61 protein-coding genes, 1 pseudogene and 2 riboswitches (2 of these 64 cut by a window edge) are annotated in these 55,570 nt (G+C 50.4%); of the genes and pseudogenes, 45 read left to right on the top strand and 17 right to left on the bottom strand.

Annotation, left to right across the window (positions count from 1 at the left end):
• From I8U23_RS06145 to I8U23_RS06130, 4 genes and pseudogenes are all read left to right on the top strand, one after another.
• On the top strand, positions 1–361 hold the 3' end of the coding sequence (locus tag I8U23_RS06145) for a cell wall hydrolase (RefSeq protein ID WP_052186718.1). The gene continues 362 nt to the left of window position 1, outside the view; the window shows 361 of its 723 coding nt (coding positions 363–723); its start codon lies beyond the left edge, outside the window; it ends in the stop codon at positions 359–361.
• A gap of 217 nt (positions 362–578) precedes the next feature.
• The gene (locus I8U23_RS06140) at positions 579–1,892 is read left to right on the top strand and encodes an MGDG synthase family glycosyltransferase (RefSeq protein ID WP_049720508.1); all 1,314 of its coding nucleotides are present in this window, start codon (positions 579–581) and stop codon (positions 1,890–1,892) included.
• Positions 1,893–2,240: 348 nt separating this feature from the next.
• A pseudogene (locus tag I8U23_RS06135) lies at positions 2,241–2,954 on the top strand (fumarylacetoacetate hydrolase family protein); the annotation flags it as partial.
• Positions 2,955–3,034: 80 nt separating this feature from the next.
• Positions 3,035–3,149: riboswitch (SAM riboswitch) on the top strand.
• 76 nt (positions 3,150–3,225) lie between these two features.
• A complete protein-coding gene (locus I8U23_RS06130; protein ID WP_062843082.1) occupies positions 3,226–4,518 on the top strand; it encodes a homoserine dehydrogenase in 1,293 nt (430 codons plus the stop codon).
• A 74-nt stretch (positions 4,519–4,592) separates the two neighbouring features.
• Here I8U23_RS06130 and I8U23_RS06125 read toward each other — a convergent pair whose 3' ends face one another.
• Positions 4,593–5,183: a helix-turn-helix domain-containing protein gene (locus I8U23_RS06125; protein ID WP_037995870.1), complete on the bottom strand. Its 591-nt coding sequence runs from the start codon at positions 5,181–5,183 to the stop codon at positions 4,593–4,595.
• Between the two features lie 567 nt (positions 5,184–5,750).
• On the opposite strand from I8U23_RS06125, the gene I8U23_RS06120 reads away from it, so the two are divergent.
• Positions 5,751–6,692: a nucleoside recognition domain-containing protein gene (locus tag I8U23_RS06120; protein WP_037995866.1), complete on the top strand. Its 942-nt coding sequence runs from the start codon at positions 5,751–5,753 to the stop codon at positions 6,690–6,692.
• Here the strand turns inward: I8U23_RS06120 and I8U23_RS06115 are convergent.
• Entirely contained in the window at positions 6,683–7,033 is a 351-nt protein-coding gene (locus tag I8U23_RS06115; RefSeq protein ID WP_037995863.1) for a YolD-like family protein, read from the bottom strand. The genes I8U23_RS06120 and I8U23_RS06115 overlap by 10 nt on opposite strands.
• A complete protein-coding gene (locus I8U23_RS06110; protein WP_037995860.1) occupies positions 7,030–8,259 on the bottom strand; it encodes a DNA polymerase IV in 1,230 nt (409 codons plus the stop codon). Before I8U23_RS06110 ends, I8U23_RS06115 begins: the two co-directional genes overlap by 4 nt.
• Positions 8,260–8,438: 179 nt before the next feature.
• Here I8U23_RS06110 and I8U23_RS06105 point away from each other — a divergent pair, with 179 nt between their 5' ends.
• Positions 8,439–10,046 (top strand): amidohydrolase, encoded by a 1,608-nt coding sequence (locus I8U23_RS06105; protein ID WP_037995858.1) that lies wholly within the window; start codon positions 8,439–8,441, stop codon positions 10,044–10,046.
• Positions 10,047–10,104: 58 nt separating this feature from the next.
• Here the strand turns inward: I8U23_RS06105 and I8U23_RS06100 are convergent, their stop codons facing one another.
• Together I8U23_RS06100 and pruA are read right to left on the bottom strand one after the other, a co-directional pair.
• Positions 10,105–11,025 carry a proline dehydrogenase family protein gene (locus I8U23_RS06100; RefSeq protein WP_121874244.1) on the bottom strand — a complete coding sequence of 307 codons (921 nt, stop codon included), beginning with the start codon at positions 11,023–11,025 and terminating at the stop codon, positions 10,105–10,107.
• A 35-nt stretch (positions 11,026–11,060) separates the two neighbouring features.
• A complete protein-coding gene (gene pruA, locus I8U23_RS06095) occupies positions 11,061–12,608 on the bottom strand; it encodes an L-glutamate gamma-semialdehyde dehydrogenase (RefSeq protein ID WP_049720504.1) in 1,548 nt (515 codons plus the stop codon).
• 258 nt (positions 12,609–12,866) lie between these two features.
• On the opposite strand from pruA, the gene I8U23_RS06090 reads away from it, so the two are divergent.
• Positions 12,867–14,246: a sigma-54 interaction domain-containing protein gene (locus I8U23_RS06090; protein ID WP_049720503.1), complete on the top strand. Its 1,380-nt coding sequence runs from the start codon at positions 12,867–12,869 to the stop codon at positions 14,244–14,246.
• A gap of 23 nt (positions 14,247–14,269) precedes the next feature.
• Here I8U23_RS06090 and I8U23_RS06085 read toward each other — a convergent pair whose 3' ends face one another.
• A complete protein-coding gene (locus tag I8U23_RS06085; protein ID WP_037995854.1) occupies positions 14,270–15,568 on the bottom strand; it encodes a CitMHS family transporter in 1,299 nt (432 codons plus the stop codon).
• A gap of 15 nt (positions 15,569–15,583) precedes the next feature.
• Positions 15,584–16,519: an AEC family transporter gene (locus I8U23_RS06080; protein WP_198050830.1), complete on the bottom strand. Its 936-nt coding sequence runs from the start codon at positions 16,517–16,519 to the stop codon at positions 15,584–15,586.
• 424 nt (positions 16,520–16,943) lie between these two features.
• On the opposite strand from I8U23_RS06080, the gene I8U23_RS06075 reads away from it, so the two are divergent.
• From I8U23_RS06075 to hxlB, 6 genes are read left to right on the top strand one after another with little or no spacing between them, the layout of a single operon-like run.
• On the top strand, positions 16,944–17,906 hold the full coding sequence (locus I8U23_RS06075) for a sugar kinase (RefSeq protein ID WP_198050829.1): 963 nt from the start codon (positions 16,944–16,946) through the stop codon (positions 17,904–17,906).
• Positions 17,907–17,910: 4 nt separating this feature from the next.
• Complete coding sequence (locus tag I8U23_RS06070; protein ID WP_049720499.1) at positions 17,911–19,206, top strand: MFS transporter; 1,296 nt, start codon at positions 17,911–17,913, stop codon at positions 19,204–19,206.
• Between the two features lie 13 nt (positions 19,207–19,219).
• Positions 19,220–19,888, top strand: coding sequence for a bifunctional 4-hydroxy-2-oxoglutarate aldolase/2-dehydro-3-deoxy-phosphogluconate aldolase (locus I8U23_RS06065; protein WP_049720498.1), 669 nt, complete (start codon positions 19,220–19,222; stop codon positions 19,886–19,888).
• Between the two features lie 31 nt (positions 19,889–19,919).
• Positions 19,920–20,957, top strand: coding sequence for a LacI family DNA-binding transcriptional regulator (locus tag I8U23_RS06060; protein WP_049720497.1), 1,038 nt, complete (start codon positions 19,920–19,922; stop codon positions 20,955–20,957).
• Between the two features lie 31 nt (positions 20,958–20,988).
• Positions 20,989–21,621 carry a 3-hexulose-6-phosphate synthase gene (gene hxlA / locus I8U23_RS06055; protein WP_181731164.1) on the top strand — a complete coding sequence of 211 codons (633 nt, stop codon included), beginning with the start codon at positions 20,989–20,991 and terminating at the stop codon, positions 21,619–21,621.
• A gap of 3 nt (positions 21,622–21,624) precedes the next feature.
• Positions 21,625–22,176, top strand: coding sequence for a 6-phospho-3-hexuloisomerase (hxlB, locus tag I8U23_RS06050; protein ID WP_198050828.1), 552 nt, complete (start codon positions 21,625–21,627; stop codon positions 22,174–22,176).
• A gap of 126 nt (positions 22,177–22,302) precedes the next feature.
• Here the strand turns inward: hxlB and I8U23_RS06045 are convergent, their stop codons facing one another.
• The 3 genes from I8U23_RS06045 to I8U23_RS06035 form a co-directional block, all read right to left on the bottom strand.
• Positions 22,303–23,694 carry an NAD-dependent succinate-semialdehyde dehydrogenase gene (locus tag I8U23_RS06045; RefSeq protein WP_049720494.1) on the bottom strand — a complete coding sequence of 464 codons (1,392 nt, stop codon included), beginning with the start codon at positions 23,692–23,694 and terminating at the stop codon, positions 22,303–22,305.
• A gap of 110 nt (positions 23,695–23,804) precedes the next feature.
• A complete protein-coding gene (locus tag I8U23_RS06040; RefSeq protein WP_049720493.1) occupies positions 23,805–24,251 on the bottom strand; it encodes a VOC family protein in 447 nt (148 codons plus the stop codon).
• Positions 24,252–24,318: 67 nt separating this feature from the next.
• Complete coding sequence (locus I8U23_RS06035) at positions 24,319–24,825, bottom strand: DUF559 domain-containing protein (protein WP_198050827.1); 507 nt, start codon at positions 24,823–24,825, stop codon at positions 24,319–24,321.
• A 130-nt stretch (positions 24,826–24,955) separates the two neighbouring features.
• Between I8U23_RS06035 and I8U23_RS06030 the strand changes: the two genes are divergently transcribed.
• Positions 24,956–25,384 carry a cell wall hydrolase gene (locus I8U23_RS06030; RefSeq protein WP_049720491.1) on the top strand — a complete coding sequence of 143 codons (429 nt, stop codon included), beginning with the start codon at positions 24,956–24,958 and terminating at the stop codon, positions 25,382–25,384.
• A 17-nt stretch (positions 25,385–25,401) separates the two neighbouring features.
• Entirely contained in the window at positions 25,402–25,740 is a 339-nt protein-coding gene (locus I8U23_RS06025) for a spore coat protein GerQ (protein ID WP_198050826.1), read from the top strand.
• Between the two features lie 65 nt (positions 25,741–25,805).
• Here I8U23_RS06025 and I8U23_RS06020 read toward each other — a convergent pair whose 3' ends face one another.
• On the bottom strand, positions 25,806–26,249 hold the full coding sequence (locus tag I8U23_RS06020) for a YtoQ family protein (RefSeq protein ID WP_198050825.1): 444 nt from the start codon (positions 26,247–26,249) through the stop codon (positions 25,806–25,808).
• Positions 26,250–26,487: 238 nt separating this feature from the next.
• Positions 26,488–26,590: riboswitch (SAM riboswitch) on the top strand.
• Between the two features lie 87 nt (positions 26,591–26,677).
• Between I8U23_RS06020 and I8U23_RS06015 the strand changes: the two genes are divergently transcribed.
• From I8U23_RS06015 to I8U23_RS05995, 5 genes are all read left to right on the top strand, one after another.
• Positions 26,678–28,306: a nitrite/sulfite reductase gene (locus I8U23_RS06015; RefSeq protein ID WP_121874245.1), complete on the top strand. Its 1,629-nt coding sequence runs from the start codon at positions 26,678–26,680 to the stop codon at positions 28,304–28,306.
• Entirely contained in the window at positions 28,303–28,542 is a 240-nt protein-coding gene (locus I8U23_RS06010; protein ID WP_037994066.1) for a DUF3906 family protein, read from the top strand. Before I8U23_RS06015 ends, I8U23_RS06010 begins: the two co-directional genes overlap by 4 nt.
• Positions 28,539–29,282, top strand: coding sequence for a phosphoadenylyl-sulfate reductase (locus I8U23_RS06005; protein ID WP_121874142.1), 744 nt, complete (start codon positions 28,539–28,541; stop codon positions 29,280–29,282). The genes I8U23_RS06010 and I8U23_RS06005 overlap by 4 nt, the downstream gene beginning before the upstream one ends.
• A gap of 150 nt (positions 29,283–29,432) precedes the next feature.
• The gene (gene sat, locus I8U23_RS06000; RefSeq protein WP_198050824.1) at positions 29,433–30,599 is read left to right on the top strand and encodes a sulfate adenylyltransferase; all 1,167 of its coding nucleotides are present in this window, start codon (positions 29,433–29,435) and stop codon (positions 30,597–30,599) included.
• An 81-nt stretch (positions 30,600–30,680) separates the two neighbouring features.
• Positions 30,681–31,553 (top strand): sulfite exporter TauE/SafE family protein, encoded by an 873-nt coding sequence (locus tag I8U23_RS05995; RefSeq protein WP_181731159.1) that lies wholly within the window; start codon positions 30,681–30,683, stop codon positions 31,551–31,553.
• A gap of 8 nt (positions 31,554–31,561) precedes the next feature.
• Here the strand turns inward: I8U23_RS05995 and I8U23_RS05990 are convergent, their stop codons facing one another.
• Positions 31,562–32,290: a S1C family serine protease gene (locus I8U23_RS05990; RefSeq protein ID WP_037994062.1), complete on the bottom strand. Its 729-nt coding sequence runs from the start codon at positions 32,288–32,290 to the stop codon at positions 31,562–31,564.
• A gap of 189 nt (positions 32,291–32,479) precedes the next feature.
• Between I8U23_RS05990 and I8U23_RS05985 the strand changes: the two genes are divergently transcribed.
• A complete protein-coding gene (locus I8U23_RS05985; protein WP_052186648.1) occupies positions 32,480–33,061 on the top strand; it encodes a biotin transporter BioY in 582 nt (193 codons plus the stop codon).
• A gap of 14 nt (positions 33,062–33,075) precedes the next feature.
• On the opposite strand, the gene I8U23_RS05980 is transcribed toward I8U23_RS05985, so the two are convergent.
• Positions 33,076–33,456: a hypothetical protein gene (locus I8U23_RS05980; protein WP_037994060.1), complete on the bottom strand. Its 381-nt coding sequence runs from the start codon at positions 33,454–33,456 to the stop codon at positions 33,076–33,078.
• Positions 33,457–33,519: 63 nt separating this feature from the next.
• Between I8U23_RS05980 and I8U23_RS05975 the strand changes: the two genes are divergently transcribed.
• Complete coding sequence (locus tag I8U23_RS05975; RefSeq protein WP_181731156.1) at positions 33,520–33,729, top strand: YqgQ family protein; 210 nt, start codon at positions 33,520–33,522, stop codon at positions 33,727–33,729.
• 46 nt (positions 33,730–33,775) lie between these two features.
• On the opposite strand, the gene leuD is transcribed toward I8U23_RS05975, so the two are convergent.
• Together leuD and leuC are read right to left on the bottom strand one after the other, a co-directional pair.
• Complete coding sequence (gene leuD / locus I8U23_RS05970) at positions 33,776–34,384, bottom strand: 3-isopropylmalate dehydratase small subunit (protein ID WP_037994056.1); 609 nt, start codon at positions 34,382–34,384, stop codon at positions 33,776–33,778.
• Positions 34,371–35,810, bottom strand: coding sequence for a 3-isopropylmalate dehydratase large subunit (gene leuC / locus I8U23_RS05965; protein ID WP_049720483.1), 1,440 nt, complete (start codon positions 35,808–35,810; stop codon positions 34,371–34,373). Before leuC ends, leuD begins: the two co-directional genes overlap by 14 nt.
• A gap of 187 nt (positions 35,811–35,997) precedes the next feature.
• On the opposite strand from leuC, the gene cobT reads away from it, so the two are divergent.
• The 10 genes from cobT to I8U23_RS05915 all read left to right on the top strand — a co-directional run bounded on the left by cobT (position 35,998) and on the right by I8U23_RS05915 (position 43,285).
• Positions 35,998–37,059, top strand: a complete 1,062-nt coding sequence (cobT, locus tag I8U23_RS05960) for a nicotinate-nucleotide--dimethylbenzimidazole phosphoribosyltransferase (protein ID WP_131470910.1) — start codon at positions 35,998–36,000, stop codon at positions 37,057–37,059.
• A gap of 19 nt (positions 37,060–37,078) precedes the next feature.
• Complete coding sequence (gene cobD, locus I8U23_RS05955; RefSeq protein ID WP_049720482.1) at positions 37,079–38,224, top strand: threonine-phosphate decarboxylase CobD; 1,146 nt, start codon at positions 37,079–37,081, stop codon at positions 38,222–38,224.
• Positions 38,209–38,721 (top strand): bifunctional adenosylcobinamide kinase/adenosylcobinamide-phosphate guanylyltransferase, encoded by a 513-nt coding sequence (cobU, locus tag I8U23_RS05950; RefSeq protein ID WP_049720481.1) that lies wholly within the window; start codon positions 38,209–38,211, stop codon positions 38,719–38,721. Before cobD ends, cobU begins: the two co-directional genes overlap by 16 nt.
• Positions 38,718–39,464, top strand: a complete 747-nt coding sequence (cobS, locus tag I8U23_RS05945) for an adenosylcobinamide-GDP ribazoletransferase (RefSeq protein WP_049720480.1) — start codon at positions 38,718–38,720, stop codon at positions 39,462–39,464. The genes cobU and cobS overlap by 4 nt, the downstream gene beginning before the upstream one ends.
• Positions 39,461–40,069 (top strand): histidine phosphatase family protein, encoded by a 609-nt coding sequence (locus I8U23_RS05940; RefSeq protein ID WP_049720479.1) that lies wholly within the window; start codon positions 39,461–39,463, stop codon positions 40,067–40,069. Before cobS ends, I8U23_RS05940 begins: the two co-directional genes overlap by 4 nt.
• Positions 40,069–40,773: an adenosylcobinamide amidohydrolase gene (locus I8U23_RS05935; RefSeq protein WP_049720478.1), complete on the top strand. Its 705-nt coding sequence runs from the start codon at positions 40,069–40,071 to the stop codon at positions 40,771–40,773. Before I8U23_RS05940 ends, I8U23_RS05935 begins: the two co-directional genes overlap by 1 nt.
• Positions 40,770–41,747, top strand: a complete 978-nt coding sequence (gene cbiB / locus I8U23_RS05930; RefSeq protein ID WP_049720477.1) for an adenosylcobinamide-phosphate synthase CbiB — start codon at positions 40,770–40,772, stop codon at positions 41,745–41,747. Before I8U23_RS05935 ends, cbiB begins: the two co-directional genes overlap by 4 nt.
• Positions 41,748–41,824: 77 nt before the next feature.
• Positions 41,825–42,526 (top strand): protein kinase family protein, encoded by a 702-nt coding sequence (locus tag I8U23_RS05925; RefSeq protein WP_049720476.1) that lies wholly within the window; start codon positions 41,825–41,827, stop codon positions 42,524–42,526.
• Positions 42,519–42,944: a CoA-binding protein gene (locus I8U23_RS05920; protein WP_062843091.1), complete on the top strand. Its 426-nt coding sequence runs from the start codon at positions 42,519–42,521 to the stop codon at positions 42,942–42,944. Before I8U23_RS05925 ends, I8U23_RS05920 begins: the two co-directional genes overlap by 8 nt.
• A gap of 152 nt (positions 42,945–43,096) precedes the next feature.
• Complete coding sequence (locus tag I8U23_RS05915) at positions 43,097–43,285, top strand: hypothetical protein (RefSeq protein ID WP_037995676.1); 189 nt, start codon at positions 43,097–43,099, stop codon at positions 43,283–43,285.
• Positions 43,286–43,351: 66 nt separating this feature from the next.
• On the opposite strand, the gene I8U23_RS05910 is transcribed toward I8U23_RS05915, so the two are convergent.
• A complete protein-coding gene (locus tag I8U23_RS05910; protein WP_049720474.1) occupies positions 43,352–43,837 on the bottom strand; it encodes an acyl-CoA thioesterase in 486 nt (161 codons plus the stop codon).
• Positions 43,838–44,322: 485 nt separating this feature from the next.
• Between I8U23_RS05910 and I8U23_RS13715 the strand changes: the two genes are divergently transcribed.
• The 5 genes from I8U23_RS13715 (at position 44,323) to I8U23_RS05885 (ending at position 47,959) form a co-directional block, all read left to right on the top strand.
• Positions 44,323–45,048, top strand: coding sequence for a tetratricopeptide repeat protein (locus tag I8U23_RS13715; RefSeq protein ID WP_037995671.1), 726 nt, complete (start codon positions 44,323–44,325; stop codon positions 45,046–45,048).
• 275 nt (positions 45,049–45,323) lie between these two features.
• The gene (locus I8U23_RS05900; protein ID WP_069201546.1) at positions 45,324–45,713 is read left to right on the top strand and encodes a DUF309 domain-containing protein; all 390 of its coding nucleotides are present in this window, start codon (positions 45,324–45,326) and stop codon (positions 45,711–45,713) included.
• 165 nt (positions 45,714–45,878) lie between these two features.
• The gene (locus I8U23_RS05895; protein WP_049720472.1) at positions 45,879–46,445 is read left to right on the top strand and encodes a Myb-like DNA-binding domain-containing protein; all 567 of its coding nucleotides are present in this window, start codon (positions 45,879–45,881) and stop codon (positions 46,443–46,445) included.
• Positions 46,446–46,484: 39 nt separating this feature from the next.
• On the top strand, positions 46,485–46,733 hold the full coding sequence (locus tag I8U23_RS05890) for a hypothetical protein (RefSeq protein WP_037995669.1): 249 nt from the start codon (positions 46,485–46,487) through the stop codon (positions 46,731–46,733).
• Between the two features lie 941 nt (positions 46,734–47,674).
• Complete coding sequence (locus I8U23_RS05885) at positions 47,675–47,959, top strand: hypothetical protein (RefSeq protein WP_037995667.1); 285 nt, start codon at positions 47,675–47,677, stop codon at positions 47,957–47,959.
• 47 nt (positions 47,960–48,006) lie between these two features.
• Here I8U23_RS05885 and I8U23_RS05880 read toward each other — a convergent pair whose 3' ends face one another.
• Positions 48,007–49,089, bottom strand: coding sequence for an isocitrate/isopropylmalate family dehydrogenase (locus I8U23_RS05880; protein WP_037995665.1), 1,083 nt, complete (start codon positions 49,087–49,089; stop codon positions 48,007–48,009).
• A 130-nt stretch (positions 49,090–49,219) separates the two neighbouring features.
• On the opposite strand from I8U23_RS05880, the gene nagZ reads away from it, so the two are divergent.
• The 8 genes from nagZ to ccpA all read left to right on the top strand — a co-directional run.
• The gene (nagZ, locus tag I8U23_RS05875) at positions 49,220–51,019 is read left to right on the top strand and encodes a beta-N-acetylhexosaminidase (RefSeq protein WP_082240677.1); all 1,800 of its coding nucleotides are present in this window, start codon (positions 49,220–49,222) and stop codon (positions 51,017–51,019) included.
• Positions 51,020–51,035: 16 nt separating this feature from the next.
• Entirely contained in the window at positions 51,036–51,461 is a 426-nt protein-coding gene (locus tag I8U23_RS05870; RefSeq protein ID WP_037995663.1) for a DUF948 domain-containing protein, read from the top strand.
• Positions 51,448–51,750, top strand: a complete 303-nt coding sequence (locus tag I8U23_RS05865) for a YtxH domain-containing protein (protein WP_037995662.1) — start codon at positions 51,448–51,450, stop codon at positions 51,748–51,750. The genes I8U23_RS05870 and I8U23_RS05865 overlap by 14 nt, the downstream gene beginning before the upstream one ends.
• Before the next feature lie 77 nt (positions 51,751–51,827).
• Positions 51,828–52,175 (top strand): bacillithiol system redox-active protein YtxJ, encoded by a 348-nt coding sequence (gene ytxJ, locus I8U23_RS05860; RefSeq protein ID WP_037995660.1) that lies wholly within the window; start codon positions 51,828–51,830, stop codon positions 52,173–52,175.
• A gap of 26 nt (positions 52,176–52,201) precedes the next feature.
• Positions 52,202–52,336 carry a hypothetical protein gene (locus I8U23_RS13560; RefSeq protein ID WP_255347192.1) on the top strand — a complete coding sequence of 45 codons (135 nt, stop codon included), beginning with the start codon at positions 52,202–52,204 and terminating at the stop codon, positions 52,334–52,336.
• Positions 52,337–52,508: 172 nt separating this feature from the next.
• A complete protein-coding gene (locus tag I8U23_RS05855) occupies positions 52,509–53,600 on the top strand; it encodes a bifunctional 3-deoxy-7-phosphoheptulonate synthase/chorismate mutase (protein WP_037995658.1) in 1,092 nt (363 codons plus the stop codon).
• Positions 53,601–53,787: 187 nt separating this feature from the next.
• Positions 53,788–55,074: a hypothetical protein gene (locus I8U23_RS05850; RefSeq protein ID WP_198050823.1), complete on the top strand. Its 1,287-nt coding sequence runs from the start codon at positions 53,788–53,790 to the stop codon at positions 55,072–55,074.
• A gap of 58 nt (positions 55,075–55,132) precedes the next feature.
• On the top strand, positions 55,133–55,570 hold the start of the coding sequence (gene ccpA / locus I8U23_RS05845) for a catabolite control protein A (RefSeq protein ID WP_037995652.1). 603 nt of this gene lie beyond the right edge of the window; the window shows 438 of its 1,041 coding nt (coding positions 1–438); its start codon is at positions 55,133–55,135; its stop codon lies off the right edge, out of view.

Here is a 55,570-nt window from a genome sequence, read left to right as displayed (position 1 = left end):
GCCTTCGGAAAAAAGGCTGTTGGCCAAAGCGGTTTACGGAGAAGCCCGCGGAGAATCGTTCAAGGGGCAGGTGGCCGTGGCCGCGGTGATTTTAAACCGGACGGAACATGCGGCTTTCCCGGACAGCATCCGTGGAGTGATTTATCAGAAAAATGCTTTTACGGCGGTCAGTGACGGACAAATTCAACTGGAGCCGGACGCCAAGGCGGTAAGAGCGGTGGAAATGGCGATCCAAGGGGAGGATCCGACACAAGGAGCCGTTTATTATTACAATCCGGAAATCGCCACCTCCGAATGGATGGAGAAAAAAGCGTCGAACAGCAAGAAAATGCGCATTGGTGAACACGTCTTTTTTAAATAGCATCCGTGTTTTTGCTCCCTGTTTCAAAAAAGTGTAGAATATAGAGATACAGCGGCCCTGTGTCATTTTTTCCGCTTCCCTGAAGTGAGGGAGAAGCGGGAGGATGAAGACTGGTTCAACGGGACATCCTTCATCGGGCGGGAAAGCATATTCGCCATCCGGATGACGTAAAGATGGAAGTAGCCAAGCCGTTTTTGTTCAATGGGAAGAGCCGGAGGTGTCGGACGGATCGTGCCGAAGGCGAAAGGAAACGGGGGAAACGGCCCGCAGCACGGCATCCAAAGAGTTGTCCGAGTGGTTGCTGCACTTTGCGTGTTTGGTTTCATTGCGAGATTACGGATTTAAATCCGGGCAGTTTTGGGAACAGTATATAGGGGTTAACGGGTTTGCAAAGGAGGGAAGCGCCATCGAACGCATATTACTGCTGACCATGGGCTTCGGTACCGGACATAATGCTGCCGCCAAGGCACTGAAGTGTCAATTTGAAAAAATGCCTGCAGTAACAGCGGAGGTGGTTGATTTACTGGATTTGATCCCTGGCACCTTCCATCCCCTGTTGCAATCTGGATATCACGGAATGTTGAACAAGTTTCCAACCCTTTATCATTATTTATATGACTGGACTCATCACAATAAAATGTTTCGTTATGTCTCAAGCGAACTCATTGAAAAGATGGGATGGTCCATTCGGAAGAAAATGGCGCAACTCTTTGAACAAGTGCAACCGACACGAATAGTTTCCACCCATCCTTTTGCGTTGCTTTTGTGTCCGACCCAATGGGAGGAAGTTCCGGCCGTCGGAGTGATTACCGATTATGAATTGCATCCCATCTGGCTGATGCGGTTGCCGCATGCGCTTTTTGTGCCCAAGCGTTTGCTGAATCAATGCCAGTTGGAACAAATTCAGTGGACAACAGGGCTTGAAATCCATGAAACAGGCATACCGGTCAATGAAGCTTTTTATGAAGAAATACCGAAGGAAGAAGCGCGCCGACAATTGAATTTAAAAAGCGACGAACCGGTGGTGTTGATCATGGGCGGAGGCACCGGTCTCGGACCGCTGGAGCAGTTGGTGGATGAAATCCGGCTTCTCCGTTCCATGCAATTTGTTGTGTTGACCGGGAAAAACAACCAGTTGTATCACCGGCTTCAAAAGAAAGTGAATCAACCACACATCCGGATTGAACCCTTTCGTTGCGACATCCCGCTGAGGATGGCGGCTGCCGACTTGTTGGTCACCAAACCCGGCGGATTGACCATCAGCGAGGCCATTGCCAAAAAATTGCCGATGTTTTTGTTTGAAGCTTTACCGGGACAGGAAAAAGCCAATCAACAATATTTGTTGCACCATCGTGTGGCCATGATCACCAGACCGCAGACGATCCGGTTGCAATTGGAAAAGTTTTTTTCGCCGGATTATAAAAGAGATCGCATGGTCGAACGGTTTACCGGGCTGATGTCGCCGAATGCGGGAGAGCGGATTGTTCACGAGACGCTTCGAATCCAGGCAAAGATGATGCAGACTTTATAGCTAACATGGAGCAGCTACAAAGTCTGTTTCTTTTATATAAAGGGGGATCTGCTTTTGAAACTGGTCACGTATTGCGTCAAAGCCGATGAATTGAACATCCAGACGGAAGAGATTGCCGGTGCCCGCCTGGGACTGGTGTCAGGGGCATGGATCATCGATGTGGGACTTGCCCAAAGATGGCTGGAAATTGAAAAACGTTTGGTTTTTTCTCATGAAATCGCAACGGAGATGGGGCAATGTCTGGCCAGAGGGGATGCGGAATTCAACGCCCTCAGAGAGATGGAAAGGCAGCTTGCGCAGGAGGACATCGGGACTTTGCAGATCGAAGGGGAGCCCGTTGCGATCCGCCTGAAGGAAGCCAGGCTGTTTGCGCCGGTTCCTGTGCCGAACAGTTTTCGCGATTTTTATGCGTTTGAGCAGCATGTCAAGACCTGCCGCCATAAGCGGGGACTTCCCATGGTGCCGGAGTGGTATGAAATTCCTGTTTTTTATTTTTCGAATCATCGGTCAATTGTCGGGCACGAGTCACGGGTCAAGAAGCCGGAATACACCAACGAGCTTGACTTTGAACTGGAAGTGGCCTGTGTCATCAAAAAGAAAGGAAAAAACATTCCGCACGAACGGGCGTTGGAATATATTGCCGGCTTTACGATTTTAAATGACTGGAGTGCAAGGGATGAGCAACGAAAAGAAATGGCGGTCGGGTTGGGGCCGGCCAAAGGGAAAGATTTCGCCACCTCGATGGGTCCTTATCTGGTGACGCCGGATGAATTGGAAGACCGCCGGTCCGGTGAGCACTGGGATTTAAAGATGCGGGCCAGAATCAACGGCAAAGAGGTTTCATCGGGAAATGTAAAATCGCTTTACTGGAGTTTTGCCCGGATGATCGAGCGGGCTTCGCGGGATTGTGAGCTTTTCCCGGGCGACGTGATCGGCTCCGGGACGGTCGGAACCGGCTGCATCCTGGAATTGGGCACTGATGTGCACCGCTATTTGGAACCGGGGGACGTGGTGGAACTGGAAGTCGAGCGGCTCGGCATCTTGAAAAACCTTATTATTTAAAAGAGCGGCCCTTGACAAAGAAGGAGTTGAACTTCATAATATACAGAAATATTTTTTGAATTGAATACAAAGCAGATTCATTCTTATCCAGAGTGGCGGAGGGACTGGCCCGATGAAGCCCGGCAACCTCGGTGATCAGCCAATCACCGGATGGTGCCAATTCCTGCAGCGGTTGAAACCGCTGAAAGATAAGAAGAACGTTCTTCGGATCTCAACCCTCTTCTTATCTTTATGGAAGGGGGTTTTTATTTTGGGAGGCAGAGGTGGAACAATGGAAAAAGTGAATGTTGCGTTGCTCGGTTTGGGAACCGTGGGAAGCGGAGTGTGGAAAATGCTCAAGGAAAACCAGGATGTGATTGCCCGCAAAACCGGGAAGTGGTATCAAGTCCATGCCATTTTAGTGAAAGATCCCGGGAAAAAGCGGGATCTGGAAATCACGGATGCACGGATCACCACGGATTTTTCCCAGGTTCTGACCGAAGAGACGGATGTGTTGGTGGAAGTGATGGGGGGAGTGGAACCGGCTTATTCGTATATCAAACAGGCGATAAAAAAAGGATGCCATGTGGTGACCGCCAACAAAGAGCTGATCGCCAAACACGGCATGGAATTGGAACAGCTGGCCAAACAATGCAAAGTCCAATTGCGGTATGAAGCCAGTGTCGGGGGAGGCATTCCGGTCATCAGCACCCTCCGCCATTTTCTGAAGGCCAACCGCATCGACCGGATCCAAGGCATTTTAAACGGAACGACCAATTATATTCTGACCCAAATGCAAGAAAAAGGTTGTTCGTTTGCGGAGGTTTTAAAAAAAGCCCAGGAAAAAGGGTATGCGGAAAGCGATCCTTCCTCCGATGTGGAAGGATTGGATGCGGTCTATAAATTGACGATTTTGATGCGGCTTGCTTTTCAGGCGCAGGTATCCGTTTCGGACATTTTTTATCAAGGAATTACCGATATGCTTCCGGGAGAGCTTCAATTGGCAGAGAGATTGGGGTATTCGGTCAAATTGTTGGCACAGGCCGAAAAATTTGGCGAGAACGGCCCGGTTTCCGGTTTGGTTTTTCCGACGCTGGTGCCCAAGGAACATCCGTTGGCCTCGGTCCGGGATGTTTATAATGCCGTGACGGTCGAAGGCGATTATGTTCAGGATTTGACATTGGTCGGACAAGGTGCGGGACAGAAACCGACAGCCAGCGCAGTGGTGGAAGACTTGCTGAACACAAACGGCTTTGCGGAACAAAACCCCCTTCCGGCAAACGAGCCATGGATGCTCTCCGGGGATGATTTGTTTCCCACCCGGTTTTTGTTGCTCAAAGTATGCGGACAGATTTCCGAATCCATGCTTCCGCCGTCTTTCCCTGAAGAAGCTTCGTCCCTGGCTTTGCTTCCGGCGGAAGAACACACGTTTATCGGGTTGATTCTCCGGGGATGGACACAAGAGAAAACAGATACCCTGGTTTCCACATGGGATGGAAAAGTGGATGGCATTCGGATCCGTCCGGTGTTAAGCGGCGAAGCAACGGGCAGCAAACGTTCCCTTCCGCTTGCCCGGACGATGTGAAAGAAAGGCCGCCGGGCAAGGAGCAGGACTCCTTGTGCGGCGGCCGCTTGATTGCCGAAGGATTCAGGGCGGGATTAATATTTGCCGGAATACATCATCAAACCATGCTTGACACAATGGACATACAATTTCGCGCCTTTGACGGCCGGGAACCGGAAAGAAGGGTCTTGCTCGGGGTATAACCGGTTCAGGTAAACTTTGTCGCTTTTGACCAAGGCGGCAAAAGAAAGATAGTGTTCTTTGGTCATCGGGTGGTCCAACGTAAAGAAGTAATCCGTGTCCGTTTCTTCTGCCTTGATTTCTGTTTCGTGAAGGGCTTTCGCAGGCCGGAGCCGTTCCAGCTTTCTGCCGCAGCAGAAGACAGAGGCATTTCCGGTGCTGACCAACATATTTCCGCAGCTTGGACAAACATAAAAGCGTACTTTGTCCATATTCCCGGCGTCCGGTCGGTTGGGAATGATTTCCCCTTCCATCATTTGTGCGATATCCGCACCCAAAACGGCGGACAATTTCGGCCACAGGGACAAATCCGGACATCCGGCTCCGCATTCCCATTTTGAAACGGTTTTGCTTTGCACCCCTAACGCATCGGCAATATTTTTTTGGGTCAGGTTTTTTTCTTTGCGCAGTCTGGCAATCAACTTGCCGATTTTATCAGCATCCATATTCTTGCCTCCATCTTTTTATATTTATCTTATATTCATCGCCCGATTTTGGGTTGGTTGCAAAATTCCTGCAGTCGGCGTCCGGGATGCAGGTTGGTTGCCAATCAAAAATGGGCGCCTGTTTTGGAAAAATTGCCGGAGTGTTTTTTCTTGCTTGATCCATTGCCTCACCCCGGGTTTTATTATATCTCCCGGGGCTGCTGAAACGTCATCCACGCTCCGTGGAGTTTCGGACTCAGTCATTTTGTTTCGATCCTCCGGTTGTCTTTATTGAAGGTTTTGGGAGAATTATTTTATGATGTGGTAGAAAAGCAGATTATCAGAGCGTGTTTTTATTATGGGGTTGATCGGTTGGATTCCCGGACAGCGGAAAGCTTGGGGACGGATCCGGTTGTTTCACCGGCACCAGACGGAATGAAAAGAAGCGGGCCGGGAGAAAAAATGGCAACGGCGGCAGAAGGGACAGCCGTGAAATCCGGGGGATTTTTTAAATGGCGGAGATCCTCCGTTTACACAGGAGACAGATTTGTATAGCGGAAGAGCAAAAAGAGAAAGAAGGGGACGTTTGTGCAGAAGATTTATTGGAAACAGGGACTTCAGTCCGGTTGGAAAACTTCTTTGGAGCTGGCGAAAGTGGTTTTTCCGATTGCTTTTTTTGTGCATATCGCCAAACATACTTCACTTTTGGCGTGGTTTGCCAACCTCCTTGCTCCGTTTATGTCCTTGTTCGGATTGAACGGGGAAGCGGCCATTCCGTTGGTGCTTGGAAATGTGCTGAATCTGTATGCCGCTCTGGGAGCGATCGGAGCGTTGGATCTGACGGTGAAACAAGTGTTTATATTGGCGGTGATGTTGAGTTTTTCCCACAATATGTTCATTGAATCGGCCCTGTGCCGGAAAGTGGGGGTGGCGGTTTGGGTGCCTCTGGCGGTGCGCGGGGGGCTTGCCGCTTTATCGGGGATTTTGATCCATCTGTTCTGGCCGGGCGGAAACAGCAAAGCCTCTGTGAATTTGGCTTCTGGCGGGGAAACGGTTTATTCCGGATGGGATGAAATCATCGGATCGGCGTTTTGGACCGCCGCGACGGGGGTTCTTCAATTTGCCGCCATTTTGATTCCGTTGACGTTGTTTTTGCAGGCGCTGAAAGATTTAAAAGTGTTGGACAAGATTGCGGTTTGGATTTCTCCCTTCTTAAAGCCGTTCGGCATTGCCAAAGAAGGTTCCATCACCATGGCAAGCGGTTTGCTGGCTGGTTTGTTTCTCGGGGCCGGATTGATTATCCAGCAAGCACAGGAACACAATTTGTCAAAACGGGACATTACGCTCATCATCATTTTCCTGGCCGCTTGTCATGCCGTGATTGAAGATACCGTCATTTTTATTCCTTTGGGAATCCCGGTCCAATATTTGCTGTTGATCCGCTTTGGCGCCGCGGTCCTGTTGACTTTGGCGGTGGCCAGATTTTGGCGGCGGCCCGCTGCCCGTTATGCAACGAGCCATCACGGGTGACCGGATACTTTTTGGACGCTGTAAATGGCGGAAAAAGGGATGATCTCCTCATAGCGGCCATTGGCTATTTTCATCCGGCGCTCCTGCGGATTCAGTTTTTCGACAAATCCGCACAGTTGACAGGGGCGCCGGTTTTTCACATAGCGGACCAGGACAGGGAAATCGCCGTGCAATGCCTCCAGAAGAATTTGGTTGATTTCTTCGAGCGCGTCTTCCGCCAGTTCAGGCGGGCTCCATTCTTCTTGCTTTTTTCGCCGGGCCAACAAGGCTTCGCGATGCTCAGGCAGAAACATGCGGCTTCCTTCCCAAAGGAGATTTTTGCGGTTTAATACAGAGCTCATCGATCATGACCTCCAATCTTTTGTGCCCGGCTGAGCGCTTGCCCGGCATGCGTCAGGGAGACGGCGCGCAAGATGGCTGTCGGGCCGAAGCGTTCCTTGATTTCGTCCATCACATAGCCGAGCTCCGTTTTTTTGTTCCGGTCTTCGAAAAGGCTGAGTTGCAGGGCTTGATCGGTTTGGAACCGGCTTAAGCTGACCCCCAGCGAACGGATCGGCTGTCCTTCCCAAAAACGCAAAAACAGTTGCCAGGCCGATTGAAAAACTTCCATGGTCTGATTGGTTGCTTCCGGGAGTTTGCATTGGCGGTGAAATCCCGACGGATTTTGAAAATCTCCCCCCCGGCATCCGACGCTGACCGTTTGGCCGAGAAGATGGTGACACCGGGTTCGGCGGCAGACCTCTTCACACAGTTCCAACAGGACGACCCGGATTTCTTCGGCGGTCCGGTAATCGCGGGGCAAGGTCATCTGATGGCCGATCGCTTTTTGGTGTTCGAAGGTGTCGGGAGAAACCGGGGACAAATCATGTCCGTTGGCGGTCATCCACAATACTTGCCCGGGGATCCCCCACCGTTTTTGCAGGCGTTTCAGCGGAAAGCGGGCGAGATCCCCGATGGTGCGAATCCCCATCTTGTTCAGGTGATGCCCCATCCGTTTGCCCACCCCGAACATGTTTTGCACCGGCAGGGGCCATAAATCGGTTTTCAATTTTTTTCGATCCAGCCAATAAATGCCTTCCTTGTTTTTCTTGGCAAAATTGTCGCAGGCCATTTTGCTGAGCACCTTGTTCGGCCCGATCCCGATCCGGGCATACAGGTGAAGTTCATCCTGGATGGTCTTTTGGATCTTGCGGGCAATGGTTTCGGGAGGGCCGAACAGCTTTTCACTTCCGTGGATTGAGATAAACTGTTCATCCACGGAGTAAGGTTCGACCAAATCGCTGAAACGCTCCAGAATTTCTGTGATGCGCAGGGAAAATTCCAGATACAAACCCATGCGGGGACGGGCGACAACCAGATCCGGGCAACGTTTTTGCGCTTCTTGCAACGTGTCGGCATTTTGAATGCCATATTTTTTGGCAAGGGGACAAGCGGCCAAGATCACGCCGTGGCGCCGTTTGGGATCGCCGGAGACAACCACCGGGCGGTTGCGCCATTCGGGATGAAGTGATTTTTCGATATTTGCATAAAAGGATTGCATGTCAACGAGAAAGATCACTTTTTCCATGCTTTTACCTCCCCTCAAAACGCGAACAAACGATCGGGTTTGTTCTCATTATATGCGAACATGCATTCTTTTTATACCTCAAAATATTTCCAGCGCGTGTCCCGGTTCTTTACGACCGAATATTCAGACGCTATGATGGGAGTAAGCATGTTCCATTCATGAAACGGGGGAGAAGAAAGATGAAAGGGACGGTGATTTTTCACCATGGACACATTCGTCCGGCTACCGGCGCTTCCTCTGTGGAAGCCGTGGTGGTGCGGGACGGGCGGATTGCGGCCATCGGCGAAAATGATTCCATTCTTCTGGAGTACGGGCGTCCGGATGTGAAGAAGGTGGATCTGGAAGGCGGCTACATTTATCCGGGACTGGCCGACAGCCATGTGCATTTGTCGGGGGTCGGGCAAAAAAGGCGGTGGATGGATGTGAGTTTCTGCCGTTCCAAAGAAGAACTGTTGCAAGCCATCCGTACCCGGGCCGGGTCGTTAAAACCGCGGCAATGGATCTTGGGAATGGGATGGGATGAAAATCAAATGCAAGGCGAAATCCCGACATTGGAAGAGCTGGATGAAGCAAGCGGGGATCATCCCCTTTTTCTGATCCGCATCTGCCATCATGCCGGTCTGGTCAACCGCCTGGCTTACCAAATGGCCGGAATCCGGGAAGGGGAAAAAGATCCGGAGCAGGGAAAATGGGGACGGGATGAAAAGGGACGGTTGAACGGACGGGTTTATGAAAATGCCACCCGGTTTTTTTATGATGTCCAACCGAAACCGGATTACACGGAAAAAAAGGAAACCATCCGCCTGGCGATGCAAGAGGCGTTGGCTTGCGGGTTGACCGCCGTCCATACCGAAGATCTGCGTTATGTCGAAAGTTTGTCCGAGTTGATCCGGATATACCGGGAGCTTAGGGAAGAAGGCGTGTGGTTGCGGACTCATCAATTAATTTATCATCCTTATTTGGAAGAGCTGAAAGAAAGTTCGTGGAATGCCGGGGATGGGGACGAGTGGTTCCGGATCGGGGCGATGAAAATTTTTGCGGACGGATCGTTGGGAGGAAAGACGGCACTTCTTTCCAGACCGTACCGGGATGAACCGGATCATTACGGGCTTTTGATTCACGAACCGGGAGAATTGATCCGGTTGACGCAAACGGCAGCGGAACAACGGATGCCGGTGGCAGCTCACGCCATTGGCGATCAAGCCGCCGAATATGTGTTGAAGGCCATGCAGTCCTGTCCGGTGGTTCCCGGCAAAACAGGCCACACGCTTCGCCATCGGCTCATTCACGGACAATTTTTGCGGCCGGATCTCATTTCGAAACTGAAAACCATGCCGGTGGCTGTGGACATCCAGCCCCGGTTTGTGGCCAGCGATTTTCCCTGGGTGTTGGACCGCGTCGAAGAAGATTTGATGGCGTGTGCTTATGCCTGGAAAACATTGCTTCAATCCGGTGTTCACCTGGCAGGCGGAAGCGATGCGCCGATCGAGCCGCTTCATCCCGTGTGGGGACTTCATGCGGCGGTCACCCGGCGGTCACCGGAAGAAGATCATCCGGGCTATTTCCCCCGGCAGAAACTGAGCTTGACCGAAGCTTTAGCCTTATTTTCTAAAGGTAGTGCTTATGCAGCCGGGGAGGAAAAAGAGCGGGGACGCCTGCAGGTTGGTTATTATGCAGATATGACGGTTTATGACCGGGATTTGTTTGCCACAGATCCCGGGGAGTGGGGAAAGACGAAGACGCGAATGACCATTGTCAACGGGCAAGTGGCATACCGGCAAACCTGAACGGATGGCAAAGAAGAAGGCGGTGTCACCCATCTGCTGGTGACGCCGCCTTTTCGGCTCAGGAGGATTTCCGGTTGAAAACGTCTTTGAAGATCAGATTCAGATTTTGCGGGCGTTCGGCCAACCGGCGCATGTAATAGCCGAACCAGTCATGGCCAAAGGGCATGTAAGTGGTCATCCGGTATCCCTCTTTGGCCAAATCATATTGCATCTCTTGCCGGAATCCATAGAGCATTTGAAACTCAAACCGGTCCGTCGGGATCCCGTTTTCGGCGACGAACTTTTTCAGTTCGCCGATGATCCGGTGATCATGCGTGGCAATGGAAGTGAAAGCCGGTCCGGTCAGTCTTTTCTTGGCCAGTTTCAAAAAGTTCCGGTCAATATCCTCTTTGGATTGAAAGGCGACATCCGGACTTTCTTTATACGCTCCTTTGACGATCCGGAGGCGGACATCCCGGAGTTCATCCGTCACTTCTTCCGCGCATCGCAAATAGCTTTGGATCACGGTTCCCACATTGTTATAGTCTTTCAGCAATGTTTTTAAAACGTCGATGGTCGGTTGGAAGTGAATGTAGTCTTCCATGTCAATGTTGATGAAAATGTCGTATCGGGCGGCGATGTCCAGGATCTCTTTCATGTTTCCAATGCAAAAGTCCTGATCGATGTCCAGCCCCAACTGGGTCAATTTGACCGAGACATGGCAATCCAGATTTTCTTCATTGATTTTATTGAGCATCGCGATGATTTGGTTTTTGGCTTGGATGGATTCTTCTTTGTGAAAGACAAATTCCCCCAGGTTATCTACCGTACAGCTGATGCCTTGTTGATTCATCTTTTTGATGGTGCGTGTGACGCTTTCAATGTCCGTGCCGGCCACAAACCGTTCGGCCCCCAAGCGAAATCCCCATTTCCGGGCGCTTTGGTTTAAAAATTTATTGGTAGATAAACGGATGAAAAAATTACGCAACAATTTCTGCACAGCCCCCATCCCTTTCATCTGTTTCCGATCTGCGATCAATACGTTTCGGAAACCGTTTTTGCTTCCATGAATAATTTCAGGTGGTCAGGGCCTCCTGCTTTGGAATCGGTACCGGACATTTTGAATCCGCCGAAAGGCTGATAACCGACAATGGCCGCGGTGCATCCTCTGTTAAAGTAAAGGTTTCCGACATGGAATTCATATCTTGCCCGTTCCAGATGTTCCCGGTTATTCGAAATCACGGCTCCGGTCAAACCGTATTCCGTGTTGTTTGCGATTTCCAGCATTTCATCAAAATCACGGGCTTTGGTGAACGCAACCACCGGGCCGAAAATTTCTTCCTGCATGATGCGGGCTTTGGGATCCACATCTTTGAAGATTGTCGGGTGGACGAAATATCCTTTGGAATCATCCGTTTGTCCGCCGTAGACAAGGGTTCCTTCGGTTTTGCCGATTTCAATGTAGCTTTTGATTTTGTCAAATTGTTTTTGATTGATCACGGCACCCATGTACACATCTTCTTCCGCCGGATTTCCCACTGTCAACGCTTTGGTGCGCTGAACCGTTTTTTCGATCACTTCGTCGTAAACATCCTCATGAACCACGACCCGGGAGCAGGCGGAACATTTTTGTCCGGAGAATCCGAAGGCAGAATAGACGATGGCATCTGCAGCCAATTCCAAGTCTGCATCTTTGTCCACGATGATCGTGTCCTTGCCTCCCATTTCCGCAATCACCCGTTTCAGGTGGGTCTGACCTTCCTGCACCTTGGCAGCGCGTTCATAGATGCGGACACCGGTGGCTCTGGAACCGGTAAAGTTGATGAAGTGTGTGTCTTTATGGTCAACCAGATAGTCCCCGATTTCCGCGGGATCTCCCGGGACAAAGTTGAGCACGCCTTTGGGGAGACCGGCTTCTTCCAAAATTTCCACGACTTTGTAAGCGACGACGGGGGTGTTTTCCGACGGTTTCATCAGAACCGGGTTTCCGGCAACGATGGGGGCGACGGTCGTTCCGCATACAATGGCAAAGGCGAAGTTCCACGGCGGAATCGTGACGCCCGGTCCCATCGGCTGGTAAAACAAGGTGTTTTGTTCAATGGGACGGCTGTTTACTTTTTCCCCTTTGGCAATTTCCAGCATTTGTCTTCCGTAGTATTCCAAAAAGTCAATGCCTTCGGCCGTATCCGCATCGGCTTGATCCCAGGGTTTTCCGGCATCGTAGACGAGCCATGCGGAAATTTCATGCTTTCTGCGACGGGTGATGGCAGCGGCCTTAAAGAGCACGTTGGCGCGGGCTTCCGGGGACATTTTCCGCCACGTTTTAAAGGCTTCGTTCGCTGCTTCAAATGCCTGGTCAATGTGTTTTTTGGTTGCTTTTGAAACCTTTCCGATCACTTGATCTTTGTTGGCGGGGTTGACGGAAACCAATTTATCTTCGGTGTAAATCCGTTCGCCGTTGATGACCAGCGGATATTCTTTTCCGAGTTCACTGCGGACTTTTTGCAAAGCTTTTTCAAATGCCTCGCGATTAGCCGGATCCTTGAAATCGGTAAAAGGTTCATGTTTGTAAGGGACAACCATGAGAAAACCTCCTTTAAAAGATCAATGATTTTAAAAATGAATCAATGACTCAAGAAAAAATGCTTTGCCCTTTTTCTATGCAAGGAATGTGCCAACAAAATGAAACCGGTTTAATCATGTTGTTTTCATTTGTCTGGAAGCGATTTCATTTGCTGATAATCTTGTTAATGTGTAAAATATTATTAACAATATTGTAAACAGGGTTAACACCTGTTTACAGTCGGATTCATCCACATTGAGCCGAAAGGGGCGGGGAAAGTGACGAATCCTCATCACTTTTATTTGCAGGCGGTGTTGTCGACGGAAGATGATGCGATTACGATTGTGGATAAAAAGATGAATGTGATTTTTTGGAATGAAGCGGCGGAAGAGACTTACAACATTAAAAAAGAGGAGATCCTGGGCAAAAAAATCACGGATTTCTTTTTCCATGACGATTTAATGGTTTTGAAGGTCCTGAAAACAAAGAAAAAAGTGAAAAATAAATATCATCGCCCTCGCCATGACAAACATGTTGTCATCAATACCAGCCCCATTTTTGACGGGAACAGGGAATTGATTGGAGCGGTGTCGGTCGAACGGGACATCACCCAGTTGGTGAAATTGAATGAAAACCTGATCACGACATCCCGGGAGCTGCAGGAATTGAGGCAACGCGTTCACACGGATCAGGAGATCCTTCCCTTTTCCAAATTGATCGGAAAAAGCAAAGCCCTCCGAAAAACGATCGCAATTGCCAATAAAAGTGCCAAAGCGGACGCAACCACATTGATTCTGGGGGAAAGCGGAACCGGGAAAGAAATTTGCGCCCGGGCCATCCACGAAGCCAGCGCACGGAGAAAAGGGCCGTTTATCCCCGTGAATTGCGGGGCGATTCCACACGCTTTGTTTGAAAGTGAATTGTTCGGGTATGAAGGCGGTTCCTTCACCGGGGCACAGAAAAAAGGAAAACCCGGAAAAATTGAAATGGCCCACGGCGGCACCCTGTTTTTGGATGAAGTGGGAGAGCTTCCGTTGGAGATGCAGGTGAAGTTGCTCCGGGTGTTGCAAGAGCAAGTCCTTTACCGCATCGGGGATTCCAAGGGGAGAAAAGTGGATGTCCGGTTTATCGCCGCGACCAATCAGGATCTTAACAAGCTGATGGAAGAAAAAAAATTCCGTTCCGATTTGTATTACCGGTTAAACGTCATTCAGCTGACCATGCCTCCCTTAAGAGAGCGGGTGGAGGATATCCCCCTGTTGGCGCAATATTTTTTGGAGCAATTTGCCAGCCGGTATCAAGTGCCGGTTCCCGAAATCCAGCCGGATGCCATGCCGGTTTTGCTTCAGCATCCATGGCCGGGAAATGTGCGGGAACTGCGCAATCTGATGGAACGGGTCGTGATCCTGTCGGAAAAACCGGTGATCCAAAAAGAAGATTTGGTCAGCTTTTTTCAACATCCGGATGCCCCGTCTTTTTCGGAGCGTGGTGCGGAAAACCCCCGCAGCTTGTCCGGTGAAAAAGATCACATGGAGAAACAGTTGATTGAACAGGCATTAAAGGAGACGGCCGGCAACAAATCCCAAGCTGCCAGAAAATTAAGGATATCCCGGGTGACACTCTACAAAAAGCTGAAAAAATACCAGATCCGTCTGTAGAGCCGGCCGTCCCGGTCCCCGGTTCAAAAGATGACTTTGGTGGCCAAGGCGGTGATGATCGTAGCCATTGCCGTGCCGATGGCCCAAAGGATTGTAAAGCGCTGAAATTCCCCAAAGTCGACTTTTGACATCCCCACCAAAAGGTAAGTGGCGGGCACGAGCGGGCTTAACAAGTGAACCGGTTGCCCCAGCAATGATGCCCGGGCGATCTCGACGGCAGAATAACCGTAGGAAGCGGCGGCTTCAGCCAAAATGGGAACCACGCCGAAATAGTAAGCATCGTTGGACATGAAAAAGGTGAACGGAATGCTGGTCACCGCAATGATGAGATGAAAAGCCGGTCCCCAAGAGTCCGGAATGATGGAGATCAGGCTGGAAGCCATGGCGTCCACCATTTTGGTGCCCGAGAGGATCCCCGTGAAAATGCCGGCGGCAAAGACCAGGGAGACAACGGCAAGGGCGTTTCCGGCATGGGATGCGAGCCGTTCTTTTTGCTGTTCGGGATCGGGATAGTTGATCATGACGGCAAGGGAAAAGGCGAGCATAAACAACACCGGCAGCGGCATAATGCCTTTGATCAGGCCGATGAGCAAAAGAACGGTCAAGATGGCATTGGCCCACAGCAGTTTCGGGCGTTTCAAGGAAGTGTCCCCTTCAGGGGAGGATTCTTTTTGCAGGTTTTTGATGCCCTTTTCATCCAGGGGGATCACTCCCAGCCGCTTTCTTTCCCGGCGCCCCAACCAAAATGCGGTGAAGAGGATCCAAACGGCCCCGCCGATCATGGAAGGAATCAAAGGGACGAACACATCGCCGGCATCCACGCCCAATGCGGCGGCCGCACGGGCGGTGGGTCCTCCCCATGGCACCATATTGGTCAAACTGACCGACATTACGGTGATCCCCGGCAGGATCAGCGGATTCATGTTTAAACGCCGGTACAGCGGAAGAAAGGCGGAAACGGTGATCATGTAACTGGTGGTGCCGTCCCCGTCCAGGGAAACGACCAGTGCAAGGACGGCCGTCCCCATGACGATCTTTGCCGGATCTCCTTTCACCGCCTTTAAGATTCTGGTTACGATGGGGTCAAACAAGCCGGCATCAATCATGATGCCAAAATAAAGAATCGCAAACAAAAGCATGATCCCGGTCGGTGCCAAATCTTTGATTCCCTCCAAAGCCATATGGCCCATTTCGGAAGCATGTCCGGTGAATACGGCAAAAAGGACCGGGATGATCATCAGTGCAATGAGTGTGGGCATCTTTTTCGACATGATCAGGTACATAAACAAAAAGACCATCAGGTAACCCGTGAGTGCAAGCATCATTTGCCCCTCCTGTCAAGTGGTGACCGGAAAAAGGATTCCGGCGAGATAAACCACCAGCGTGACCGTCACCGTGCTGAACAGGGTGCTGATCATGACGGCCTGTGCAGCCAGATCGGGATGGTTGTTGTATTCCAAAGCCAAAATGGAGCTGTTTCGTGAAGTGGGGAAGGAACTGGCGATAAACAAGGATTGTGCGACCGTGCCGTCCAACCCCAGCAGGAAGATGATGCCGAGTGCGGCACCGGGCCCGATCACCAACCGGGAAAAAGTGCTCAGGTACAAAATCGGATGGAGTTTGCCGGGCCGGATGGTGGCGATTTGTGCGCCGAGCGTGATCAAAGCGACTGCCAGAAACGCGTTGGCCATGTTCCCGACCGGCCCCCACAGGATGGAGGGAATTTCGATCTGAAAACCGGAACAGATAAGACCGAGCAGGAGCGCATACAGCATGGGGAGTTTTAACAGCTCTTTGATCACGGATTGCACTCCGCTTTTGGCGCTCACTAAGTTGAAAATCCCGTAGGTGAAGGTGAGCAGGTTTTGAAAAATCATCACAAACAATTGAATGGAAACTCCCAGCGGATTGGCATGGAAAACCATCTGGCTGACCGGAATCCCATAGTTGGCCGAATTCATCAAAACCACACTGTTCTTATAGGTGGCCGCCGTTTTCCGGTCCATCTTCGTGACCCGGCTGATGATTTCGGTAAAGGAGATGGAGAAAGTGGAAAACAACAGCAAAAACAAGATGATTTGCCCGAAAATCGCCAGCGGCATGCGGCTTTGATAAATATTGACGAAGGTGTTGGCCGGCAAGAGGCAATACGTTAACAGTTTGGAAAAGGATTTTAAATGCAAAGCAAAGACTTTATGCAAAATCGCACCAACGGCCAGCAGAATCAACAGTGGCAGAATGATTTGCAAAAATATCAAGGACAAAACGGCCATCTGTTCTCCTCCTGTTCCTTCCGTTTGAGACTCCGATCATTGCATCCGGTGAACCCTCCGGGCAGCTGCGGGAATGCGCAGAATCTTGTCCGGATCTGTAGAAGACACAGAAGGCGGGCTGGATGTTTTCCGGTTTCTTTTCACACGGCGAAAAATAAAAAACAACAATTTAGTTAATTATAACAATAAAAAATGGAATGAAAAATATATAAAATCGATAAAAAATCCATACAATACACAGGATCAATGCAGAATACACAAGAAAAAATGTGGTATTTTTGAAATTTTGTATTGATCTCTTTGGGGATGGGTTTTATACTGAGATAAACCGTTTTACTAAATCGGTTTATCTATGATTTTGAAAGCGTTGTCTTTGGCTTCTGTTGAAAAAGGCGGGTAACAACCGAACAGGCGGGGTGGTGACATGCAGAAGTTGGATGTTGTGACATTTGGGGAAGCCATGGCCATGTTTATGGCGGATCGTCCGGGGCTATTGCATGAAGCCGGCCGGTTCACGCTTGGGCTTGCCGGTGCCGAAGCCAATGTGGCCATCGGCCTGGCCCGGCTGAATGTCCGGACCGGTTGGGTGAGTAAAGTGGGGAAGGATGCGTTTGGCAAGTTTATCATGAAGCGGCTCAAAAATGAAAGCGTTGACATCAGCAGAGTCCGGATGGATGACAAGCATCCGACCGGTTTCCAGTTGAAGTCGAAAGTGAAAGAAGGGGATCCGGAAGTTCAATATTTCCGAAAGGGATCGGCGGCAAGCCGTTGGGTGCCCGGCGACTTTGACAAAGCGTATTTTCTCAAAGCGCGCCACCTGCACATGACGGGGATCCCCCTGGCGGTGTCCGGGTCATTTCGGTCTTTTGCCCGTCAGGCTTTGGCGTTTATGAAGGAAAACGGAAAAACGGTTTCTTTTGACCCAAATTTGCGACCTTCCCTTTGGCCGTCCGTTCATGAGATGATCCGGCAAGTCAATCAATCCGCTTTTCAATGCGACTGGGTGCTGCCCGGCATCCGGGAGGGAGCGGTTCTGACCGGTTCGGACAAACCGGGGGAGATTGCCGATTTTTACTTGGAAAAAGGAGTAAAGCTTGTTGTCGTCAAGCTGGGGGAAGAGGGAGCCTATTACAAAACGGCATCGGAAGAAGGGACGGTTTCCGGCTTTAAGGTCCGTAAAGTGGTGGATACCGTTGGGGCCGGCGACGGGTTTGCCGCCGGATTGATCAGCGGACTCCTGGAAGGATTCGCGATCCGGGAGGCCGTGATCCGGGCCAATGCGATGGGGGCTCTGGCGGTGCAATCTCCCGGAGACCATGACGGTTATCCAACCAAGACGGAGCTGGATGATTATCTTGAAAAAAATGGGGAGCCCCGCAAGGAGTGATCACATGAAAACTTGGGCCGATCAAAGATGGATGCGTTTGATTCCCGTTGTTTTTATCACTTACAGTCTTGCTTATCTGGACCGTGCCAATTATGGATTTGGGGCCGCCGGCGGTTTGGCGGAAGATCTGAACATTACGGAAGGCACTTCCTCCTTGCTCGGTGCCCTGTTCTTTCTGGGGTATTTCTTTTTCCAAATTCCCGGCGCGCATTATGCGGAAAAGAAAAGTGCCAAAAGGTTGATTTTCTGGTCGTTGATTTTATGGGGCTTGTTGGCTTCCTTGACCGGACTGGTCAGCAATCTTTCTTTATTATTTGTCATCCGGTTTGCTTTGGGAGTGGTTGAAAGCGCTGTAATGCCGGCGATGCTTGTCTTCTTGAGCCACTGGTTCACCAAAGAAGAGCGTTCCCGCGCCAATACATTTTTGATCTTGGGAAATCCGGTCACGGTGCTGTGGATGTCCATTGTTTCCGGCTATCTGTTGGAAGCGTTCGGCTGGCGTTGGATGTTTGTTTTGGAAGGGATTCCCGCCGTTTTATGGGCCTTTGTGTGGTGGTGCGTTGTGGAAGATAAACCCGGGGAGGCCCGTTGGCTGACCGGACAACAAAAAGGGGAATTGAATCAACGGTTACAAAAGGAACAGGAGGATTTAAAACCGGTTAAAAATTACCGGGAGGCGTTTCGATCCAAGCCGGTGATTTTGCTCAGCATCCAATATGCTTTGTGGAGTATCGGCGTGTATGGATTTGTAATGTGGCTGCCGTCAATCATCAAAGCCGCGCCGGACATGGGGCTGGTGGAGACCGGTTGGTTGTCGTCTGTCCCTTACATCCTGGCCACGGCCATGATGCTTCTGGCTTCATACTTCTCTGACAAAATGTTAAATCGCAGTGCGTTTGTGTGGCCGTTTTTACTGGTTGGCGCCGTCGCTTTTTACCTTTCATATGCCTTGGGAACCGACCACTTCTTGCTTTCTTTCATCCTGCTGGTGATTGCCGGCGGCGCGATGTATGCCCCGTACGGACCGTTCTTTGCAATTATTCCGGAAATTCTCCCCAGAAATGTGGCGGGGGGAGCGATGGCACTGATCAACAGCATGGGAGCCTTGGGGTCGTTTGTCGGCGCTTATGTGGTCGGGTATTTAAACGGTGTGACGGGAGGATTTGGTGCTTCCTATATCTTCATGGCGGGATCTTTGCTTTTGGCCGCGGCCCTCACACTTTGGGCGGTCCGTGCAGCCCGAAAGGACAAGCTTTCCGGCCGCCGCCCGGATGTTGTTTATGCGTCGGAAGAAGGATAAAGGGGGAGTTGTCATGGGAGCGGAAGAAATCAAAAAAAGATCGGTGGTTGCCGTTGTCCGCGGGGCTTCTGTGGAATCGGCGGTAAAAATCGGCCAAGCGTTGCTGGACGGAGGCGTGACCGCGCTTGAAATCACGATGGAAACCCCGCAAGCGCTGTCCGTGCTTGAAAAAGCATGCGAGGTGTTTGGCGATGCAATGCTGGTCGGGGCCGGAACCGTTCTCGATGCCGAAACCGCACGTCTGGCCATCTTGGCGGGAGCCCGATTCATTGTTTCGCCGACGGTGAATGAAAAGATCATTCAAATGGCGAAACGGTACGGGGTGATCAGTGTGCCGGGAGCATTCACCCCAACGGAAATTTTACATGCGTTTGAACAGGGGGCGGATGTGGTGAAAGTGTTTCCGGCAGGGATTGCCGGACCGGGCTATTTAAAAAGCATTTCGGCTCCTTTGCCCCACATTCCGCTCATGCCGACCGGCGGCATTGACCAAACGAACGCCAAAGATTACATCCGGGCCGGTGCGGTGGCCGTCGGGGTGGGATCGTCCCTCGTCGATCCGTCACGGGCATTGACGGACGAATATTTGCGGGAAGTGACAAAACAGGCCGAAAAGCTGATGGCCGCGGTGCAGTCGGAACGGATTGAAGCTGGGAAAAAGGAAAAGGAGTCGCTACAATAAAGTCATCGAACGATTGAAAGAGGGAACAGCAATGAAGAAAGTGACCATGGCGGATGTCGCCAAAGAAGCGGGTGTTTCCAAGAGCACCGTTTCGCAATTTTTAAACAAGCGCTTTGAATACATGGGGGAAAACACAAAAAAAAGAATCGAAGAAGCCATTGAAAAACTGGGTTATCAACCCAATTTCATTGCCAGGAGTCTAAAACAAAAGCGCACTTCAATGATTGCGATTATTGTAGCGAATATCCTTCATTATTTTTCCACCGGAATCATTCGTGCAATTGAAGATTTTTGCCGGGATCATGATTTGCACGCGATTGTTTGCAATGCGGATGACCAGCCGGATCAGGAACGACGGTATATTGAAATGCTGAGGGCAAAGCAAGTGGATGGCATGATTATCTTTCCGACCGGAAAGAATCGGGATTTGTATGAACAGATGGTCCGGGAAGGCTATCCGGTGGTTTTCGTGGATCGCCAGACCGGGTTGGATCATGCTTATTCGGTGGTGACCGATAATGCCGCGGCCACTTGCCAAGCGATCAAACAGTTGATCGGACAAGGGCACCAACGAATTGCTTTTGTCGTGCAGCCACTGATGGTAAGCACCAGAAAAGGCAGATTGGAAGGTTACCGAAAAGCCATGGAGGATGCCGGTTTGCCCGTGGATCCCGACTATATCGTCGAATCCCCGGTGGATGAGGTGAAAAGCCGGCTGGAAAGCCTTTTTGCTTCCAAAGAGCGGCCGACTGCTTTGTTTGCCGGGAATGACCGGATGTTTCTGGCCGTCATGGAATTTATAAAAGAAAAAGGGCTCGTGCTCGGGGAAGAGGTGGATCTGGTCGTTTTTGACAATATTCCGTTTGCCCGGTTGATGGACCACCCCATCACGTTTATCGAGCAACCGGCAGCTGAGATGGGAAGAAAGGCTGCGGAATTGTTGTTTGAACAAATAAATGGCGGGAAGCCGGAGCCGGAGGAATATGTTTTTCCGAGCCGGATGGTTCAGGCAAATCCGCCTGCCGGCCCGGCACTTCCCGGCAATCGTGTTGATCCGGAGAGGAAATGAATGTTCATGCAGAGGGAAAGGAGACCGGAGGATGATACTGCAACTTGCGTTGGATCGGATGAGTATCCCCGAAGCAGTCCGGTTGGCCGGGGAAACGGAAGAATTCACCGATTGGATTGAAGTGGGGACTTCCATTATCAAGGAATTTGGAATGGCGGGAGTCCGGGAATTGAAGCGGACTTTTCCCGACAAGCCGGTGGTGGCGGACACCAAAACGATGGACAATGCCCGTTATGAATTTGAAAAGGCATTTGAAGCCGGGGCCGATGCGGCCACTGTCATGGGGGTGGCGCCGCCGGTTACCATCGAGACCTGCATGGACGTGGCACGCCGCCATGGCAAAACGGTGATGATTGATTTGTTGAACGTATCAGAAGATCAAGTGAGAGAGTTATTAAAATATGACGAGGCCGTTTTTTGCGTGCATGTGAGCAAGGATGAGCAAGAAGAAGGGGTGCGGCCTGTATGGAAAAAGTGTGCGGCGGTTTCGTCGGAGAAGCCGGTGAAATGGGCGGCAGCAGGCGGAATTACGCTAAGTTCCTTGGAGAAGGTGAGAAAGTCTTTCCATCCTTCGGTGGTGATTGTCGGTACCGCCATCACCAAAGCGGAGAATCCAAAAGAGGCGGCCAGACAGTTGAAACAAGCCATTGAAAAGGGGGAATAAGCCATGTCGACAGCTCAAGCCATTTTAAGAGAAGTGGAAGCGGTGATCGGGCAGGTGAAAGAAGAAGAGATCAAAGAAACCGCCGCGGCATTGCAAAAGGCGGGGCGGATCTTTGTCGTGGGGGAAGGACGCTCCGGATTGATGGCCAAATCGTTTGCCATGCGGTTGATGCATTTGGGTGCCAAGGTGTATGTGGCAGGCGAAACGATTACGCCATCCGTTGAAGCAGGAGACTGGCTGGTTGCCGTTTCAGGATCGGGAACCACCCGCCAAGTGGTTTGGACGGCGGAGAAAGCCAAATCCATCGGGTGCAAGGTGATTGCCGTGACGACCGATGAGTCGTCCCCTCTTGCACAAACGGCCGTGAAGATCCTCCGTGTTCCGGCGGCAACCAAACACCGGCGCGCCAATGAATGGAAAACCATTCAACCTCTGGGGTCGCTGTTTGACCAAAGTGTCCATATCTTGTTGGATGCCGTATGCCTGGAATATGGAAGGCTGAAGGAAGTGAATCATGACGAAGCGGTCCGCCGCCACAGCAATTTGGAATCATGATAAAACGGGGAACCGGAGACAGACCATCTGTTTCTTCGGTTCTCTTTGTTTTTTGATGAGAACGGGAGCGATTCAAGAAAGCGCCATGCTGAAAGCCGATTGATCAAGAACAATCAATCGGCTTTTTTACAGATTCCCGATGGATAAGTACTTTGTCTCCAAATACGGTTCCATTCCTTCCAAGCCGCCTTCCCGGCCGATGCCGCTTTCTTTCATTCCACCAAACGGGGCGTGTGCGGCAGACGGCGCTCCGTCGTTCCAACCGATAATGCCGAAGTCCAAGTGTTCATTCAAGTAAATGCCGGTGCGGTAATCATTGGTGAAGAAATAAGCGGCCAGGCCGTAAGGGGTGCTGTTGGCAATCTCCACGGCTTCTTCCAGGCTTTTGAAGGACAGGATGGGAAGAACCGGTCCGAATGTTTCTTCCTGCATGATTTTCGTGTCAAGGCCGGCTTGGCCGAGGATGGTCGGAGCGACAAAAAAATATCCTTTTTCGCGGTCGGCTTGGTAAGTGTTTCCGCACAACACGCGTGCGCCCTTTTGGAGGGCATCTTCGATTTGTTCCATGATTTTGTCAAAGCTTTTTTTGTTGATGACCGGACCGACGTCGGTCTCTGGGTTCAAGCCGTTTCCGACTTTTAATTTCCGCACGCTGTCCGCCAACTTTTGGGAGAAGGCTTCGGCGATGCTTTCGTGGACCAGCAGGCGGTTGGCGCAAATGCAGGTTTGCCCGGCGTTTCGGAATTTGGAAAGGATGGTTTGCCGGACGGCAAGATCAAGGTCGGCATCTTCGGCCACAATGACGGGAGCATGGCCGCCCAGTTCCATGGAAATGCGTTTGACGGTGGCGGCGCTGTTTTTCATCAGCAACTTTCCGACTTCAGTGGAGCCGGTAAAAGAGATTTTTTGAATCAGGGGGCTGTCCGTAAAGAGTTTGCCGACGAAAGGCCCCAACCCGTTGACATATTGGATGACCCCTTCCGGGATGCCGGCTTCATGGGCCAGTTTAACCAGTTCCATGGTGGTCAGCGGCGTTTCTTCCGCCGGTTTCACAATAAACGTACAGCCGGCTGCCAAGGCGGGTGCGGCTTTTCTGGTCATCATGGCCGCGGGAAAATTCCAAGGCGTGATGGCCGCCACCAGCCCGACGGGTTGACGAGTGACGATAATCCGTTTCGATCCGGTGTGGGCGGGGATGGTCCGGCCGTACAGCCGTTTGGCTTCTTCGGCGTACCAATCAATATAACTGACGGCATAGTCGACCTCCGCGAGGGATTCGGTCAGCGGTTTTCCGCTTTCCAGCGTCATGATCCGCGCGATGTTTTCCTTGTTTTTTTGAATGCGATCCGACCATACCCGGAGCAAGCGGGAGCGCTCATGGGCATTGGTTTTGGACCAAGCGGAAAAACTTTCGTGTCCTTTCCGGATGGCTCTGGTGATTTCCTCTTCGGTATGGGCTTTTACTTTTTGGATCAATTCCCCGGTGGCAGGATTTTTTACTTCAATCATCTCGGACATCTTTTTGCTTTCCTCCTTTTTTTGGACGGGGTCGGGGGTTCTTCTTCTATGATATCAGCCGGTGCAAGCTTGTCGATTTTTAAGGGGGTTTCGCCGTTTCAGCGGGAGGTTTATTTTTTTGCGCGGAGTTTTTCCCATTCGCTCCAATACATTTTCGGAAGATCCGGGGAAATGTCATCGGGGATGGTGCAGATCAGTTCCAGATTATGGCCGTCCGGATCTTCAAAATACAAAGAAGCATTTCTTTGAAACGGGCGCACCACGGGCTCGACCGGTTCAAAACGCCCGTCTTTTACCGGTTCGATCCCTTTTTCCTTGAGCCAGCGGATGGCTTCGGGCATATCCTCAAAGTGGATGCGAAAGGCGATATGTTTGGCAAATACATGGTTCCCGCCGGGCTTTTGCCAGAGGCCCAGCCAGCTTTTTTCAGGTTCAATCCACAGAAAAGCGACACTGTCATTTCTCCAGGCCGGAGTCAGCCCCAGTTTTTGATAAAATTCGACAGAACGGTCCAAATCTTCCACTTGAAAATGAACTTCATACAAGCCTTGAATCATAAAAGTTTCCCTCCTTGTGAAAAGCCGTCCGGGACCCTGTTTTCCGTCCCCGCGGACCGGATGCTTGTCAGGTGAATTGACCAGGTGATTTTCTTCTTTTCATGATATCTGTATATTCTGTAATTTCGCGGATGACCTGGTCCATTTGCCCGGACAGGCGACGGCGTGAAAAGCGCATCACTTTCCAGCCTTGCTTTCCCAGATCATGTTTTTTTGTTTGAAAGCGGAGTTGTTTTTTGGGACGGATCACCGTGTCCCCGTCGCATTCCAAAGCCAGTTTGTATTTGGGGATGGCGATTGCCACCCGATGGCGGTGAATGGGATAGTGGATTTTGACGTCACGCCCGAATTTGGAATAAAGCGCGTAAAACAGTTTCCGTTCCCAAGGATTGCAAGTGTGGAGGAGTTGGAAATGGATAAACGGGAAGAACCCCAGCCGGACTTGTTCGTAAATCCAGACAGGGATGAAAAAGGGGATGCACAACCAGTGATGACGCCACTTGCGGCGTAACTTCCGAAACTTCCAGGAAAGTTGGCGACAGCCGTCGGTTTGGTTGTTGAACAGGGGAAGCAAGCCGGTCACCTCCTATATTCAGAATACACCAAAAGAAGTGTTCTTTCCAAAAGATATTTCCAATTTTCAAAAGAATTGGCCGGTTCTTTTTTTGAGCAGGGGGGCATATGTTGGTCTCAGGGGGGATGGTATGGCGGTTATTCAGGCGCCGGAATCGCATGTCAAGCTGTTGGCCAGGTTGATGCGGGCGGAAGCGGAAGGGGACGGGCAAATGGGGATGTTACTGGTTGGCAATGTGGGTGTCAACCGGGTGATTGCCAACTGTCTCGATTTTGAGGGGATCCGCAATCTTCAACAGATGGTTTTCCAATCCCCCGGCGGTTTTGAAGCCGTGCAAATGCCGTATTTTTATCAACCGGCCCGCCAGCAGGATATCCGGTTGGCCCGAAAGGCCATTCAGGGCCAGCGTTTTGATCCCGCCAAACGGGCCTTGTGGTTTTTCCGGCCGACAGGGGAATGTCCGGCAACCTGGTTTAATCAGACGCATTCCGGAAGATATAAAAGCCACTGTTTTTATATTCCTGATGCTTCGGATTGTCCGGCTGTTTATCAATATTAAGAACTGGAGGGAGACAAATGGTGTATTGGTCTTATCCATATCATGCTCCATACCCGTTTTATTCCGACGCGCAGGTCAGTCAAAGGCAACCGGAACAAGGGCAGCCCCAAAGACAGGACCGCAGATTCTCGGAAGATTTGTTGCAAAGCAATATCGGAAAACGAGTGACGGCTTACATGACTTATGAAGGGAGCGAGGAATGGAGGAACCGGGTGTTCACCGGGGTGTTGCGCCAGGTGGGCAGGGATTATTTTGTTTTGCGGGATCAGGAAACCGGAAAAGATGTCATGTTGTTAAATATCAATTTGAATTTTGTAGTGTTTGATGATACACCGGCCCGGCTGACCCGGTCGTAACCCCTGGCGGAAAAAGTGTGAAAAAGCGTGAAAAGGGAGGCGGAAAACCGCCTCCCTTTCCTGTTTCATTCTTCAAAGATATAGGCCAGGGCATCCAGGGCCTGATCGACGGTTTCGACCGTCACTTGTGCCCGCTGGCTGATTTCTTTCAACGGATGGTGCAAGCTTTCCGGACGCACCAAAATCAGGGGCTTGTTTAAAGCGATGGCCAACGATGCATCCATTGCGGTGTTCCATTGCCGGTATTTTTCGCCAAACAAGGCGATGACGATGTCGGCTTTTTCCATCCATACCCGGGTGCGCAAATTGTTCAGTTCCGAAGCGGCTTGATCCCGGTAAACCGCATTGGGCTGTTTTCCTTTGATCAGTTCGCCGATGTCATCCGAACGGTCGTGATTTTCCTGCGGCCCTTTAAAAATGACGGGCAGGCCCCGTTCTTCAGCTTTTTGGCGCAGTTTTGCCCTCCAGTCGTCATGAATTTGACCTGCAAGATAGACGACGATTTCCATGATCCGGTTTCCCCCTTTTTTTGAATCATCTCTTCTATTGTAATCAAAGTGCGTTTTTTGAAAAAGACGAACCGGGATGCATGCCTTAAACAGGCGGTTTCGCAGGCAGTCCAAAGCCTTGATTTTTCAAGACAAAAGGATTCTTCTGAAATGGTTGACAATAACGGGAGTAATTTGTTAATCTAATTTCAAGCAATTAAAACATATTTATTTGATAGGTATTTATGGTTTAGGAATATCCTCATAAAGAGAGGCGGAGGGACTGGCCCGATGAACCCTCGGCAACCGGCCGTACGGCTTGGTGCCAAATCCAGAGAACAGTCACTGTTCGAATATGAGGAGAAAAAGGCAAGTGGCATCGATCCCTTTTTCCCTCATGGAAAAGGGATTTTTTTATTTTCAAGGAGAACGAAGGAGTGGAAGCGGGGATGAAAAACCATTGGCCTTGGGCGAACAATCCGGAACAGTTGAATCCGTTCGAATTGCAAAAGTTGGAGCAGGATGGTTTAGACATTATCGACGAGATTATTCATATTTATTCTAAGAAGGGATTTGAATCGATTCCCGAGGAAAAATTTGCTTTGTTCAAGTGGGCGGGAGTCTATCAACAGCGCCCGAAAAAAGACGGCTATTTTATGATCCGCATCCGTGTCCCTTCCGGGATTTTAAACAGCCGGCAGGTGCGGGTGGTGGCCGGCTTGTCGAGGGAGTACGGTCGCGGGCTGATCGATGTGACGACACGCCAAGCGATTCAATATCATTGGATTCGAGTGGAAAATCTTCCGGATATCTTCCGTCGTTTGGAAGAAGTCGGTCTTTACACCTTTGAAGCTTGTGGCGATTGCCCCCGCAACATTACCGGCAACCCGCTGGCCGGAATCGATCCGCATGAGTTGGTGGACACCCGTCCCATCGTTGCCAAACTGAATGAAAAGTTGCTGTTAAACCGGGAATTTTCCAACTTGCCCAGAAAATACAAAATTTCTGTCTCCTCCAGTGTCTACAATCCGGCTCATGCCCAGATCAACGATCTTTCGTTTACACCGGCATTGAAAATGTTGGATGGCAAAGAGACGGTCGGTTTCCATGTCTGGGTGGGGGGAGGACTTTCCAACCGGCCGCATTTGGCTCAGCAGCTGGATCTTTTCGTCCGTCCCGAACAGGTTGTCGATGTGGCGGTCGGCGTGACAAAAGTGTTCCGCGATTACGGATACCGGAAAAAGCGGCATAAAGCGCGCCTGAAGTTTTTGGTCGCAGATTGGGGGCCGGAGCATTTTTTGGAAATCTTGAAAGAGTATATCGGCGAGTATCCGTCCCGGGGTGAAGATAAAATCGCCGGTTGGAACGCCGGTTACTTCACCGGGGTTCACCCGCAAAAACAGCCGGGGCTGAACTATGTCGGGTTAAACATTCCGTTGGGGCGCACGTCAGCAGACGAGTTTGACGGTTTGGCCGATCTGGCGGACCGTTACGGATCCGGCTCGTTGCGTACCGCCAACACGCAAAATGTGATTCTGACCGATGTGCCGGATGACAAAGTGGAGGACCTGTTGAAAGAGCCTCTCTTGAAAAGGCTGAGCCCGTTTCCAAAAACGTTTGAGGGGTATGCCGTTTCCTGCACGGGCATTGAGTTTTGCAATCTGGCGCTGACCGAAACCAAAGGGTTTTTGAAAGAAGTGGTCAACTTTCTGGACCAGGAGATCCGGTTGGACGAACCGATCCGGATTCATATCAACGGTTGTCCCAATTCCTGCGGGCAACAACAAATTGCCGACATCGGTCTCATGGGCGGGAAGGCGAAAACGGCCCAAGGAATGGTGGAAGCTTACACCATCTCGGTCGGCGGGCATTTATACGGACAAGGAAAGTTTAACACGCAGTTAAAGGGACGGGTCACCAAAGAATATGTGGCGCCTGTGTTAAAAGAAATCATTCTTTTCTACAAACGCGAACGGAAAGAAGGGGAGAAATTCGGCGACTTTGTGAAACGTGCCGGAATCGAAGCGATTCAGAAACAGTTTGATGAGATCCGCCAGCGGGTGGTGCCTGCTGTATGAGCCGGGAATTGTATCTGTACCGCTTGGTGGCGGAGAAAGAACCGGACGGTTCTTACAACGTCATCGTTCTGGCGCCGACGGAGGAAAAAGCTTTCGAATATGCGGAAAAAGAGTTGGAACGCTACACGATCAAAACGCCTGCGGTCAAAGAGTGGGTGATTGAAGAGAAAAAAAGGGTTCGCCAAGGAACCGGATATGTATTAAACGGATCCGAAAGAAAGGAGAACGACAAATGACCCGGGAACGGTATTGGCCGACATTGAGTGGAGAAGAAAGATGGAATCCGGAACAAATCAAAATCGTGGCAGAAGAGTTGAAAGACTTCCATCCTCAGGAAATCATCCGTTGGGGAGTGGAACAACTGGGGGTTTCCCGGTTGGTGTTGGCTTGCAGTTTCGGATATGAAGACGTGGCTTTGGTGGATATGGCATTCAAAGTCGATCCGGAATTGGACATTTTTTATCTCGACACCGGCCTGCACTTTCAGGAAACCTATGAAGTCCGGGACCGGCTGTCCGAGAAATACCAAAAAGAATTCATCCGCATTTCGCCCGAACTCACGTTGGAGGAACAAGCGGAGAAATACGGCGGCGAACTGTGGAAAAGAAATCCCGATTTATGTTGTAAGCTCCGCAAAGTTGAGCCTTTGAAAAAAGTGTTGAAAAACTACCAGGGATGGATTACCGGAATCCGGCGTGAACAAGCCCCCACCCGTGCCCATACGCAGGTGGTGGAGTGGGATCAAGGGTTTGGGTTGCTCAAGCTGAATCCCCTGGCTTTCTGGAACACCAAACAAGTCTGGACTTATATTCATGATCATCAAATTCCGTACAATTCGTTGCATGACAGGCAGTATCCGAGCATCGGCTGCCAGCCGTGCACCCGCCCGGTCCGTCCCGGGGAAGATCCGCGAGCCGGACGCTGGTCGGGGACCAACAAAATTGAATGCGGGCTTCATAACAGTCCGGTCAATTGATTCACCATTTTTCCAAAAAGCACGCTCATCTCATTCCATTCCGCTTTGGCGCCGGGGGCGCTTGAATCGCGGGATCTTTTCAATCCGCATTGACCGGGAATCCCCCCGGGGAGAGGGCCCGATGAAAATGCTTGGAGAGGAGTATACATCATGGGAGATTTGATCGCACCACACGGAGGCGTGTTGGTAAACCGCGTTTTGACAGGAGAGGAAAAACAAGTTTGGTTGAGTCGGGCGGAGCATTTTCCGAAGCTTCCCGTTTCCAACCGCACCGTGTCGGATTTGTTTTGCATTGCCACCGGGGTTTTCTCGCCGTTGACCGGTTTTTTAAAAGAAAAAGACTACCGGTCAGTTTGTGAAACCATGCGGCTGTCGGACGGAACAGTCTGGAGCATCCCGGTGACCTTGCCCGTTCCGGAAGAACGGGAAAAAGAGATTGCCGGGGCGGAATATGTTTCCTTGCTCGATGAAGAACAAAACATCATTGCGGTTGTCCAAGTGGAAGAGCTTTACCGTGTCGATCTGCGTGAAGAAGCCCGGTTGGTTTACAAGACGGAAGAAGAAGCCCATCCGGGGGTTCGATATCTGTACAGTCAATCGCCGTTAAACCTGGGCGGGGACATCTGGCTGTTAAAACGCCCGGCATATCCGTTTGAAGACCGGCTGTTCGACCCGGCCGAAACGCGGGAGATTTTCCAAAAGCGCGGGTGGAAAAAGGTGGTCGGGTTTCAAACGAGAAATCCGGTGCACCGTGCCCATGAGTACATTCAAAAATCGGCTTTGGAGACGGTGGACGGACTGTTTTTGCATCCGTTGGTCGGACAAACGAAAACGGATGATATTCCGGTGGATGTCCGCATGAAAAGCTATGAAGTGATTTTAAAACATTACTATCCGGAAAACCGGGTCTTTTTGGGAGCGTACCCGGCGGCCATGCGCTATGCCGGTCCCCGCGAAGCCGTCCTTCATGCTTTGGTGCGCAAAAACCACGGCTGCACCCATTTTATCGTGGGCAGGGATCATGCCGGTGTCGGCGATTATTACGGCACCTATGATGCGCAGAAAATTTTCTCCCATTTTACGGCGGAGGAATTGGGAATCACCCCGCTTTTTTTTGAACACAGCTTTTACTGTAAAAAATGTGCGGGCATGGCTTCGTACAAAACTTGTCCGCATGATGACGAACATCATGTCATTCTTTCCGGAACGAAAGTGAGAAAGATGTTGTCGGAAGGAATTGCGCCGCCTCCGGAATTTTCCCGTCCCGAAGTGGTGGAAGTATTAATTGAGGGGCTCCGGAATAAAGTGGGGGTGTAGAACTTGTGGCGGGAGCTTGCCTGATGCGGCGCTCCCCTTTCATCCATTGCAAAAATGAATGCTTGTTTAAGGGGGGCATTTATGAAAAAACTCCTGATTCTTGGCATTGTCGGTTTTTTCGCCCAGTTGATTGACGGATCGCTGGGAATGGCTTACGGGGCAACTTCCGCTTCTTTGCTTTTGTTTTTCGGGGTGGCTCCTGCAGTGGCTTCGGCATCGATTCATCTGGCGGAAGTGGCGACGACCGCTGTCTCCGGCGCGTCCCATTTATGGTTTGGAAATGTGGACAAAAAAATCCTCTTCAAACTGGCTGTTCCGGGAGGTGTCAGTGCTTTTGCGGGAGCCGCTTTTTTAAGCGGTATACCGGGAGACCGGATCAAACCGTTTATCTCTTTGTTTTTAATGCTGATGGGGATTTATATTGTTTGTCGATATATCACAGTTTCCTCGCGGAAAGCCAAAAAAACGAATTTATCCAATACTTATTTGATTCCGCTCGGATTGGCGGGAGGATTTTTTGATGCTGTCGGAGGCGGGGGATGGGGTCCGATTACCACCCCTATGTTGTTGGCAAGAGATGCCGTCACACCCAGAAAAGTGATTGGCACGGTGGATACCAGCGAATTTATTGTGGCTGTTTCCGCCTCCTTGGGATTTTTCCTCTTCCTCGGTTGGGAAACCTTTCATGCCTACTGGGTGGCAGCCATCGTGATTGGCGGAGTCGTGGCGGCCCCGATTGCGGCATGGCTGGTGCGGGTGATCCCGTCCCATTTGCTGGGCGTGTTGGTCGGCGGTTTCATTGTTCTGGTCAATGTGGGCCCGGTGTTGAAATTTTTGAAGGTTCCCTCCACCGGACAATGGGGGGTTTACGCAATCATTTTGGTCTTGTGGGCCGGTTCGGTGCTTTGGAATATGAAAAACAAAGGGAAAAAGGAGCAAACCCTCAGTGTTTGACTCTGGCATCATTGGGGCAAATAGCGCTTGATATGCGGGCGGATCTCTTCCATGGGGATGGCGAATCCGAGACATTGGGATGGATAAATGATCAGTGTGTTCATTCCGATCACTTTTCCCTGGAGGTTGATCAAAGGGCCGCCGCTGTTTCCCGGATTGATGGCGGCATCGGTCTGGATCACGTTTTTATAATAACGCCGCCCGACTTTAAGCGGCCGGTTTTTGCCGCTGATGATCCCAACCGTGACCGTGTGTTCCAAGCCGAAAGGGTTGCCGACCGCCAATACCCATTCCCCGATGTCGGCATCCCGGGAAGTTCCCAGGGACAATGCGGGTAACGGACGCGGGGATTTGATTTTGACGACGGCCAAATCGCGTTTGTCATCGGTCCAAACCGGCATTCCGGTGAAAGGTGTTTGGAAGTGATCCAACTTTACATCAATGCGTGAAGCATTTTTGATGACATGGGCATTGGTTAAAATGTAGCCTTGCGGGTGAATGATAAACCCGGAACCAAAATGGTTTTTGGGAGGGGCCGGAGGATCGTTCAGTTCGGGGACAAACAGGTGAAGCAAATTTCTGGGAAGCGACAGATAAGTCCCCGGGCTTTTTTCCTGGGTGATGATGGAAACCACCCCTCTCCGGACACGGCGGTAGACCGGCACAAAGATGTTCGCCGGGTGTGGTGCAGGCGAAACGACCGACAGACGTTGTTTTTTTAACTTTCCATCAGGCATCCATTTCACTCCCCATCCGCGAAGCCAGGTTGTATATCATATGGCTGCAGCCGGGAAGGAGGAAGGGCGGATGACTCAAGTGCCGGTCAAAAGCCAATTGTAAACCTTATTGATAAATGAAGTTGACAATAAATGCAGGGATCGCTATTGTAATGAGTAGAAAATCATTTATCGAAATGAGGTTTGCTGATGCGTCGATCTGCTTTGAAGGTGCGGGATATGACATGGATGGCCATGTTTGTTGCCATGCTGGCGGTCAGCGGGGCCTTTGCGATTCATATCGGCCCGGCTCCGATTACCTTGCAAACCCTTGTGGTGATGCTGGCGGGGTCCGTGCTGGGGGCCCGGCGGGGAATGATTTCCATGATTGTCTTTATTGCCCTGGTCATCGCCGGAGCGCCGGTTTTAAGCGGGGGTAAAAGCGGAATCGCCGCTTTGGCCGGCCCGACGGGAGGTTACATCATCAGCTGGGTGTTTGCGGCCGGATTGACCGGTTGGATGGTGGAAAGATGGATCCGAAAGGGCACACTCAATGCTTGGAAACTCGGATTGGCCCATGTCGTCGGCGGAGTGATTTTGATTCATTTGATTGGTTTTCCGTGGCTGGTTACGGTGCTTGACCTTCCGCTGAACCAAACCACATGGATTTCCTCTCTGTTGGTTTTTCTGCCGGGAGATTTGATGAAAGCGATCTTGGCCGTGCCGGTGGTGATGGCGGTGAGAAAAGCGCTTCCCCAATTAAGCAGTGTGCAACAACAAAAAAGAGCCTGACAAAGGCTCTTTTTTTATGAAGGTAACATCGTCAAATTTGTATGTTTTTCCACATGTTTTAAGAAACGATGGTTTAACGGTACGATCAAATCCGTTGCCCTGTTGGTGAACACACCGTTCCGGTTGATGACAAACAATTTGTGGACTGAGATTTTATAGTAACGGGATGGATTTTTCAAAGTTATCAATAAATCGTGATCCGGCTGTGGATGCAGTCCTTTTATCTCACAGGGAATGATGCCGATGACATCATTTAAAAGGATGTGATAGGATAAATGTGGTTTTTGGAAAATCAGTTCTTTGGTGGTCAGTGTGCTGGCCCAATGATTCCGTTTTTGGGATATGATCAAATGCCCGATCATTCGTTTGACGGGAATAAAGTTTGTATAAGGCAAAAAGAACACCTCTTTCAGTGAGGTTATATCCAGTATAACACAAGAGAGGAAAGGATACATCCGATGCGTGGCATGACTGAGGTTCGTCAGTTGTTAAAACAATTTGGAACCATCATTTATACAGGGGACCAGCTGGGGGATGTGGAGTTGATGATGGAAGAGGTCCGGGAATTAAAGGCGATGGGCCTGATTGATCCGCAAACGTTTCAGAAAGCGATGGCGGTGCTCCTTCAACAATCCGCCCGCTTCTCGCGCCGGCAATCCGAAAAGTAAAGGCATAGTGCCACTGGTTCAAGCGGCCTATGCCTTTTGCAATCCCTTATGATTTCACGCTGTAATAAGAGGGAAGCTCATTTTCGTATTGAGCGATTTGGTTTTCATATTGCAGCGTGATGCCGATGTCATCCAACCCGTTCATTAAACAGAAGCGGCGATAGGGATCGATTTCAAAGCGGAAGCAAAGCCCCGCATCGTCCCGCACTTCTTGTTTTTCCAAGTCGATGGTCAAGGTGTAACCGTCTTTTTTGAAGGTGTTTTGAAAGAGCCGGTCCACCTGTTCTTCCGAAAGCGAAACGGGAAGAATTCCGTTTTTAAAACAATTGTTGTAAAAAATATCCGCAAAACCGGGTGCGATAATCACACGAAATCCGTAATCCTGAAGAGCCCAGGGGGCATGCTCGCGGGAAGAGCCGCATCCGAAGTTTTTCCGTGCCAATAACACACTGGCTTCCTTGTATTCCGGCTGGTTGAGGACAAAATCCGGATCCGGGTTTCCGTCACCGGTGAACCGCCAATCGTGAAACAGGAATTGACCAAATCCGGTCCGTTCGATCCGTTTTAAAAACTGTTTGGGAATGATGGCATCTGTATCCACATTGGCCCGGTCCAACGGGCAAACGATTCCCTTATGTTGTTTAAGTGGTTGCATGGACTTTTCCCTCCTCATCCCGGTATTGCCAGTTGCGCACATCGACAAAATGACCGGCGACGGCTACTGCTGCCGCCATGGCCGGGGACACCAGGTGGGTTCTGCCACCGCGGCCTTGCCGGCCCTCGAAGTTCCGGTTGGAAGTGGAGGCGCATCGCTCACCGGGTTTCAAAATATCCGGATTCATTCCCAAACACATGCTGCAACCCGACTCGCGCCATTCGAACCCGGCTTCCAAAAATATTTTGTCCAATCCTTCCTTTTCCGCCTGCAGTTTCACTTGTTGGGAACCGGGAACCACCATGGCCTTCACTTGCGGGGCCACTTTGTATCCTCTGACCACTTTGGCCGCCGCCCGCAAATCTTCAATGCGTGAATTGGTACAGGAGCCGATGAATACTTGATCAATCTCGATTTCCGATATCGGCGTGCCCGGTTTCAATCCCATGTACTCCAACGCCCGCCGGGCCGCTTTGGCTTCGGTTTCTGTCGGGAAAGAGGAAGGGTCCGGCACGGTTTCGGTGATATCCGTCCCCATTCCAGGGCTGGTTCCCCAGGTTACCTGCGGTGCAATGGATGAGGCGTCGATTTCGATGTACGCATCATACATCGCACCCGGATCGCTGGACAGCTGCCGCCATTCTCGGACCGCTTTTTCAAAGGCTTCCCCTTTGGGGGCGTAAGGGCGGCCTTTCAAATATTCAAAAGTGGTTTCATCCGGAGCGATCATGCCGGCACGGGCACCCGCTTCAATGGACATGTTGCATACCGTCATCCGTTCTTCCATGGACATTTTTTCAATAGGTTTGCCGGTATATTCAATCACATAGCCGGTGGCTCCGTCCGTGCCGATTTGGCGGATCACGGCAAGAATGGCATCTTTGGCGGTGACACCGGGGCGAAGTTCCCCGTTAAAGTGGATGCGCATCGTTTTGGGCTTGAGTTGATGCAAACATTGCGTGGCCAAGACGTGTTCCACTTCACTGGTTCCGATGCCGAATGCCAAGGCGCCGAATGCCCCGTGTGTGGAAGTGTGGCTGTCCCCGCATACGATGGTTTTCCCGGGCAGGGTGAGCCCGAGCTCGGGGCCGATGACGTGGACAATTCCTTGGTTTTGGTGATGCAGATCGAAAAGGGAAATGCCAAATTCTTTGCAGTTTTTCTCCAAGGTTTCCATTTGTTTTTGGGAAATCGGGTCTTTGACCGGCAAATGGCGGTCGGTGGTGGGAACATTGTGATCCATGGTGGCGACGGTCAAATCCGGCCGCCGGACTTTGCGCCCCTGAAGACGCAATCCTTCAAAAGCTTGCGGGGAGGTGACTTCATGCACCAAATGCAAATCGATGTACAAGATGGCGGGTTTTCCTTTTTCCTGCTCAATGACATGGCGATCCCAAACCTTCTCAAACAATGTTCGTGGTCTCAATTTGCTCACCTCATCTTTTATCTCAGCTCGTCAAAGAAACGGGGAAATAAAGAAAGGGTAATTGAAGAATATTTTAACAAAATGAATTTATCTTTCAACAACCAATTTTTTAACAACGGGTTTGTCCGGCTGTTTCATCTATAATATCCTTGAATGAAGATACCGGAAGAAAGCGGGGGAGGAGACATTGATCAACGGAATAGAAAAGATTGAAATTCCGCCGGTCGACAAAGAAACGGCCGGCAAAATGAAACAACATGTCGATCAATTGACCAAACCGGTCGGCAGCTTGGGGCAATTGGAAGAAATCATGATCCGCTTGGCCGCCATCACGGGGGAAATGTTCCCTGATTTGAGTCAAAAAGCGGTGGCCGTGTTTTGCGGGGATCACGGGGTGACCGAAGAAGGGGTCAGTCCGTATCCGAAAGAAGTGACCGGCCTGATGATGCAAACCTTCGACCGTGGAAAAGCGGCGGTGAATCTTTTGGCTGAAGCGGCCGGCGCCGGGCTGGTTGTGGTGGATGTCGGGAGTGAATGGGAGGAAACCCCGGGATCCGTGCTCTCTGCCCGGGTACGCAAAGGCACGCGCAACTTTTTAAAAGAAAAGGCGATGACCCGCCAAGAAGTGGTGGAAGCGATCCGGGTGGGGAGAGAGACTGTCCGGCAGTTGGGCGAAAAGAACGTCCGCCTGTTGGCTGTGGGGGAATTGGGAATCGGCAATACCACGGCAGGGGCTGCGGTGGCAGCCGGGCTCACGGGAAAACCGGTTTCGTCATTGACGGGAAAAGGTTCCGGGGTTTCTCCGGAGGCTTATGCGCGAAAATGTGAAGTGATCCAAAAGGCCATCGATTTTCACCGGCCCGATCCGGAAAATCCGCTGGAGGTGTTGGAAAAAGTCGGCGGGCTGGAGATTGCAGCCATGGTGGGAGCTTATGTGGGGGCGGCCGAACACCGGATTCCCGTCATCATGGATGGATTGATTTCCACGGCGGCAGCTTTGGCGGCGGTGAGATGGAAACCGGAGGTCCGCCCCTGTTTGTTTGCTTCCCATCTGTCGGTGGAACCGGGACATGCCGTATTGCTGGATGAGCTGGGTTTTAAACCGTTGCTGCATGCAGAGATGCGTTTGGGGGAAGCCAGCGGTGCGGCTCTTGTGATGCCGATGTTTGAGACGGCGGTAAAGTTGGCCCGAAATATGGCCGTATTTGCCGATTTGGGACTTTCTGCCCCGCAAGGCGAAAAGAACTGACCAGAAAGGGTGAAAAAAAATGGCAAGCTTGGAGCGGTTCGGACACGGAGGGGATTTGCTGACGGCCAGTGAGCTTTTTTCCAGAGAACAAGAGGAATGGATTGATTTCAGCTCCAATATTTATCCTTACGGTCCGCCGGAAATCGTCAAAGAAGTGATCCGGGAGTTGGTCGAAGAAAGAGAAATGCCGGTGTTATCAAGATATCCGGATCCGGCCTGCCGCGGGTTGAAACAGGCGATCGCCCGTTTTCACCGGATTTCCGCGGACATGGTGTTGCCGGGAAACGGGGCTGCCGAGTTGATTGATCTGTTGATCCAGGCCTTCCGGCCGTCCCGGGTGGGGGTGGTGGATCCTTCTTTTGTCGAGTACAGGCAATGTGCCCGGAAGAGAAACATTCCCGTGGATCATCTGGTGACCGGCTGGGAGCAGCAATTTTTGCCGTCCCTGGAAGAAATGGACCGGCTGTTGAGACGGGTGGACTTGGTATTCATCGGTTATCCCAACAACCCCACCGGGCATTTGATTGATGCCGGCCGGATGTTGGAATGGATCCGCCGGGCCGGACGGTATCAAACCATTTTGGTTGTGGATGAAGCTTTTATGGATTTTGTGGAGCCAAAGGAAGACCGGTCGTTGATTTCACGGGTGAAGGAGCATCCCCAATTGATTGTGGTTCGTTCCATGACGAAGTTTTTTTCGCTGCCCGGTTTGCGTTTGGGTTATCTTGTGGCGGATGAAGCGGTGATTTCCCGGATTCGGGCGCTTCAGGTTCCCTGGAGTGTGAACGGATTGGCGCAAATGATCGGCTGCGCGGTTTTGCGGGAGGAAGTTTACCGGCCGCACGCCCGAAAGGTGAGCGGGTGGCTGGAAACAGAGCGGGAAACGATGATCCGGGAATTGAACCGTCTGGACGGTTTTCAGGTTTTTCCGGGGGTGGCCAATTACTTGCTGGTGCGCATGTCGGTCAACGGAAAAAACGTTTCGGATCTGCAATTCGACTTGGCCCGGGAAGGGTTATTGATCCGGAGTTGTTCCAATTATGAAGGGTTGGAGGATGATTGTTTCCGGATCGCGGTCAAAAAACCGGAGCAGAATCTGCTGTTCAGGCAGGCGCTTGAAGAATGGAGCCGGAAGGAAGGCGGGATATCATGGGCATCAAGTTGATCACCGGCGGCGTCCGTTCCGGCAAAAGCCGCTTTGCTGAATCATTGTGCATGGATGCCGAATATGTCACTTATGTGGCGACCGGAGTTGCTTCGGACGAAGAGATGAAAAAGAGGATCGAACATCACCGGAAAAGGCGCCCGGACCACTGGTGCGTGGTGGAAGAGCCGCACCGGTTGGCCCGGGTCATTCAAACGGTCCCGCCACACCATCTCGTGTTGGTGGACAGCCTGACCGCATGGGTGAGCAATCAATTGATGTTGTACAAAGAAGAATGGGAAGAACATTTGAAACAAGACGCCCGCGATTGGCTGGAAACGTTAAAACCGTATGAGGCCGTCCTGGTCGCCGATGAAGTCGGTCTGGGCGGTGTGGCCATGCATCCGGTGAGCCGGGCGTTTCAAGACGGTTTGGGCTGGCTCAACCAGGAGGTTGCGCAAGTGGCGGATGAGGTGTGGATGGTGATTGCGGGAATTCCTTGGAGAGTGAAACCATGAATGCATTTTTTCATGCCTTGGCCTTTTTGACCCGCTTCCCGGTACCGGTCCGGTTGGACAAAGAGGGGTTCCGGGAAAGTACGGTGTGGTATCCAGTGGTCGGTTTATTGTTGGGAGGCGTCCTTTTTTTGTTTGATCAATTGATTGCCGGGTGGTTTCCGGCTCCGGTCCGGGTGTTGTTGGATCTTTCGGCATGGGTGTTTTTCACCGGCGGATTGCACTTGGACGGTTGGATGGATATGGCCGATGGATTCGGATCCCACCGCGATCCGGACAAAATCCGGGAAATCATGAAAGATTCCCGGGTCGGGGCCATGGGGGCGATTGCCGCCATTTTGCTGTTGATGTTAAAAGCGGGGGCCCTGTTTGTGCTTGCCGGCCATCCGGATGCTTCTTTTGCCCGGGTGTGGATCACGGCCTGCATTTGGGGCAGGCTGGCCGCGGTGATCGGCATCCGTTTCTTCCCTTATGCCGGAAAAGACGGGTTGGGACAAGGCATGCGGGAGCGGTTCACCTGGCCGCGATTTTGTTTGGCTTTGGTTTGCACGGTGTTGCCGGTGGGGGTCGGTTTGGGAAGCATGGGTTTGGTGGTGGGGCTCTTTGCGGTTTGGGTTCCGCTGTGGATCGGTTGGAAGGGAACCCGGACCCTTGGCGGTTGCACCGGGGATTTGTACGGAGCCATGATTGAAGCGTCTGAATTAACCTGGCTTCTCTTTTTTACCATTCCGGGGGTGCTTTCATGATGCGGTTGATATGGATTCGCCATGGCGAAACCAAGGGAAATCAGATGAAACGGTACATCGGGCATTTGGACGAGCCGCTGGCTGAAACGGGAAAAGAACAGGCATTCCGGTTGGCGGAAGCACTTTCGCGCGAAAAGATTGACTTTGTGGTGACCAGCGATTTGAAAAGGGCCGTCCAGACCGCCCGTCCCTTTCTTCAAAAACATCCCGGGATTCCGGTGGCCGTCATGCCGGCTTTGAGAGAGTGTTCATTTGGGATTTGGGAAGGAAAAACGTATCAGGAAGCGGAGAAGTTGGCCAAAGAGGCTTGGTGGAACTGGATCCGTGATCCGGTCCGTTTTGCTCCCCCAAAGGGGGAAAGCCTCATGGATCTGCACCACCGCATGCAATGTTTCCTTCGCGAATTGGAACAAAACCGGCCCGGGGACACCGTGGCCGTTTTTACACATGGCGGCCCCATCCGCTGGTTTGTTGCTTATCATGTGTATCAGTGCCGGGACGACTTTTGGAAGCCGTCCATCGGGCACGGAGAGGGATGGGTTGCCGAAAAAAAGGAGGCTGAGTGGATCATCAGCCGTTCTTTGTTTCAGAAAGGAGACTTTTGATGGATTGGTTTCATCGAGCCAGTTGCCCGATTTCATGGACGGTTCACCCGGAAATGCTGATGATTGAGTCAAAACGGCCGTTGAAAGTTTTGACCAGTGCGGTTTACGGAAGTGACCGGTTCTCTTGCAAACGGATGATCAACCGGCATGTCGGACGCGATTATGCGGCGAAAGAGCCGGAAGAAGAGATCCGGGATTGGTTAACCCGGAAAAAGATTCCCCTTGACGAAACGGTCGTGCTGATGACAGCTGCCCGGGTGGACCGGGTTTGCCGCCGTTTTGTTGAGGAGAAAACCTTCAAGATGGCGGTGTTTGTCACAGCCGGTGTGGGAAATGCAGCCCGTGCCGGGGAATCATACCCGGTGTTTTGGAACGATCAGGAATACATGCCGCACACGATCAACACGGTGATTGTGATCGACGGACGGATGACACAGGCGGCAATGGTGAATGCCGTCATCACGGCAACCGAAGCCAAAGCGGCGGCACTGCAAGACTTGAAAGTAAAAGATGCCCGCGGAAACCCGGCCACCGGCACCACAACGGATGCGATTCTCATTGCTTCGACCCAGGATCCGGCAAGAAAGGATCTGCATGCCTATGCGGGATTGTCCAGCCCGTTGGGAAGCGCTTTGGGAAAAGCCGTCTATCAGGCGGTGAAAGAAGCCGTGCTGGCAGAAAGATACGGGGAGGAGAGCATATGACCACGGCCGCTGTTTTGATCCTGGCATTTCTTTTGGATTGTCTTTTTGCGGATCCCGCAAACCGTTATCATCCGGTGGTGGGGATGGGGAAAGCCATTGGGTGGCTGGACCGCCGCATCCGCTTTTTTGGCCGGAAAAGAGGGTGGAATGAAAAAGAAGAGGCGTGGAAGTGGCGCTGTGCCGGGATGATTTTGCCGCTGGTTGTGGTGGGTGGCGTTTGGCTTTTGACCTTTTTCGGGGTTCAAGGCATGAAGCAGCTGCATCCGGTGGCCGGCCTTTTGTTTGAAGCGGTGCTGGTTTGGCTGACGATGGCTCCGCGCAGTTTGGCTGAGTCGGGAAAAGACATTTATTCCGCTTTGGTGGAAAAAAAGATCGGTGAGGCGCGCCGTCGTTTGTCCATGGTGGTCGGAAGAGACACGGATTCGTTGGATGAAGCGGAAATTGTGAGAGGTGGTGTGGAAACCATTGCGGAAAATATTGTAGACGCGGTCATATCCCCTCTTTTTTATGCGGCATTGGGAGGAGCGCCGCTGGCCATGGCTTACCGTGCAGTCAATACCCTGGATTCCATGGTCGGATACAAAAACGAGACCTATTTGCACCTGGGCTGGGCTTCGGCGAGGATGGATGATCTGGCCAACTGGATTCCGGCCCGCGTTTTGATCCCGTTTATGTTGGCAGCCTTCGGTTTGTTGCGGCTGAGCCCGGGCCTGGCTTTTCAAGCGTGGAGGCGGGATGCCCGGCAACATCCCAGTCCCAACAGCGGCATTCCTGAGTCCCTGATGGCGGGCGGGCTTCAAATCCGGTTGGGGGGAGTCAATACTTATTTCGGCAAAAAATCGTTCCGTGCTTACATGGGAAAACCGGTTCAGGACAAAAAACCGGAACACCTCTTGAAGGCGATCCGGGTGATGTGGCTTGCTTCCGGATTGTATCTTTTGGCCCTTTCAGGGGTTTGCTGCGCGATTTTTTAAATAAAAATCAAGGGCATGTTCTTCTTGAAATCGGGTAAATACTGTAAGTGGGATATTATCGACAAGGGGCCAAGCCCATGAATCAGATCCGAAAGATTGAAGAAGCCATCGGGGAAATCATTTTCCACGCCCATCCGGAAAATGAACCGGTCACAATTGAGTATATTCCCCCCGCATTCAACCTGGTCGGTTACGGCACGGATGCAGTGGTCGTCAGCCATCCGGAATGCAAAGGCCGGGTTTTGAAGGTGTTTGCGGAGGGCCGTCTTCACAAAGTGGATCAAGAGTTTCAAGTTTACCAAAAGTTGAAGGGGTCCCCTTATTTTGCCCGTTGCTACGACAAAGGGGACAATTATTTGATTTTGAGTCATGAACAAGGGATGAACTTGTATCAGTGTTTGTGCGAAGGAGTTGAAATCCCGGAGCAGGTGATCATCGATGTGGAACACGCACGTCGTGAAGCGCGGTTCAAAGGGTTGAACCCGCGTGACATTCATTTGAAAAATGTCCTTCTGCAAAAAGGGCGCGGAAAACTGTTGGATGTTTCCGAATATATGAAACCGGGGAATGACCGGCGTTGGGATGCCCTGGTAGAGGCATATTACGAATTTTATCCGTTGATTAGGGGACGCAAAGTCCCTGTTTGGCTGCTGGAAAGCGTCAAAATGATGTATAACCGCAAAACTTCCTCCGCTTTTTCCGTCCGGGAGTTTGGCCGGAAGTTTGTCAAATGGTTGGGGGATACACAATCAGAGGGGAGTGCCGACGAAAATGTTTAAAAATCCTTCGGACGAAATCCGGAAAAAACTGCTCAAAGAGGCGAAAAATATTGCAGTGGTGGGTTGTTCCGACAATCCGGCCCGGACCAGTCACATGATTGCGGAAGCTTTGCAAAAGGCAAGCTATCGGATCTTTCCGGTGAATCCCAATTTAACCGGACCGGTGTTGGGGGAAAAACCATATGCCTCCTTGACCGAAATCAAAGAACCGATCGATATTGTCAATGTTTTCCGCCGCAGCGAACATGTTTTTCCGGTGGCCAAAGAAGCCGTGGAAGCCGGAGCGAAAGCGCTATGGCTGCAAGAAGGAGTGATCCATGAAGAAGCGGCGCGCTATGCCGGAGAAAATGGTCTGATTGTGGTGATGGACCGTTGCATCAAAGTGGATCATGCCATTTTAGTGGGAACAAACCGGTAATCAGGTGCAGGATTTAAGGAGTCCCGACCCGTCCGGGGCTCTTTTGATTTTGTCAATTCTCAAAAAAATTTGTCGAAAGATATCGTATTTTGATTCTATTTGTGTCATAATATAAAAAACAAGTTGTAAAAAACGGACGGGGTGATGCTCTCATGCAAACCATGAAGCTTTCGCAGTTAGTTCTTGTTGTGTCCCCTGAACTTTACGACTTATTGACGGAAACGGAGCGGAATGCGAGTATCATGGTTCACGGGAAGCTTTCAGACATTAACAAAGACGATATGAACCGGATTATCGCCCAAACCATTCAGTATCACCATGAATCTTCGGTTTACCATTGAGATAGATGTTTCGGATCAAAAAGGGATTCATCCCGTTGTGGATGAATCCCTTTTTGACTGCGGTTTTTATTCGATCGGCTCCATCTTTTGTTCATAAGCACGAATGCGATCTTTGACTTCCTCCGGAATCGGCTGGCTTTTACCGGTTTTGGGATCAATATAAACCACCGCGCCCCTTCCTGCGGCCGACAGCGTTTTGTTTTCGCCTGTCACCAATGCATATTCGAAGTCGGCACTGCTTTTTCCCAGACGGGAAATGCGGACACCGAGCGAAACTTTCTCCCCAAAATGAACTTGTTTTAAGTATTGGCATTCCAAGCTGGCGGTGACAATCACGCCTTGTGCGGAGCGTTGGGAAGCATCCAGCAGGCTCTTGGTCAAATCCAGCGCTTCCAGATAAGCGATCCTCCCGTATTCGAAATAACTGAAATAACTGACATTATTGATGTGTCCGAGTTGGTCCGTATCTGAAAAACGAACTTGGATCGGAGTAAAAAAGCGAAACTTTTCCAGCCATTGTTCCGGCGCTTGGTCCATCCAAGCAATTTTCATCTTCGGTTCCTCCTTGTCCGGAATCCAAAATAAGGAAATGAAAATAATGATGTAAAAAGGGATGAGGATAATAAAATGAGTATTTCTTCATTATAATAAAAATTTAGGCATAAATATATGAAATATTGATAGGATTATGTGAAAAATATTTAAATTAATTGCAGAAATAAAATAGTACTTATGATATACTAAACATGGAATTAATCGGATTATTTTGTTTGTTAGTGAACAAAGTGAACAGATTGCATGATGATTGTCATCTTTTCCATGAAATATTCTGCACCGGAAACGGCCAAGACTTTACCATCATCAAATGGCGGGATGGATATTTTTTTGGCATGCGTCAGGGAAGAATTCGGCATTCTTCATGAAAACCCTGGTTTTTCAGCCAATTTGGCCGGGGTTTGTTTTCTGTCATGAAGTGAATAACGATTCAGTGAGGGTTGATCATAGAACAGACTTCTTGGACTAAGGGGGAAACGAAAGTGGTTGGGCCGATGATTGATGTTGATTTTGTCTGTGAAAATGGAAAAAAGGGACGCTGGCTGGTCACGGGCAGTTACAGGAGAAACCGTTCACGGATCGAAAAAATGATTCAAGACAATCCGCGTGTGGAGGAATATTTGCTGTTGGCGGTTTTGGAAGCAAGAAAAGGTTATTGGAACCGTGCCCAAACCGCCGTGCAAAAGGCGTTGGAACTGGACGGGAATCACGCCGGGGCCAAACTTCTTTTGGCGCAAATTTTGGAAGCCAAAGGGGAACTGCGGGAAGCCGGTGTCATGTATCAGGAATGTTTTCACAGACACCGCCAATTCAGTAAAGGGGCCCGGGAGTATGCCCGTTATTTGATAACCCATACCGATTCGCTGACGCTTGCACAAAATGTTTTGTTCCACAGTCTGGAATGGAATCCGAAAGACGCGATTGCACACACGTTGCTGGCTGAAATTTATTTGTTGCGCGGCAAAACGGGACAAGCGTTATTGCACCTCCGATTGGCGGCTCAGTATTATCAGGCGAATCCACTTTATCATCAGCGCAAAGCCAAAGTGTTCATGGAGATGAACCGTTATGAGGAAGCGGCCGAGCAATTGAAGCAGGCGCTTCGGATGGACCCCAAAAACAAAATCATCCGCTCCCAGTTTGATATGGTGAAAAAAGCGACGAAAACGCCCAAGATTTTCTTTTTTTGGAAAAAATGGGTGATCTGAAAAGCGGTTTAAAATTGAAACAGTTTGAAAACATCTCTCGACATGATATCGACAAAATTCGGGGAGCGTGTTAAAATGTTCGTGTAAGTAAGGTTGACCTTCTTGCTTACGCTACCACGCTTCTTTTAACTCCTTAATCTTGACCCTCTTTCATGTGACCAGGAATTGCCTGGTCTTTTTTCTTTTGCCATTCGTTATGATGATATTGACATAAAGAATATACCCTGAAACGAAGAGAGATGAACACCAAACCGAACGGAAGGATTGAAAAATTTATGACATATCCCCCGCTTTATCTTCAGTTTTTCCGCCATTACCACAACGAAGAGTATTGGGAAGCCCATGAAGTGTTGGAGGAGTTATGGCAAACCCAGCGGCACAATGATTTTTATCACGGGTTGATTCAAATTGCGGCCATCATGCATCAGTTGAAGAGGGGAAAAGTACGCGGAGCCAGGAAACTGGCCATCAGTGCCCTCGGTTACCTGAAGCCGTTTGTCCCGCAAAAAGACGGCGTGGATGTGGCCGAAGTCGTCCGTTGGTTAAACGAATGTTTGCAAATTTTACCGGAAGGTGTGGAAAAAATCAGCCGGGAAGAGGTGAACCGGCTGGGCATTTTGCCGTGCAAGTTGCCGGGCGAACACGATTTTAACAACAACCGCTAAAAAAGATGTCGAAAAAAGGCTTGGGGAGTTGTCCGCTGAAACGGACAACTTCTTTGTTTATATAATTATCTTTTATAAATTAAACATAAAATTACTTGTTATTGACTAAATAATTACTAGGTGGCGTCTTCATCAACGAAACCGTCAGGAAAGGAGGATGGAGGAGTGAAGGGGAGACGATGGACTGAAGAAGAGGACCGGCTCTTAAAAGAGACGGTGTTGGAGGCCATCCGTCTTGGAGGAACGCAAATCGAAGCCTTTGAAAAAGTGGGGGAAAAGCTGAACCGGACTCCCGGATCCTGCGGGTTTCGCTGGAATGCAGTCGTCAAGCAACAAGATCCCCATTCATTTCTTGAGGCAAAGAGAGCGCGGGTTGCCAAGCAATTGAGGAAAAACAAAGAAGAACGATGTTCGTCGGTTGATGCGTTGATCCCGATGCTGAAAAAGCTGGAACAAGAAGAAAAGAGTCTGAAAGAACATTTGAATCATTTGAAGGATAAACGGAAAAAGCTCGACAAGCGTTACCGGATATTAAAAGAGGAAAATCGCGGACTGCGTGAAGACCGGGAATCTTATCAATGGTATCAGAAAGAAGTAAAAAACAAGTACCGGTATTTGTTGAATCTGTTGTCGGACATGGGGGCCAATCCCGTTTTTTCCGCAACTCTTCCTGCCGAAGATCACGCAGCGGTTCAAACGGAAGCCGAACACAAAAAAGAGACGACTTCATAAAATAATATGGCCAGATTTCAATGAAAAGAGGTGCAGCGTTTGTCCAGCCGTTCAAAGGAATCGCTTGATCAACAGTTGTCCAGTTTGGAAAACCGGTTGGAACAAATTCAGGCACAAGTGAAAGATTTGCTTCGGGAAAACCATAAACTGAAGACGGACTTGAAATTTTTCGAGCTCATGTTGCTGGAAGAGTATCATTTGTTGATTCAACTGTTGAACCGGGATCAAAATAAAATTTATATTCAATCCGCCCACGGACAAACGAAAAGGGACAAAAATTCAGAATAAACAAAAAGCGCCTTGGAAGAGGCGCTTTTTGTACTTTCATGCTGTCTGGAGAGGGCGGGATTATTTCTTTGGAAGGCATTCGGGTGATCAGTATTTTCCGCCACCAAAGCATCCGCCGACAAAGACGAAGATGGTGGCAATCACCAAGAGGTAGATCAAAAGTTGTCTCCAGCCGAAACCGCCGCAGTATCCTCCGCTCATTTGAATACCTCCTTTCAAGAAAAGGATTGCGACATCAGTGAATTAGCAATATCCGCCTTTTCCAAATCCTGATCCGACAAAGACGAAGATGGTGGCAATGACCAGGAGGAAGATCAAAAGTTGTCTCCAGCCGAAACCGCCGTAGTATCCGCTCATTTGAACACCTCCTTTCAAGGAAGATTCAAAGAATCAGCGGATCAGCAATATCCGCCTTTTCCAAATCCTGATCCGACAAAGACGAAGATCGTGGCGATGACCAAGAGGAAGATCAAAAGTTGTCTCCAGCCGAAACCACCGTAATATTCGCTCATCTAAAATCCTCCTTTGTGAATGGGGTTTACTGGTGAAATGGATGTTTTTTCACCAGTGCTGATTTACTTTATGCTCGGTGTTTTTCTTTTGTAAAGGCGAATATCTTTGCCGGGGAAATTGCCGGGGTCAAAGATTCAGATTCATGACAAACACAAAGATGACCGGAATGATCAGCAAGAAAAGAAGCAGATTGAGATATGGCGAATTTTGTCTGGATTTTGACGGGGAAAAGGACATGGCGGTTCTCCTTTCGAAAAGCGGCGTATCACTGATGTTTTTTACTATGAATTTATACAAATTTCGTCCAAAAGGTGTTAGGTGAACATCACGATTTTTGAAGATTGGACGTTTGGAGTGGGTCGCTTTGATAAGCAATTTGAATCAGGGGGGCATATAGTATATGGAGTTGCCTGTAAGGAGGAATGGAAATGACCGGAAAAGGACCATCCATGAAAGATCTTGCCCACATGATCAATGCCATTATGGGAAGATCGGTGTTGTCCGAAAGAAAAATGGAGCAGATCATGGAAGGGGCCAAACGCGCCCATGAGCGGGGTGGAATGGATGCGGTTTTGCAATACCTGATGAAAGTGACCCAGGCCGATGTCGATTTCGGGGAATTGAAAAGATTCGCCAACCAGGTGCAAAAAAATCCGCAAAAAGGACTGGACATTTTACAGGGAAAGAGAAGTTTGCCCCGCACAAAAAGGTAAATCTTTGCAAACACACCCGGTGAAAACCGGGTGTGTTTGCGTCTGGTTCAAAATCCTTGCAGGGTTGTCCATACTTCCAGTTTGGTTTGGACCTTGCTGATCACTTCATTGGTGAATTCCGTTGTGGTGGCGCTTCCACCCAAATCGGCGGTTCGGACTCCTTCCCGGACCGTTTCGATCACTGATTCATAGATGGCGCGGGAAGCGGCGCTGGCTTTGGGGTCATCCATATAGGTGAGCAAAGAGGCAGCGGCCAGGATCATGGCCATGGGATTGGCTACGTTTTTGCCGAACAGAGAAGGCGCCGTGCCATGTGGTGCTTCGGCCATGACCGTTTGGGTGTTGAAGGATTCGTCAAAGCTCATCAAGATCGATTCCGAACCGGCGATGGATCCAAACAATTGGAGAACCATATCGCTCAAACAATCTCCATCACGGTTTAATGCAGGAATGACAAGGGGATCGCCGGAGTTGTTGATGAGAAGGGCATAGGTCGCGTCAATCAGTTGGGGTTCGTAACGGACTTCCGGAAAGCGCTTGCTCGCTTCGTCCATTTCTTCTTTTAACATGCCTTCATAGACAGGGCTCACGGTGTATTTCGGCCCGCCAAACACTTTGGCGTTCATTTTTTTTGCGTGGCGGAAGGCAAATTCGGCAACGGCGCGGCAGGTTTTGCGGTCAATTTGTTCCGTCCGGAAAGCGATTTCATCCAAACCCTCACCTTCCCGCCATTCTTTGGCGCCGTAAGCGTCACCCACCGCCATGCGGATGACGGAAATCGGGGCAAAGGTTCCCGCAACGGGGCGAACTCCCGGGATTCTGCGACCGGTGCGGATGATCACTTTCCCGTCAATCTCTTTCCGCAAGATGGCATTGGGGCTTCCCACATCCCCTTTTTCTTCCGGAGTGATGGTGGCCGCTTTCAGGCCGAATCCCGTCCGTTTCATTGCTCGTGCCGCTTCATAAACGACCTCGTTGTTCGTATTTCTCCGGTTTTCAAGGCTCAAGTCAAACGTTTGAAATTCGAGACCCATTCCGATTACATTCGGATCCAAAACCCGCAATGCTTCATCCAACAGTTCTTGTCCGGTTTGGTCCCCTTTCATGACTACGATGGTTTTATGGCTCATGGATTAATCACCTCATTTAAATATTCCGTGTCTATTATACTCTTTCGAACTTTCAATAACTAGCAATAAATATTCTGACAAATTGAAAGGCAGGTGACATTCCTTTAAGTTCCGCCCGGGATTCAGTACAATGGAAGGGAGACAGGAAGAGGGAGAGATGGATTTGCGTCCGAAATATCTGAAATACATAAGTTTTTGTCTGGCGTTTTGTGTGGGAGCCGTTACGGCTTGTTCGCCCTCCTCTTCACCCGGATCCGGGGAAAAGCCGATGCCTGAGGCTTCCTCAAACTGGGTCGAGGAACAATTGAAAAACATGACCCTGGAGGAAAAGATCGGGCAAATGTTTATTGTCGGTTTCAAAGGAAAAGGCGACAGCGAACAAGCGCTCACCGTGAATGAACAAGCCAAAACATTGATTGAGGATTACCATGTGGGAGGCGTTATTTATTTTGACCGGAATGTAAAAAGTCCAAACCAGGTCGCAACGCTGAGCAATGATTTGCAAAAACTGGCACTTTCATCAGAAAGGAAAATTCCGTTGTTCATCACGGTGGATCAGGAAGGAGGAAAAGTGGCCCGGTTTAAGGAAGGGTTTACCGCTTTTCCGGGGAACATGGTTCTCGGAGCCACGCAAAATAAAGATTTGGCTTACCAAACCGGAAAACAAATGGGCAAAGAGTTGAGAGCCGTCGGTGTCAACTTGAATATGGCTCCGGTGTTGGATGTGAATAACAATCCGGAGAATCCGGTGATCGGTGTGCGTTCGTTTTCCGAAGATCCCGGGCTGACGGCTGAATTGGGAGCGGAATTGATCCGGGGATTTCATGACAGCGGCATCTACACGATTGCCAAGCATTTTCCCGGACACGGGGACACGGCGGTCGATTCCCATGTGGGACTGCCTGAGATTTCACACTCCATGGAACGCTTGAACCAAGTGGAACTGGTTCCCTTTAAAAAAGCCGTTTCGCAAGGGACGGATATGGTGATGAGCACGCATATCATCTTCCCTGCGATTGAAAAGGAGCCGGGGATTCCCGCCACGTTGTCCGAAAAAGTGTTGACGGGGCTGTTGCGAAAACAATTGAATTACGACGGCATCATCATCACCGATGACATGGAGATGGGAGCCATTGCGGAGAATTTCGGTACCCGCGAAGCGGTGGTCCGTGCCATCAAGGCCGGAGCGGACATTGTGTTGGTTTGCCATTCGCTTGAGCGGCAAACCCAATCCATCGAAGCGGTGAAACAAGCCGTCGAAAAAGGGGAAATTGACGAGGCGCGCATTGATGAGTCGGTTCGCCGGATTCTCCGTTTAAAAGCAAAAGACGCTTTTTTGAAACAACCGTATGCCGATGTTGAGAAAGCCACGGAGCTTTCCAACCGGCCCGAAGCGGAAAAAGTGGCCCGGCAAACCGCCGAGCAAGGGGTGACGCTGGTGAAAGATCCGGCACAACACATCCCGTTGAAGCCGGAAAATGCGAAAAAGCTGGCTGTGTTCACCGTGAATAAACCCCAGGCCATAGCGGAGGTTTTAAAACAAAACGGATATGAAGCTGATGTGAATTATGTCGATTCCCTGAAGAAAACGCAAGTTCCGGCTTTGGCGGAGAAGGCCGGAAATGCGGATGCGGCATTGGTCGTGATCAATCAGGTGAAGGAAAATCCGGCATGGATTGACTTGATTCAAACGTTACATGCCAAACGGATCCCGGTCATTGTCTGGGGAATGGATGTCCCCTACGGATTGGATCAATTGCCGGAGGGCGTCACATCCATTGCTTTATATGGATCGTCCCGTCCGCTGTTGGAAGCCGGAGCCAAAATCATGACCGGCGGGGTCCAAAGCCAGGGGCGTTTGCCGGTCACCCTGTCGAAACAATATCCGTTCGGCTGGCCAGAACAAGAAAACGGCAACCAGGGAGGATAAAGGAGGTGCTGACGGAGTGATTCTTGAAATCAGTGTGGCAGTGATGGCAGTGGCAGTCGTCGTCTTGGTCGTTTTTGCCGTTCGTTTTTTGATAAAAATCACCCAAACCATTGAAACCGTGCAAACCACCTTGAATGAAGTCAAAGGTCAAGTGACGGCCACCATTGACGAAACGCATTTAACGGTCAGAGAAACCAGGGGCTTGGTGGAAGAGGTCCGCAAGAAGACGGAGAAAACCGAATCGTTATTTCATGCGCTGGATGAATGGGGAAAAACCATGGAGCAGATCTCTGTCCGGGTGGATCAGCAAATCAAAGCCCATCAATCCCGGTACGGAAATTTGATCAGTGTCATCGGAACGGGAATTGAACTGGCCAAGCGCTGGAAACAGGATCGAAAAACCGATCAAAGCAAAGGAGTGAAAATCCGTGGCGAAGTGTAAATACTTTGTTGCAGGAGCTTTTATTGGTGCCGTGGTCGGAGCGGCGGTTGCCGTGTTGACCACCCCGCGCAACGGAAAGGAAATGCGTGAGGAATTGGAAAAAAATCTGGAATTGACCAAGGAAAAAGGAAAGGAATTTTATTATTCCCTCGTAAATGAACCCGTCGATTCCGTTTACAAGGACACGGAAAAAGAAGATTCGTATGAAGGATGGATGGAACTGCCTGCCCCGAAAAAACAGGAAGAGACCAAAGAAGAGCAAAAGACCGGGGAAGTTTCTCCGTCATAAAACGATATGCATGAGCCAACAGAATCCGTTGTTGGCTCTCTTTTTTAAAAAGAAAAGAATCAAAGGAGGCCTTCACATTGGAACCTTATGTTTTGATTGAAAACCGGGGGCAATTGGAAGAGGTACTGGCCGGATATGACCGTTTATTGTTGTTTAAACACAGCACCCGGTGTCCTGTCAGTGCGCAAGCTTTTGATGAATTTCAACGGTTTTTGAAGAATACGGATGCGGACCGGCGGGTCCCGGCTGCAGTTGTACATGTGATTGAACAACGGGAGGTTTCCGATGCCGTTTCAGAAAGGTTTGGCATCCGGCATGAATCCCCGCAAGTGATGTGGATCAAAGACGGAAAAGTGTGTTGGCACACATCCCATTCAAATATTACAGCGGAAAAGATCGGCCAAGCGGTCAGTGAACCCCGGTAAATAGCGGGTTCCGCCGGGGAAACCATGTGGCAAGCCCGTCAAAAGCAGAAAAAATCATCGCTTTCGGGATCAAAAAAGCAAGAAAAGGCTTGAAACGGGCAATCGGCCGGTGGGCGGAAATTTGCCGGCGGCCTTTATCCCCCACCATTTTTACGGAATGAGCGGTCAGGAAATGGACCGGGAACCGAATATTCCGGAAGAAACGGTGAAAACCCATTGGTTCCGGGCGCGGAAGGAAGTTGCTCCGGTTTCAAATTAACGGGTGACAATTCAGGCATTTTTCGTTATAATATCAAAAATTATTTTTAGGATGAGAAGAGAGGAGACAGACGAGTGAGTGATCAACTGCAAGTGTTAAGGAAACAACTGGATGAAATCAATCTGAAATTATTGGACTTGTTAAGCGAGCGTGCCCAAATCGCCAAGCAAATTGGCGAGGTGAAGAAAAAACAAGGGATCAACAAGTTTGACCCCGAACGCGAAAAAAACATGCTGAACACCTTGGTGAAACAAAACCCCGGGCCTTTTTCGGATGACACCATCCGCTATCTGTTCAAGCAAATCTTTAAGGCATGTCTGGATTTGCAACAAGACAACCAGAAGAAAGAATTGTTGGTGAGCCGGAAAAGAAAAGGAACGGATACGGTGTTGGATTTTGGCGGGGTGACTGTCGGCGGCTCCAGACGGCAAGTGATCGCCGGACCTTGTTCCGTGGAGTCGGAGGAACAGGTTTTTGCCGTGGCCAAAGCTTTGAAAGAACAGGGCGTCAAATTGATGCGGGGAGGCGCTTTCAAACCCCGGACATCGCCTTACGACTTCCAGGGATTGGGTGAAGAAGGCTTGAAAATCTTAAGGCGCGCAGCGGATGAATACGGGTTGAAGGTGATCAGCGAAATCGTAAGTCCCGTGGACATTGAAATGGCAGAGCAATATGTGGACGTGATCCAAATCGGTGCACGCAATATGCAAAACTTTGAGCTTTTGAAAGCGGCTGGTTCGGTCAAAACCCCGGTGTTGTTGAAAAGGGGACTGTCCGCAACGATGGAGGAGTTTTTGTTTGCGGCAGAGTATATCGTTTCCCGTGGAAATGACCAGGTGATGCTGTGTGAACGGGGAATCCGGACCTATGAAAAATGGACACGAAACACATTGGATATTTCAGCTGTTCCGATTCTGAAAAATGAATCGCATTTGCCGGTGATTGTGGATGTCACTCACTCAACAGGAAGAAGGGACATTTTGGTTCCCTGTGCCAAAGCGGCTCTTGCTGCGGGGGCAGACGGTGTCATGCTGGAAGTGCACCCCAATCCGGATGTGGCGTTGTCGGATGCCAAACAGCAGATCAACATCCCTCAATTTGAATCGTTTATGGGCGAGCTTAAAAGTTCCGGATTGTTGGAAGGCCAGTTGGTTTCGGCAACATAAGCGGGACGGCGTAAAAAAAGCGGACCGGCTTCACAGTCTGTCCGCTTTTTTTCGTGCAAATTTTTGATATGATGATCATGGTGGTGAAAATGAACCTTTAAAAGACGAGGATGCTGATCAAATATGTTGGACCGGATCACATCCCTTATAATAAAGAAGAACTGTGTTACAGGGGGAGGAACGTTTGTTGGATGTGAGGGAATATTTGGTGAGAGTGGACAGGAATCAGATTGGTCTGGATGAACTGTTCCATTTGCTGGTGAAAAACTTGTCTGACTGGACGATTGTTTACCAGACGGTGGGATCGGAGAGAAATCCTTTATTGTCCAAGGGGAATCAAAACAGTGACTATATTGTAGCTTTTACGGATCCTGAATCGGCGGGAGTGATCCGGGTGGATCAGCCTCAGCATTTGCAGATTGTGAGAGAACCGGCGCTTACGTTTTTGTTGAAAGCCTACCGGTCGCAAGCGGACGGGGTGATTCTCAATCCGGGGCAGGATTCGCCTCTGTTTTTGATCAAGCCGCATGTGCAGAAGTTGATTTATGCATATGCGGTTGAACAGTTTAAAGAGATGCCGGGCCCCTGGGTGCCGACCATGGATGATCAACTGTTATTGGTGGAGTACCAAAAGGGGCAATATTCCGTGGCGGTTTATTTAAGTGAACAAGATGCGCAATATGCCACGCAAAGGTCGGGAGGACAGGCTGTACAGCATTCGTGGGAAAAAATTGAAGAGCGTTGCCGTGAATTGGGGGCGGCGGCTCCTTACTTCCATTTTGGTTTGCCGGAGCAGGGACTGTTATCGCCGGAACATGCCGCAGTGATTTTTTCCGGGCTCCGTCAGAAGTTGCCTGAACGAGACGAAACCGTTGAATCGCCCGAACGTTTGCCGGCGTCCAACCAACTGCCCGAACCACTGCCGCAGCCTCCCGAACCCGTCGGCAATCCGCCCCAAGAAACCGCTCCTTCCAATCAGGAGCCGGAGCGTGGGCAACCCCAACCCGTGAGTCCGGAGCCGGTTCCCCGGAAGCCGGTCGATCCGGATGTGGCGTTGGGCTTGAAAAAGTTGGAGAGAGCCACGATTGAAGGACAGGGAATGGGAAATGGCTGGGAAGTGTGCCGGGCGATGGCGGAGTTGCGCAGAATTTGGGTTGTGGTGGATCCGGACGGAAATATGGTGATTTTGGCCGGACAGGATCAAAGCCCGATTGTGGACTTTTTCACTTCGGCTGAACACGCCGAGCGCTTGATCAAAGAAGCCCGTGAAAAAAACCCGAATTTGCCGCCCATGGTTCCGAGATTGATTTCGACGAAAAAGCTGTACCGGGCTTTGGCGCCACGCCAGCCGATTGTCTGGATCAACCGGGGATCCCCGGAAGCATGGACAAGTATTATGGGAGACACCTTGCCATATGTGCTACAATTAATGTCACAGCTTCAGGATGGAAAGAAGCAACCTGGTAAAAACTAAAAAATGCTCGAGAAGAGATGGTTTGTGAACAAAAATTAAAAAATGGATGTGGAGTCGTATGGGTAAGAAAAAAGAGACGATCACGATTTATGACGTTGCTCATGAAGCGGGCGTTTCCATGGCGACCGTATCCCGTGTTGTCAATGGAAACCCCAATGTCAAACCGGCAACCAGAAAAAAAGTGTTGGATGTCATCCGCCGGCTCGGGTATCGGCCCAATGCGGTGGCGCGCGGGCTGGCAAGCAAAAGAACGACCACAGTCGGTGTGGTGATCCCGGATATTTCCAACGCTTTTTATGCCGAACTGACCCGGGGCATCGAAGATATTGCCACGATGTATCATTACAACATTATTTTGAGCAACTCGGATTTGCAAAAGGACAGGGAATTGCAGTTAATTGAAACATTGCTGGAAAAACAAGTCGACGGCCTGCTGTTCTTGGGCGGGGAAATCACCGAAGCACACCGGGAAATTTTTTCGGCCACACCGGTGCCC

Origin of the sequence: Thermoactinomyces sp. CICC 10735 (assembly GCF_016055175.1) — a bacterium.
Lineage (GTDB): Bacteria > Bacillota > Bacilli > Thermoactinomycetales > Thermoactinomycetaceae > Thermoactinomyces > Thermoactinomyces vulgaris.
The sequence above is the reverse complement of the archived record's forward strand: the minus strand, read 5'-3'. Positions and strand labels throughout refer to the sequence as shown.

What these genes read in the sequence shown, in the direction of transcription:
- I8U23_RS06130 (WP_062843082.1), top strand. Translation starts at nt 3,226, where the DNA reads ATGGAAAAAGTGAATGTTGCGTTGCTCGGTTTGGGAACCGTGGGAAGC.
- I8U23_RS06125 (WP_037995870.1), bottom strand. Translation starts at nt 5,183, where the DNA reads ATGGATGCTGATAAAATCGGCAAGTTGATTGCCAGACTGCGCAAAGAA.
- I8U23_RS06115 (WP_037995863.1), bottom strand. Translation starts at nt 7,033, where the DNA reads ATGAGCTCTGTATTAAACCGCAAAAATCTCCTTTGGGAAGGAAGCCGC.
- I8U23_RS06110 (WP_037995860.1), bottom strand. Translation starts at nt 8,259, where the DNA reads ATGGAAAAAGTGATCTTTCTCGTTGACATGCAATCCTTTTATGCAAAT.
- I8U23_RS06105 (WP_037995858.1), top strand. Translation starts at nt 8,439, where the DNA reads ATGAAAGGGACGGTGATTTTTCACCATGGACACATTCGTCCGGCTACC.
- pruA (WP_049720504.1), bottom strand. Translation starts at nt 12,608, where the DNA reads ATGGTTGTCCCTTACAAACATGAACCTTTTACCGATTTCAAGGATCCG.
- I8U23_RS06085 (WP_037995854.1), bottom strand. Translation starts at nt 15,568, where the DNA reads ATGCTTGCACTCACGGGTTACCTGATGGTCTTTTTGTTTATGTACCTG.
- I8U23_RS06080 (WP_198050830.1), bottom strand. Translation starts at nt 16,519, where the DNA reads ATGGCCGTTTTGTCCTTGATATTTTTGCAAATCATTCTGCCACTGTTG.
- I8U23_RS06075 (WP_198050829.1), top strand. Translation starts at nt 16,944, where the DNA reads ATGCAGAAGTTGGATGTTGTGACATTTGGGGAAGCCATGGCCATGTTT.
- I8U23_RS06070 (WP_049720499.1), top strand. Translation starts at nt 17,911, where the DNA reads ATGAAAACTTGGGCCGATCAAAGATGGATGCGTTTGATTCCCGTTGTT.
- I8U23_RS06065 (WP_049720498.1), top strand. Translation starts at nt 19,220, where the DNA reads ATGGGAGCGGAAGAAATCAAAAAAAGATCGGTGGTTGCCGTTGTCCGC.
- I8U23_RS06060 (WP_049720497.1), top strand. Translation starts at nt 19,920, where the DNA reads ATGAAGAAAGTGACCATGGCGGATGTCGCCAAAGAAGCGGGTGTTTCC.
- hxlA (WP_181731164.1), top strand. Translation starts at nt 20,989, where the DNA reads ATGATACTGCAACTTGCGTTGGATCGGATGAGTATCCCCGAAGCAGTC.
- hxlB (WP_198050828.1), top strand. Translation starts at nt 21,625, where the DNA reads ATGTCGACAGCTCAAGCCATTTTAAGAGAAGTGGAAGCGGTGATCGGG.
- I8U23_RS06045 (WP_049720494.1), bottom strand. Translation starts at nt 23,694, where the DNA reads ATGTCCGAGATGATTGAAGTAAAAAATCCTGCCACCGGGGAATTGATC.
- I8U23_RS06040 (WP_049720493.1), bottom strand. Translation starts at nt 24,251, where the DNA reads ATGATTCAAGGCTTGTATGAAGTTCATTTTCAAGTGGAAGATTTGGAC.
- I8U23_RS06030 (WP_049720491.1), top strand. Translation starts at nt 24,956, where the DNA reads ATGGCGGTTATTCAGGCGCCGGAATCGCATGTCAAGCTGTTGGCCAGG.
- I8U23_RS06025 (WP_198050826.1), top strand. Translation starts at nt 25,402, where the DNA reads ATGGTGTATTGGTCTTATCCATATCATGCTCCATACCCGTTTTATTCC.
- I8U23_RS06020 (WP_198050825.1), bottom strand. Translation starts at nt 26,249, where the DNA reads ATGGAAATCGTCGTCTATCTTGCAGGTCAAATTCATGACGACTGGAGG.
- I8U23_RS06015 (WP_121874245.1), top strand. Translation starts at nt 26,678, where the DNA reads ATGAAAAACCATTGGCCTTGGGCGAACAATCCGGAACAGTTGAATCCG.
- I8U23_RS06010 (WP_037994066.1), top strand. Translation starts at nt 28,303, where the DNA reads ATGAGCCGGGAATTGTATCTGTACCGCTTGGTGGCGGAGAAAGAACCG.
- I8U23_RS06005 (WP_121874142.1), top strand. Translation starts at nt 28,539, where the DNA reads ATGACCCGGGAACGGTATTGGCCGACATTGAGTGGAGAAGAAAGATGG.
- sat (WP_198050824.1), top strand. Translation starts at nt 29,433, where the DNA reads ATGGGAGATTTGATCGCACCACACGGAGGCGTGTTGGTAAACCGCGTT.
- I8U23_RS05995 (WP_181731159.1), top strand. Translation starts at nt 30,681, where the DNA reads ATGAAAAAACTCCTGATTCTTGGCATTGTCGGTTTTTTCGCCCAGTTG.
- I8U23_RS05990 (WP_037994062.1), bottom strand. Translation starts at nt 32,290, where the DNA reads ATGCCTGATGGAAAGTTAAAAAAACAACGTCTGTCGGTCGTTTCGCCT.
- I8U23_RS05985 (WP_052186648.1), top strand. Translation starts at nt 32,480, where the DNA reads ATGCGTCGATCTGCTTTGAAGGTGCGGGATATGACATGGATGGCCATG.
- I8U23_RS05975 (WP_181731156.1), top strand. Translation starts at nt 33,520, where the DNA reads ATGCGTGGCATGACTGAGGTTCGTCAGTTGTTAAAACAATTTGGAACC.
- leuD (WP_037994056.1), bottom strand. Translation starts at nt 34,384, where the DNA reads ATGCAACCACTTAAACAACATAAGGGAATCGTTTGCCCGTTGGACCGG.
- cobD (WP_049720482.1), top strand. Translation starts at nt 37,079, where the DNA reads ATGGCAAGCTTGGAGCGGTTCGGACACGGAGGGGATTTGCTGACGGCC.
- cobU (WP_049720481.1), top strand. Translation starts at nt 38,209, where the DNA reads ATGGGCATCAAGTTGATCACCGGCGGCGTCCGTTCCGGCAAAAGCCGC.
- cobS (WP_049720480.1), top strand. Translation starts at nt 38,718, where the DNA reads ATGAATGCATTTTTTCATGCCTTGGCCTTTTTGACCCGCTTCCCGGTA.
- I8U23_RS05940 (WP_049720479.1), top strand. Translation starts at nt 39,461, where the DNA reads ATGATGCGGTTGATATGGATTCGCCATGGCGAAACCAAGGGAAATCAG.
- I8U23_RS05935 (WP_049720478.1), top strand. Translation starts at nt 40,069, where the DNA reads ATGGATTGGTTTCATCGAGCCAGTTGCCCGATTTCATGGACGGTTCAC.
- cbiB (WP_049720477.1), top strand. Translation starts at nt 40,770, where the DNA reads ATGACCACGGCCGCTGTTTTGATCCTGGCATTTCTTTTGGATTGTCTT.
- I8U23_RS05925 (WP_049720476.1), top strand. Translation starts at nt 41,825, where the DNA reads ATGAATCAGATCCGAAAGATTGAAGAAGCCATCGGGGAAATCATTTTC.
- I8U23_RS05920 (WP_062843091.1), top strand. Translation starts at nt 42,519, where the DNA reads ATGTTTAAAAATCCTTCGGACGAAATCCGGAAAAAACTGCTCAAAGAG.
- I8U23_RS05915 (WP_037995676.1), top strand. Translation starts at nt 43,097, where the DNA reads ATGCAAACCATGAAGCTTTCGCAGTTAGTTCTTGTTGTGTCCCCTGAA.
- I8U23_RS05910 (WP_049720474.1), bottom strand. Translation starts at nt 43,837, where the DNA reads ATGAAAATTGCTTGGATGGACCAAGCGCCGGAACAATGGCTGGAAAAG.
- I8U23_RS05900 (WP_069201546.1), top strand. Translation starts at nt 45,324, where the DNA reads ATGACATATCCCCCGCTTTATCTTCAGTTTTTCCGCCATTACCACAAC.
- I8U23_RS05885 (WP_037995667.1), top strand. Translation starts at nt 47,675, where the DNA reads ATGACCGGAAAAGGACCATCCATGAAAGATCTTGCCCACATGATCAAT.
- I8U23_RS05880 (WP_037995665.1), bottom strand. Translation starts at nt 49,089, where the DNA reads ATGAGCCATAAAACCATCGTAGTCATGAAAGGGGACCAAACCGGACAA.
- nagZ (WP_082240677.1), top strand. Translation starts at nt 49,220, where the DNA reads ATGGAAGGGAGACAGGAAGAGGGAGAGATGGATTTGCGTCCGAAATAT.